45 protein-coding genes and 2 pseudogenes (1 of these 47 running past the window's edge) are annotated in these 57,671 nt (G+C 64.1%); 23 read left to right on the top strand and 24 right to left on the bottom strand.

Going from position 1 to position 57,671, the window contains the following annotated elements:
* Together JQ587_RS33490 and JQ587_RS33485 are read right to left on the bottom strand one after the other, a co-directional pair.
* Positions 1 to 1,683: the 5' portion of a bifunctional diguanylate cyclase/phosphodiesterase gene (locus tag JQ587_RS33490; protein ID WP_212428186.1), read on the bottom strand. Its footprint begins 981 nt before the window's first position; the window shows 1,683 of its 2,664 coding nt (coding positions 1-1,683); the start codon lies at positions 1,681 to 1,683; its stop codon lies off the left edge, out of view.
* Positions 1,684 to 1,828: 145 nt separating this feature from the next.
* Entirely contained in the window at positions 1,829 to 2,530 is a 702-nt protein-coding gene (locus JQ587_RS33485) for a hypothetical protein (protein ID WP_212428185.1), read from the bottom strand.
* A 160-nt stretch (positions 2,531 to 2,690) separates the two neighbouring features.
* Here JQ587_RS33485 and JQ587_RS33480 point away from each other — a divergent pair, with 160 nt between their 5' ends.
* The 7 genes and pseudogenes from JQ587_RS33480 to JQ587_RS33450 all read left to right on the top strand — a co-directional run bounded on the left by JQ587_RS33480 (position 2,691) and on the right by JQ587_RS33450 (position 12,125).
* Positions 2,691 to 3,788, top strand: a complete 1,098-nt coding sequence (locus JQ587_RS33480) for a LysM peptidoglycan-binding domain-containing protein (RefSeq protein ID WP_212428184.1) — start codon at positions 2,691 to 2,693, stop codon at positions 3,786 to 3,788.
* 352 nt (positions 3,789 to 4,140) lie between these two features.
* Positions 4,141 to 5,370: a Spy/CpxP family protein refolding chaperone gene (locus tag JQ587_RS33475; protein ID WP_212428183.1), complete on the top strand. Its 1,230-nt coding sequence runs from the start codon at positions 4,141 to 4,143 to the stop codon at positions 5,368 to 5,370.
* Positions 5,371 to 5,481: 111 nt separating this feature from the next.
* Positions 5,482 to 8,225 (top strand): annotated as a pseudogene (locus tag JQ587_RS33470) (class I SAM-dependent DNA methyltransferase).
* A gap of 83 nt (positions 8,226 to 8,308) precedes the next feature.
* A complete protein-coding gene (locus JQ587_RS33465; RefSeq protein ID WP_212428182.1) occupies positions 8,309 to 8,593 on the top strand; it encodes a BrnT family toxin in 285 nt (94 codons plus the stop codon).
* Positions 8,565 to 10,742, top strand: a complete 2,178-nt coding sequence (locus JQ587_RS33460; RefSeq protein ID WP_249154648.1) for a DEAD/DEAH box helicase — start codon at positions 8,565 to 8,567, stop codon at positions 10,740 to 10,742. Before JQ587_RS33465 ends, JQ587_RS33460 begins: the two co-directional genes overlap by 29 nt.
* Entirely contained in the window at positions 10,735 to 11,952 is a 1,218-nt protein-coding gene (locus JQ587_RS33455; RefSeq protein WP_212428181.1) for a GIY-YIG nuclease family protein, read from the top strand. The genes JQ587_RS33460 and JQ587_RS33455 overlap by 8 nt, the downstream gene beginning before the upstream one ends.
* The gene (locus tag JQ587_RS33450) at positions 11,952 to 12,125 is read left to right on the top strand and encodes an AbrB/MazE/SpoVT family DNA-binding domain-containing protein (protein WP_249154647.1); all 174 of its coding nucleotides are present in this window, start codon (positions 11,952 to 11,954) and stop codon (positions 12,123 to 12,125) included. The genes JQ587_RS33455 and JQ587_RS33450 overlap by 1 nt, the downstream gene beginning before the upstream one ends.
* A gap of 29 nt (positions 12,126 to 12,154) precedes the next feature.
* Here the strand turns inward: JQ587_RS33450 and JQ587_RS33445 are convergent, their stop codons facing one another.
* From JQ587_RS33445 to JQ587_RS33435, 3 genes are all read right to left on the bottom strand, one after another.
* A complete protein-coding gene (locus JQ587_RS33445) occupies positions 12,155 to 13,021 on the bottom strand; it encodes a hypothetical protein (protein WP_212428180.1) in 867 nt (288 codons plus the stop codon).
* A gap of 304 nt (positions 13,022 to 13,325) precedes the next feature.
* On the bottom strand, positions 13,326 to 15,773 hold the full coding sequence (locus JQ587_RS33440) for an adenylate/guanylate cyclase domain-containing protein (RefSeq protein WP_212428179.1): 2,448 nt from the start codon (positions 15,771 to 15,773) through the stop codon (positions 13,326 to 13,328).
* A gap of 257 nt (positions 15,774 to 16,030) precedes the next feature.
* A complete protein-coding gene (locus JQ587_RS33435; RefSeq protein WP_212428178.1) occupies positions 16,031 to 18,070 on the bottom strand; it encodes an AsmA family protein in 2,040 nt (679 codons plus the stop codon).
* A 246-nt stretch (positions 18,071 to 18,316) separates the two neighbouring features.
* On the opposite strand from JQ587_RS33435, the gene JQ587_RS33430 reads away from it, so the two are divergent.
* Positions 18,317 to 18,991: a Crp/Fnr family transcriptional regulator gene (locus tag JQ587_RS33430; protein ID WP_212303649.1), complete on the top strand. Its 675-nt coding sequence runs from the start codon at positions 18,317 to 18,319 to the stop codon at positions 18,989 to 18,991.
* Positions 18,992 to 19,071: 80 nt separating this feature from the next.
* On the opposite strand, the gene JQ587_RS33425 is transcribed toward JQ587_RS33430, so the two are convergent.
* The 4 genes from JQ587_RS33425 to JQ587_RS33410 all read right to left on the bottom strand — a co-directional run bounded on the left by JQ587_RS33425 (position 19,072) and on the right by JQ587_RS33410 (position 25,648).
* A complete protein-coding gene (locus JQ587_RS33425; RefSeq protein WP_212428177.1) occupies positions 19,072 to 22,215 on the bottom strand; it encodes an efflux RND transporter permease subunit in 3,144 nt (1,047 codons plus the stop codon).
* Complete coding sequence (locus JQ587_RS33420; protein WP_212428176.1) at positions 22,215 to 23,144, bottom strand: efflux RND transporter periplasmic adaptor subunit; 930 nt, start codon at positions 23,142 to 23,144, stop codon at positions 22,215 to 22,217. Before JQ587_RS33420 ends, JQ587_RS33425 begins: the two co-directional genes overlap by 1 nt.
* A gap of 143 nt (positions 23,145 to 23,287) precedes the next feature.
* Positions 23,288 to 23,953 carry an OmpA family protein gene (locus JQ587_RS33415; RefSeq protein WP_212303646.1) on the bottom strand — a complete coding sequence of 222 codons (666 nt, stop codon included), beginning with the start codon at positions 23,951 to 23,953 and terminating at the stop codon, positions 23,288 to 23,290.
* Between the two features lie 144 nt (positions 23,954 to 24,097).
* Positions 24,098 to 25,648 carry a caspase family protein gene (locus JQ587_RS33410; protein WP_212428175.1) on the bottom strand — a complete coding sequence of 517 codons (1,551 nt, stop codon included), beginning with the start codon at positions 25,646 to 25,648 and terminating at the stop codon, positions 24,098 to 24,100.
* A 367-nt stretch (positions 25,649 to 26,015) separates the two neighbouring features.
* Here JQ587_RS33410 and JQ587_RS33405 point away from each other — a divergent pair, with 367 nt between their 5' ends.
* Positions 26,016 to 26,834, top strand: a complete 819-nt coding sequence (locus tag JQ587_RS33405) for an N-acyl homoserine lactonase family protein (protein ID WP_212303644.1) — start codon at positions 26,016 to 26,018, stop codon at positions 26,832 to 26,834.
* A 180-nt stretch (positions 26,835 to 27,014) separates the two neighbouring features.
* Here the strand turns inward: JQ587_RS33405 and JQ587_RS33400 are convergent, their stop codons facing one another.
* From JQ587_RS33400 to JQ587_RS33390, 3 genes are all read right to left on the bottom strand, one after another.
* A complete protein-coding gene (locus JQ587_RS33400) occupies positions 27,015 to 27,341 on the bottom strand; it encodes a hypothetical protein (protein ID WP_212428174.1) in 327 nt (108 codons plus the stop codon).
* A 158-nt stretch (positions 27,342 to 27,499) separates the two neighbouring features.
* Positions 27,500 to 28,225: a methyltransferase domain-containing protein gene (locus JQ587_RS33395; RefSeq protein WP_212428211.1), complete on the bottom strand. Its 726-nt coding sequence runs from the start codon at positions 28,223 to 28,225 to the stop codon at positions 27,500 to 27,502.
* 53 nt (positions 28,226 to 28,278) lie between these two features.
* Complete coding sequence (locus JQ587_RS33390) at positions 28,279 to 28,818, bottom strand: MarR family winged helix-turn-helix transcriptional regulator (protein ID WP_212428173.1); 540 nt, start codon at positions 28,816 to 28,818, stop codon at positions 28,279 to 28,281.
* Between the two features lie 110 nt (positions 28,819 to 28,928).
* Here JQ587_RS33390 and JQ587_RS33385 point away from each other — a divergent pair, with 110 nt between their 5' ends.
* From JQ587_RS33385 to fahA, 5 genes are all read left to right on the top strand, one after another.
* Positions 28,929 to 30,557 carry an FAD-dependent oxidoreductase gene (locus JQ587_RS33385; protein WP_212428172.1) on the top strand — a complete coding sequence of 543 codons (1,629 nt, stop codon included), beginning with the start codon at positions 28,929 to 28,931 and terminating at the stop codon, positions 30,555 to 30,557.
* Positions 30,558 to 30,579: 22 nt separating this feature from the next.
* Positions 30,580 to 30,816, top strand: coding sequence for a DUF2783 domain-containing protein (locus JQ587_RS33380; RefSeq protein WP_212303640.1), 237 nt, complete (start codon positions 30,580 to 30,582; stop codon positions 30,814 to 30,816).
* A gap of 23 nt (positions 30,817 to 30,839) precedes the next feature.
* Positions 30,840 to 31,796, top strand: a complete 957-nt coding sequence (locus tag JQ587_RS33375; RefSeq protein WP_212428171.1) for an MBL fold metallo-hydrolase — start codon at positions 30,840 to 30,842, stop codon at positions 31,794 to 31,796.
* A 2-nt stretch (positions 31,797 to 31,798) separates the two neighbouring features.
* The gene (hmgA, locus tag JQ587_RS33370) at positions 31,799 to 33,145 is read left to right on the top strand and encodes a homogentisate 1,2-dioxygenase (RefSeq protein ID WP_212428170.1); all 1,347 of its coding nucleotides are present in this window, start codon (positions 31,799 to 31,801) and stop codon (positions 33,143 to 33,145) included.
* Positions 33,146 to 33,294: 149 nt separating this feature from the next.
* A complete protein-coding gene (gene fahA / locus JQ587_RS33365) occupies positions 33,295 to 34,566 on the top strand; it encodes a fumarylacetoacetase (RefSeq protein ID WP_212428169.1) in 1,272 nt (423 codons plus the stop codon).
* Between the two features lie 115 nt (positions 34,567 to 34,681).
* Here the strand turns inward: fahA and JQ587_RS33360 are convergent, their stop codons facing one another.
* Entirely contained in the window at positions 34,682 to 34,993 is a 312-nt protein-coding gene (locus JQ587_RS33360) for a DUF1272 domain-containing protein (RefSeq protein ID WP_212428168.1), read from the bottom strand.
* Positions 34,994 to 35,067: 74 nt separating this feature from the next.
* Positions 35,068 to 35,547: an Lrp/AsnC family transcriptional regulator gene (locus JQ587_RS33355; protein ID WP_212428167.1), complete on the bottom strand. Its 480-nt coding sequence runs from the start codon at positions 35,545 to 35,547 to the stop codon at positions 35,068 to 35,070.
* A 121-nt stretch (positions 35,548 to 35,668) separates the two neighbouring features.
* Here JQ587_RS33355 and hppD point away from each other — a divergent pair, with 121 nt between their 5' ends.
* Positions 35,669 to 36,787, top strand: a complete 1,119-nt coding sequence (gene hppD / locus JQ587_RS33350) for a 4-hydroxyphenylpyruvate dioxygenase (RefSeq protein ID WP_212428166.1) — start codon at positions 35,669 to 35,671, stop codon at positions 36,785 to 36,787.
* Positions 36,788 to 36,981: 194 nt separating this feature from the next.
* Here the strand turns inward: hppD and JQ587_RS33345 are convergent, their stop codons facing one another.
* The 4 genes from JQ587_RS33345 to JQ587_RS33330 all read right to left on the bottom strand — a co-directional run bounded on the left by JQ587_RS33345 (position 36,982) and on the right by JQ587_RS33330 (position 42,030).
* On the bottom strand, positions 36,982 to 38,094 hold the full coding sequence (locus tag JQ587_RS33345; protein WP_212428165.1) for a CaiB/BaiF CoA transferase family protein: 1,113 nt from the start codon (positions 38,092 to 38,094) through the stop codon (positions 36,982 to 36,984).
* A gap of 207 nt (positions 38,095 to 38,301) precedes the next feature.
* A complete protein-coding gene (locus tag JQ587_RS33340; RefSeq protein WP_212303632.1) occupies positions 38,302 to 39,102 on the bottom strand; it encodes an FAD binding domain-containing protein in 801 nt (266 codons plus the stop codon).
* A 15-nt stretch (positions 39,103 to 39,117) separates the two neighbouring features.
* Positions 39,118 to 41,460: a xanthine dehydrogenase family protein molybdopterin-binding subunit gene (locus tag JQ587_RS33335; RefSeq protein WP_212303631.1), complete on the bottom strand. Its 2,343-nt coding sequence runs from the start codon at positions 41,458 to 41,460 to the stop codon at positions 39,118 to 39,120.
* A gap of 84 nt (positions 41,461 to 41,544) precedes the next feature.
* Entirely contained in the window at positions 41,545 to 42,030 is a 486-nt protein-coding gene (locus tag JQ587_RS33330) for a (2Fe-2S)-binding protein (RefSeq protein ID WP_194479056.1), read from the bottom strand.
* Between the two features lie 734 nt (positions 42,031 to 42,764).
* Between JQ587_RS33330 and JQ587_RS33325 the strand changes: the two genes are divergently transcribed.
* From JQ587_RS33325 to JQ587_RS33305, 5 genes are all read left to right on the top strand, one after another.
* Positions 42,765 to 43,214, top strand: coding sequence for an SRPBCC family protein (locus JQ587_RS33325; RefSeq protein ID WP_212303630.1), 450 nt, complete (start codon positions 42,765 to 42,767; stop codon positions 43,212 to 43,214).
* Positions 43,215 to 43,506: 292 nt separating this feature from the next.
* Positions 43,507 to 45,222 (top strand): PQQ-dependent methanol/ethanol family dehydrogenase, encoded by a 1,716-nt coding sequence (locus JQ587_RS33320; RefSeq protein ID WP_249149595.1) that lies wholly within the window; start codon positions 43,507 to 43,509, stop codon positions 45,220 to 45,222.
* Between the two features lie 137 nt (positions 45,223 to 45,359).
* Complete coding sequence (locus JQ587_RS33315) at positions 45,360 to 46,577, top strand: c-type cytochrome (RefSeq protein ID WP_212428164.1); 1,218 nt, start codon at positions 45,360 to 45,362, stop codon at positions 46,575 to 46,577.
* 135 nt (positions 46,578 to 46,712) lie between these two features.
* Positions 46,713 to 47,399 (top strand): response regulator, encoded by a 687-nt coding sequence (locus JQ587_RS33310; protein WP_212303628.1) that lies wholly within the window; start codon positions 46,713 to 46,715, stop codon positions 47,397 to 47,399.
* A 130-nt stretch (positions 47,400 to 47,529) separates the two neighbouring features.
* Positions 47,530 to 48,231, top strand: a complete 702-nt coding sequence (locus JQ587_RS33305; protein WP_212428163.1) for a response regulator — start codon at positions 47,530 to 47,532, stop codon at positions 48,229 to 48,231.
* A gap of 11 nt (positions 48,232 to 48,242) precedes the next feature.
* Here JQ587_RS33305 and JQ587_RS37095 read toward each other — a convergent pair.
* The 4 genes and pseudogenes from JQ587_RS37095 to JQ587_RS33290 all read right to left on the bottom strand — a co-directional run.
* Positions 48,243 to 48,335, bottom strand: a pseudogene (locus JQ587_RS37095) (alpha/beta fold hydrolase); the annotation flags it as partial.
* 29 nt (positions 48,336 to 48,364) lie between these two features.
* Positions 48,365 to 48,766, bottom strand: a complete 402-nt coding sequence (locus JQ587_RS33300; RefSeq protein WP_212428210.1) for a cupin domain-containing protein — start codon at positions 48,764 to 48,766, stop codon at positions 48,365 to 48,367.
* A gap of 44 nt (positions 48,767 to 48,810) precedes the next feature.
* Positions 48,811 to 50,151 (bottom strand): epoxide hydrolase family protein, encoded by a 1,341-nt coding sequence (locus tag JQ587_RS33295; protein ID WP_212428162.1) that lies wholly within the window; start codon positions 50,149 to 50,151, stop codon positions 48,811 to 48,813.
* Positions 50,152 to 50,200: 49 nt separating this feature from the next.
* Positions 50,201 to 50,878 carry a VOC family protein gene (locus JQ587_RS33290; RefSeq protein WP_212428161.1) on the bottom strand — a complete coding sequence of 226 codons (678 nt, stop codon included), beginning with the start codon at positions 50,876 to 50,878 and terminating at the stop codon, positions 50,201 to 50,203.
* Positions 50,879 to 51,034: 156 nt separating this feature from the next.
* On the opposite strand from JQ587_RS33290, the gene JQ587_RS33285 reads away from it, so the two are divergent.
* Positions 51,035 to 51,532, top strand: a complete 498-nt coding sequence (locus JQ587_RS33285) for a MarR family winged helix-turn-helix transcriptional regulator (protein WP_433995286.1) — start codon at positions 51,035 to 51,037, stop codon at positions 51,530 to 51,532.
* Between the two features lie 79 nt (positions 51,533 to 51,611).
* On the opposite strand, the gene JQ587_RS33280 is transcribed toward JQ587_RS33285, so the two are convergent.
* Together JQ587_RS33280 and JQ587_RS33275 are read right to left on the bottom strand one after the other, a co-directional pair.
* The gene (locus JQ587_RS33280; RefSeq protein ID WP_212428160.1) at positions 51,612 to 52,970 is read right to left on the bottom strand and encodes a hybrid sensor histidine kinase/response regulator; all 1,359 of its coding nucleotides are present in this window, start codon (positions 52,968 to 52,970) and stop codon (positions 51,612 to 51,614) included.
* A complete protein-coding gene (locus JQ587_RS33275) occupies positions 52,967 to 54,133 on the bottom strand; it encodes an FIST N-terminal domain-containing protein (protein ID WP_212303622.1) in 1,167 nt (388 codons plus the stop codon). Before JQ587_RS33275 ends, JQ587_RS33280 begins: the two co-directional genes overlap by 4 nt.
* A gap of 267 nt (positions 54,134 to 54,400) precedes the next feature.
* On the opposite strand from JQ587_RS33275, the gene JQ587_RS33270 reads away from it, so the two are divergent.
* Positions 54,401 to 56,440 carry a methyl-accepting chemotaxis protein gene (locus JQ587_RS33270; protein WP_212428159.1) on the top strand — a complete coding sequence of 680 codons (2,040 nt, stop codon included), beginning with the start codon at positions 54,401 to 54,403 and terminating at the stop codon, positions 56,438 to 56,440.
* A 140-nt stretch (positions 56,441 to 56,580) separates the two neighbouring features.
* The coding region (locus tag JQ587_RS33265) for a HAMP domain-containing protein (protein WP_212428158.1) at positions 56,581 to 57,671 on the top strand (1,091 nt) is incomplete at its 3' end.

Raw genomic sequence — 57,671 nt, 5'->3', positions numbered from 1 at the left:
GAGCATCGTCAGCTCAGCCGGGTCGCAGGTGCCGGCCTTGACGATCGCGAACTCGTCCCCGCCCAGTCGGGCCACCATGTCGTTGCCGCTGACGCAGGCGCGCAGGCGGCCGGCGACCTGGCGCAGCAATTCGTCGCCGACCTCGTGCCCCAGCGAATCGTTGACGCCCTTGAATTCGTCGACGTCGATATAGAGGATCGCGAACGGCTTGCCTTGGGCAAGCTCTGCCACGCGCCGTTCCAGATGTCCGCGCATCAGCACGCGGTTGGGCAGGTCGGTCAGCGCGTCGTAATGCGCCATGTGGGCGATGCGCTCGTCGGCGCGGATGCGTTCGGTGACGTCGTCATGGGTGGCGAGCCAGCCGCCGGCCGTGCCGGGATGGTTCTTGATCTCGATCAGGCGTCCGTCGGACGTCTCGACGACATTGCTCTGGGTCTGCCCGGCGCTGTCCAAAATGCCGTCGCAATAGGAATCGACGTCGCCGTCGAACGAGCCTGTATCGGCGCGATGCCGGATCACGTCGCGGAAATAGGCGCCGGGCTTCACCACGTCGGTCGAGAGCCCGTACATGTCGATGTAGCGGCGGTTGCAGACGATGAGCCGCTCGTCCTGGTCGAACATCAGAAGGCCCTGCGTCATCGTGTTCATCGCGGTGTCGAGCCGCTGCTTCTCCAGCGAGACGCGGTACGTGACCTGTCGGAAGATCAGGAACAGCGTGAGCACGAGCAGCCCGATCGACAGCACTGCCACGGTGACGAAGAATTTGGTTTGCGTGCGCCAGGTGGCGAGCGTCGCGTCCAGCGATTTGGTGGCGACCACGACCAGCGGCTCGCCGGTCAGCATGCGCGAGGCGACGAGGCGATCCTTGCCGTCGATCGGGCTTGCGAGCTCGGTCGTGACGAAGCTGCGCTCGAAGATGGCCTTCTGCTCGGGCGAGCCGGTGCGGTAGTTCCGGCCGATCATGTCGTCGGCATGCGGAACACGCGCGAGCAGCTGGCCGTTCTGATGGTGCATCGCGATCGAGGATTCCTCGCCGAGGCCGGTCGAGGCGAAAAAGGATTCGAGCTGCTCCGGGGTAACGGCGCGCGACACCAGGCCGAGGAACTCGCCATGCGGGCCCGACACGCGCCGTGCGAACACGATCGCCGGACCGTTGCCGAACCGGCCGGGCACGACCTCGATCTCTTCCTGCGAAGCCGGATCGTTCTTGAGCCGGCTGAAATAACCGCGATCGGCGATCGAGATGTCGGCAACGGGCCAGCGCCGCGACGAGTTGATCAGCACGCCAGTGGAATCGAACACGTTGGCTCCGGCGACGTCGGACCAGCCGCTGGCCTTGGCGCGCAGCACCTCGTGCATCGCGAGCGTGCCCATCTCGCTGCGGAACACGTCGGCGGAATCGATGCCATGGCCTTCGAGTTCCGCGATGATGCTCTTCTGGAGTACCGCAAAATCCTCGAACTCACGGTCGAAATGCCGTGCGAGCAGGCGGACCGAGCTTTCCAGGCTGTCGCGGCCGCTCTCGATGGCGTTCTGCCGGAAGCGGTCGACGGTAAGTCCGGTGCCGATGGCCATCGCCGCCATCAGCACGAAGCCGCCGGCAATCAGCCACGTCAGCGGCGCGCCCCGCCAACGGCGAAGCAGCGCGCGCAAGCGCGCGGTCCATCGGATTGATGCGCCCATCCCGTCCTCCCTGGGATGCAAGATGCAGCAAAACCGACAAGACCCCGTTACCAGTCAGGGTTAGGGAACTATGAATCGGAATAAAATCAGGGAGTTGGCGCGAGGCCGGAAGGGCGCAGGATGCGATGTGGCTCCGGAGCGGGCTTCACTCCCGCTTCACTTCCCATTTCAACGCCTCGGCATTCTCCTTGGCGAAGATCGCCGGCACGTCGAATTTTCCGGTCTGGAGGTCATAGCGGCATTGCCAGCCGCCCAGTCCCTTCATGAGGGTGTTTTTCGGATGCTTGTCGTATTGGCCGCCGAGCCCGATCACGAGGTAACGGTTGTCAGGCCAGTCCACGCCGAGCCAGCGATAGGCCTCTTCCGTGCCCTTCAAGAGATTGGCCGTGATGTGGAAGTCGAGCTTGGCAAAGTGCTTCGTCTCCGGCCGGCTGTAGAAATAGGCCCAGGCGAGATCGCTCAGCGATTTCTTGGTCGCGCTGACGAAGGCGCCGTTCTCGACATGGTAGAGAAACAGATCCTGTTCGCCCGAGCCGGTCTTCTGCATGCGTACCAGCCATTGAGAGTCGTTGGTGAAGCGGAAGCCGGCGCCGTAGCCCTGCTCAGGCTTCAGCTCGGTCATCCGTTCCCCCTGTCGCGCCCAGACCTGCCATTTGACGCCGAAAAGATCGTCACTGTCCTTCATGTACTGCTCGAGCTTGGTGGCGCCGTCGGGCGAGGTGAAGGCGAGATCGGCATCGTCGGTGAGGACGAAGCCCGGCGGCGGGCCGGAGGCGGCCAGCGCGGGAGACGCCGCGAGCGTGAGGGAAAGCGCCAGCCATGATGCGGCGCGACAAAATGCGGTCACGAGGAAAATCCCTTAAAAATACCGCGAAGCGGCCTCGCTCATTTGACGCGGAGGGAGAGGGGGCGGTTCATCCCATTGAACGTCTTGCTGCCGTGGCCAAAACGGCGCAATTTGCCGGGGTCGATTTGCGATCCAGAGTTTTCGATCAAGGTTTGAGACGATGATCACCGCATCCAAGGCCTTCATTGCATTTTGCCTGCTCGCGGTCGTCGGCACCGTGCTGGTGATCGGCCCGGGTGAGCTCCGCCACATGCTGCCGGGCAGTGCGAGCACCGAGGTTGCGGTCGTCGCCAAGCCTGAAGTGAAGCCTGAAGTGAAGCCTGAAGTGAAGCCTGAAGTGAAGCCTGAAGTGAAGCCTGAAGCCAAACCCGAGAGCAAGCCTGAGGGGAAGACCGAGGCCAAAGCCAAAGTCGAACTCAAAGCGGAATCGAAGACCGAAGAGCCAAGACTCGCCGCGGTCGCACCACCCGCGCCATCCGCTTCGCCCGCACCGGCCGGTGCGCCGAAGGCGGACGCGCTCGCCGAGACCCAGAAGCAGGTCACGGCGCTGGCCGACATCGCGCCGGGCAAGCCGCAGCCTTCAGCTGCAGACGCCGGTCCGCGTTTCGATGTCGCCCGCGTCGACGATCATGGCGAGGCCGCCGTGATCGCGGGTCAGGCCGCGCCCGGGTCGAAGGTCGAGCTGCTGCGCGACGGCCAGCCGATCGACAGCGCAGTGGCGGACGCGTCGGGGCAGTTCGTGATGACCCCGCCAAAGCTTCCCGCCGGCAGCTATGAGCTGGCGCTGCGCGCCAGGGCGCCGGACGGCACCGTGCTGCAATCCAGCCGCACCATGCCGGTGACGATTGCCGAAGCCGCGCCGCCGCCGGCGCGCGTCACTGTCGCAGCGAAACCGGCCGGAACGCCGGACAAATCGGATATCGTCGCATCGCTGCCGTCGCCGCATCTCGCCGCGACGCCGGATCGGTCGGCGGTTCGGCCGCGCATGATGGGTCCGTCCAAGCCCAAGAGCATGGCGAGGGTCCCGGCCGCCACGGTCGCATCGGCCTCGCCCGTGGAGATCCTCAGCACGACGTCGGGAGAGGCCGGCGGCAGCCGGGTCATTTCCCGCGGCGACAGCCTCTGGGCCTTGAGCCGTCTCGCTTACGGCGACGGTGCCCGCTACGCGGTGATCTTCAACGCCAACCGCGAAAAGATCCGCAATCCGAATTTGATCTATCCCGGCCAGACCGTCGTGATGCCGCAAAAGGCGCAGTGAAGTTCGACGCGTCGTTGCCGCGGTCGACATCGGCGGTCATTCCGCGGCGTCGCGAAGCGACGAGCCCCGAATCCATCGTTCCGACATTGCCGCTGCCTGATGGAATCTCGAATGCGCCATTGCGCATCGTGGCTCGCACCAAGGGGCGAGCCCCGTCACGACGGGGCATGGCGAGCGGCAGTCGCATCGTCGCAATTGTGCGACGCTTTGACCGTCTCGTCGCGGAACAATTGGTTCCCCGGCGAGTCTTCTCCGTGTGGCGCGATGCGCCCGTTGCGCTGGAGGAGGGCCAGAAGTGGTCAGCTCGGTGGTCATATCGCGATCACGCTTGAGGCTGGCGCTGGCAGGCGCAATGCTGGTCGCTCTGACAGTGCTCCTGCCGAATACGGCCAAGGCGCAGTTCGGACTGCGCGGCGGGCCGCTTGGTGTTGCGCGCTTCGCCGTCGGTCACGTCATCGGCCTGTCGCGGCTGCGCCACGCCCGCATGGCGATGCGGGGTGGCCGCTATCGTTCCGCTGCGCTGAGGTCGCAGGATCCGCGTGGCGAGCGCGGTCAACCCGCTAATCCCTACGTCCTGCGCGCGGCACTGACGGCGCAGGCTGCGCTGTCGGGCTGGCACGGCGGTCGCCGGCCGCAAGGCTGGTGGCGTCATCCCGACGGCAGCTATGGCTGGATCGGTCCCGTGTTCTGGCCGTTCGCGCATGACGATCTCACCACGGCAGTCATCTTCGGCGATACGACCAGCCTCTCGCTCTATGGCTATGGCGATATCTATGCCGCGATCTTCGCGCCCTATGCGGCGCCGGAGCTTGCCGCCTACACCGCGCCGCAAGGCCGTCGCGCGCGACGAGTCCCATCGGCGGAGATGGTCTGCGACAGCAGCGATACCGGCGGCCTGCCAGTCGACCGCATCGCAGCCACGGTGCAGCCGAACGAGATGCAGCGCACCGCGCTCGACGAGCTCGCGAGTGCCTGGACTTCAGCGCGCGATGCCATTCGTGCCTCGTGTCCGGCGCAGCCCCCGATGACGGCGGCGGAGCGCCTCGGGGTGATGCAGACCCGTCTGGATGCGATGATCAAGGCAAGCAACGCCCTCGCCGCGCCGCTCGCAAAATTCGTCGATCTCCTCGATGACGGCCAGAAAGCAAAGCTCGACTCGCTGGCCCGGGAGCGCCAAGCAGCGCTTGCTTCGGCCCAGCGCAAGGACGCGCCGGCGGCATCCGCCTGCGATCCCAACTACGATCCCCGCTACGATGTGCAGGCCCAGCGCCAGTACGAGCAGCTCGTGCAGCAGCAATGGCCGGCTTCCGACATTGCCGGCACGCTGAAGCTCGACGACACCGGCCGCGCCCGGCTCGACGTGCTCCAGGACACCACGCTGCGCACCATGGACACGCTGAGCCCCTGCCCGATGAAGGCGGAAACGACACCGCAAGCGCGCCTCGCCGCCGTGAAGGCACGCCTGCAGACGATGCAGCAGGTAGTCAGCGGCGTTGCGGATGCGCTCGATGATTTCGAGGCGGATCTGAGCGACGAGCAGAAGGCCGGCTTCGAGGCGATCGGGCCGAAGCGGGGGACGTGAGGGGTAGACCGGTACGTCGCGACCTCTTCTTCTTGATTGTTCCGCCCGGGAGTTGCCACGGCTCGCCATCTGGGGCACTCCTGTACCCGGACATCCCCGGGCCAGGGCTCTATGAACGCAGTTGAGATTGAAGAGGCCATCTCGGCTCTCGCCGAACAGCCGTTTGACGCCGTTGAGTTCCCTTTCGCCTTCCTCCAGGCCTTCGGCAACAAGGAAACCACGCTCAAGCGTTTGCGCAAGGGCGAGACTAACCGCTCCGACCTCGGCGGCGTCCTCCAGACCGGCAACATCCACATCGCGATTGCCGCTCCGGGCGAAGTCACGGCAAAGCTCGCTGCGCTGAAGGCGAGCTCGACAACGTCGCGCGCCAAGGCGAAGTTCGTGCTCGCAACCGACGGCGTGATGTTCGAGGCCGAGGATCTCATTAGCGGCGAGACTGTCGCCTGTCCCTATTCCGAGTTTCCCAATCATTTCGGCTTCTTCCTGCCGCTCGCGGGCATCACCACGGTCAAGCAGATCCGCGAGAACGCCTTCGACATCCGCGCCACCGGCCGGCTCAACCGGCTCTATGTCGAATTGCTGAAGACCAATCCGGAGTGGGGCACCTCCGAGCGTCGCCACGACATGAACCATTTCATGGCGCGGCTGATCTTCTGCTTCTTCGCCGAGAGCACCGACATCTTCAGCGGCAACGACCTGTTCACGGCGACCATCGCGCAGATGAGCGACGCCACCAACGCGCACGAGGTGATCGGTGCCGTATTCCGGGCGATGAATATCGCGATCAAGAATCGGCCCGCAGCGGACCTGCCGCGCTGGGCCGACGCCTTCCCTTACGTCAATGGCGGCCTGTTCTCCGGCAGCCTCGACGTGCCCCGCTTCAGCCGCATCGCGCGCTCTTATCTCCTGCACATCGGCAGCCTCGACTGGCGCCTGATCAACCCGGACATCTTCGGCTCGATGATCCAGGCCGTGGCCGAGGACGAGGAGCGTGGCGCGCTCGGCATGCACTACACCAGCGTGCCGAACATCCTGAAGGTGCTCAACCCGCTGTTCCTCGACGATCTGCGCGAACGCCTCGCAGAGGCCGGCGACAATTCCCGCAAGCTGCTCAACCTGCGCAATCGCATGGCGCGCATCCGGGTGTTCGATCCGGCCTGCGGCTCCGGCAATTTTCTCGTCATCGCGTACAAGCAGATGCGAGCGATCGAGGCCGAGATCAACCAGCGACGTGGCGAGCCGGAACGGCGGACAGAGATTCCGCTGACCAACTTTCGTGGCATCGAGCTGCGGGATTTTCCCGCCGAGATCGCGCGGCTCGCACTGATCATCGCGGAGTATCAATGTGACGTGCTGTATCGAGGCCAAAAGGAGGCGTTGCAGGATTTCCTGCCGCTTGATGCGGAGAACTGGATTACGTGCGGGAATGCGCTTCGTTTAGACTGGCTTGGCATCTGCCCGCCGACAGGAACCGGCGTCAAGCATCATGCTGACGATCTTTTTCATGCTCCGCTCGATCAAGCCCAGATCGATTTTGAAAATGAAGGGGGCGAAACGTATGTCTGCGGAAATCCTCCGTATCTTGGCAGAAAATACCAGAGCGATGAGCAAAAATCAGAGTTGAAAGCTGCATTTTCTGGCCGATGCAGGGATCTTCTTTCGCTCGACTACGTATCGGGGTGGTTCGTTAAGGCTTCCGATTTTATGCAGCAAACGCTTGCTGAAGCAGCTTTTGTGACGACGAATTCGATCTGCCAGGGAATTCAGGTCTCTGCGCTTTGGCCGACGATCATGACGAGCGGAACATCAATTAGCTTCGCCTATGGATCATTCAAATGGTCAAACCTTGCCAGCCACAAAGCAGGTGTAACAGTATCCATTATAGGGCTGACTAATAACAAGTCGCGCGCTAGAATTCTTTTTGCGTTAGGCAACGATGATGCTGTCACCGTTCGGCATGCCGAAAACATAAATGCTTATCTGGTTCCTTCTGAGAATGTTTTTGTTCTCCCGAAGACTAAAGTCCCTGATGGGCGCGGCTCAATGCAATTTGGAAACCATCCATATTATGCAAATGCGCTCATGTTGCGAAGCGCGGAAATGCAAGCTCTCCTTGCGGCCGAGCCGCGTGCCCAATCTTTTGTCCGCCCGCTGTTCGGCTCACAGGAATTCATCGCGGGAAACCCGCGACATTGCATCTGGATTACGCAAGAGAATCGCGCAGAATCCCAGCTATTTGGCAGCGCGTGGAGGCTGTAAGGGAAGCTCGAAGGGAAAAAGTAAAGGACGCTCAGGCTCAAAAGCTGGCTTCTACACCACATCGTTTTCGGGATCAGTATGAAGCCAAGTCTTTGCTCACGATTGTGCCAATAGTGAGCTCGGAAAATCGGGACTACCTGCCAATAGGCATTTCTGAACCGCATGCGATTGTGCACAACAAAGCCTTTGCATTATACGACGCCCCCCTTTGGAATATGGCGATAGTTGCGTCTCGTCTGCATTGGGTGTGGATCGGCACGGTTTGTGTTCGGATGCGAACGGATTTCTCATATTCAAACACCCTCGGCTGGAACACCTTTCCCGTCCCGACGCTCACCGATAAGAACAAGGCCGACCTGACCCGCTGCGCTGATGACATCCTGCTCGCGCGCGAGGCGCATTTCCCCGCGACGATCGCCGAACTCTACGACCCCGAGCAAATGCCGGCCGATCTCCGCGAAGCGCATGAGCGCAACGACGAGACGCTGGAGCGCGTCTATATCGGGCGGCGCTTCCGCAACGACACCGAGCGGCTGGAGAAGCTGTTCGAGCTCTACACCAAGGCGGTCGCCAAGAAGACGAAGGATGTGGCCTGACCGGCTCTGCAATCATCGCGAGAAAGAACTCTGGACGCACACCATTTTGGAACATATGATGAACGGCGGAAATGGGGGCGTCTATGAGAGGGTTCGAATGGGACCCCGAGAAAAACATTGCGAACCAGCGCAAGCACGGGCTGTCCTTTGCGGAAGCCGCGCAAATTTTCGAGGGGCCGGTGCTGACCGGTCCGGACGACAGCACAAGCGAGACTCGCGAAAAGAGCTTTGGCCTGCTCGGCGGTTTGGTCGTGGTCTGCGTCATCCATACCGAGCGCAATGGCAAGATCCGCATCATCAGCGCCCGCAAGGCGACGGCGAGTGAAAGAAAGCATTTCGATGTCTATCTCAAAAAAGCGCTTGGCTGAGCTGGCGGCCCTGCCGGACGAGGCGATCGACACGGCCGACATCGCGGAGGCGGATGAGGCGTTCTTCCGCGCCGCGAAGCTGCGGCCGGCGAAGGCGCCGGCCGGCGTCCCCAGCGTCGCCGTCACCTATGCCAGGACCGGGCAATCCACCCGCGCCAACGCGCTCGGCATGCGGCCGATGCAGGAGCGCGCCTATGAGCGGCGCGGCGAGCAATACCTCCTGATCAAGTCGCCTCCGGCCTCGGGCAAGAGTCGGGCGCTGATGTTCATTGCACTGGACAAGCTCCATAATCAGGACATCAGGCAGGCGATCATCGTCGTGCCGGAGAAGTCGATCGGCGCGAGCTTCCATGACGAGCCTCTGACGAAGTACGGCTTTTGGGCCGACTGGACCGTCGTGCCTAAATGGAATCTCTGCGACGCCCCCGGCGCTGACAATGGCGGCAAGGTCAATTCCGTTGGCGCCTTTCTCGAAAGCGCCGATAAGGTGCTGGTCTGCACCCACGCCACCTTCCGCTTCGCGGTGGACAAGTTCGGCGTTGAGGCGTTCGACGGCCGGCTGATCGCGGTGGACGAATTCCACCACGTCTCGGCCAATCCCGACAACAAGCTCGGCCAGCATCTCGGCGAGTTCATCGCCCGCGACAAGGTCCATATCGTGGCGATGACCGGCTCCTATTTCCGGGGCGACGCAGAAGCTGTGCTGTCGCCGACGGACGAGGCGAAGTTCGAGCCGGTCACCTACACCTATTACGAGCAGCTCAACGGCTACGAATATCTCAAGGAACTGGATATCGGCTATTACTTCTATTCGGGCGCCTATGCCGATGACATCATCAAGGTGCTCGATCCCGACGAGAAGACCATCGTCCACATCCCCAGCGTCAACGCCCGCGAAAGCACAAAAGACAAGATCAAGGAAGTCGAGCACATCATCGAGTCCCTCGGCGAATGGCAGGGGACCGATCCCAAGACCGGCTTCCAGCTCGTGAAGACACCCGCCGGGCGGGTGCTCAGGATCGCCGATCTCGTCGACGACGATGCCGCCAGGCGCGACCGGGTCTCCGCCGCGCTGAAGGATTCTGCGCAGAAGAATAACCGCGACCATGTCGACATCATCATTGCGCTGGGCATGGCCAAGGAAGGCTTCGACTGGGTCTGGTGCGAGCACGCGCTGACCGTGGGCTACCGCTCGAGCCTGACCGAGATCATCCAGATCATCGGCCGCGCCACCCGCGATGCGCCGGGCAAGACCCGCGCCCGCTTCACCAATCTGATCGCCGAGCCCGATGCCTCGCCCGAGAACGTCAATGAGGCCGTGAACGACACGCTGAAGGCCATCGCGGCGAGCCTTCTCATGGAGCAGGTGCTTGCGCCGCGATTCGAGTTCAAGCCGAAGAATTCGGCAATCGGCGCGGTCGAGGGATTCAGCTACGGCGAGGGCGGCTATGACCCCGCCAAATGCAATGTCGGCTTCAATGAAGGCACCGGGCAGTTCCAGATCGAGATCAAGGGACTGGTCACTCCCAAGAGCGAGGAGGCGCAGCGCATCTGCCAACAGGATTTGAATGAGGTGATCGCGGCTTTCGTTCAGGACAAGCCGGCGATCGAACGCGGGCTTTTCGACCCTGAAGTGGTTCCAGCCGAACTGACTCAGCTTCGGCTGGGCAAGATCATCAAGGACAGATATCCCGAGTTGGATGAGGGCGATCAGGAGGCCGTGCGCCAGCACGCAATTGCCGCGCTCAATCTGACCCAGATGGCGAAGAAGGTCGCCCTGGGGGGCGCCGACGGCCCGGGTGAGGCCGGCCCGAATACGGCCTTTATCGATGGTGTCCGCAAATATGCGATGGATGTGCGCGAGTTGGACATCGACCTGATCGACAGCATCAATCCGTTCGGGGAGGCCTACGCCATTCTCGCCAAGACCATGAGCGAAGAAAGCCTGAAGCAGGTTCAGGCCGCGATTTCGGCCAAGCGTGTCAGCATGACCGCCGATGAAGCCCGCGATCTCGCCAAACGCGCCTTGAAGTTCAAGCAGGAGCGCGGCCGGTTGCCCTCGATCACGGCGGCCGACGCCTGGGAGAAGCGCATGGCGGAAGGCGTCGCTTTCCTGGCCCGCATGAAGGCGGAGGCGGCGCGTGGCTGACTTCACCGACGAGGACGACGCGCTGCTCGGAGAGCTGGGCGTCGAGGTCGAGACCAGGAAGCAGGGCGGTCGGACACCGCGGGAAGAGCGGATCATCGCCGGCTTCGAGGATATTCAACGTTTCGTCGATCAGCATGGTCATCCGCCGCAGCACGGCGAAGAGCGGGACATCTTCGAGCGGCTCTATGCGGTGCGGCTCGATCGTCTCCGCGAACTCGACGAATGCCGGACCTTGCTGGCGCCGATCGATCGCCAAGGGTTGCTGGAGCACGTCTCGGCGCCGACGGGTTTCGCAGAGCAGCTCGACGACGATCAACTGCTGTCGCAGCTCGGCGTCGAGGCGGCCGGGCCTGATGACATCACCGAACTCCGGCACATTCGTTCGTCAGCCGAGAAGCGTGCTGCCGAGGAGATCGCCAATCGGCAGAAATGTGAGGATTTCGACACGTTCAAACCTCTGTTCGAGCAGGTCCAGAAGGACCTCAGCCTCGGCTTCCGGCAGACGCGACGTTTCGAGCGCAAGTCCGAGATCGCGCCGGGGCGCTTCTATATTCTGGGCGGACAGAAAGCCTATGTCGCTGCCATGGACGAGCCGTTCAGCAACGAGCATGGCAACATCGACGCCCGCCTGAGGGTGATCTTCGACAACGGCACCGAGAGCAATCTGCTGATGCGCTCGTTGCAGAAGGCGCTGCAACAGGATTCCGCAGGCCGGAGGATCATCGAGCCATCAGCCGGCCCGCTGTTCGCCGACGACAACGAGGAGGGGGACGAGGCAAGCGGCATCGTCTACGTACTCCGGAGCAAATCGGACCATCCGACCGTCGCGGCTCACCGCAATGTCCTGCACAAGATCGGGGTCACGGGCGGCGACGTGAAGCAGCGCATCGCCAATGCAAAGCTCGATCCGACCTTCCTCATGGCAGACGTCGAGATCGTCGCGACCTACGAGCTCTACAACGTCAACCGCACCAAGCTGGAAAATCTCATTCATCGCGTTTTTGGCGCGGCACAGCTCGACATCGAGATTCCCGATCGCTTCGGTAATCCCGTCGTGCCGCGCGAGTGGTTCTTGGCGCCGCGTTTCGTCATCGATGAAGCCGTCGACCGCATCAGGGACGGGACGATCACAAGTTATACCTACGACCCGGCGAAAGCAGCGCTGGTGCGCGTCGACGGCAGCAAGCTACCGCGCGGGGCGCAAGCCTAATGGACACCACGCTGAAGGTTTTCAAATGGGACGATGACTTGGCAGTCGAGCTTCCGAAAGAGCTGGTAGACCAGCTCGCTCTCAAAGAAGGTGACGAACTCGACATCTCGGCCGCTCCTGCGGTTGGAGCCGAGGTTGGAACCAAGGAAACGCCCGACACTTGGACAAAATGAGCTAGGCTTCGGCATCGTTGTGAAAGGGACTATCCGCACGCCCAGTCGAACTTCATGTTCTTGAAATCGAGCTGCGCGTTGCCGCCGCCGAAATTGTAGCCGCCGAAATATTCCTCGAACTCGATGTAGAACGGGCTCATCTCGGGCACGGACTGGCAGGGCCGCATGGTGCCGCCGAGATGGTTTTGGGCGTGGTTCTTGCTCCAGTCGTGCAGGCGGAAATTGTCGCGGCTCGGCATGCCGCCGACATAGTAGCAAAACGATTGATAGCCGGTCGGTGCGACGCGGCTTCTGTGCTCGTCCTGCGGCGCCTTGCCGGCATTGGGATCCTCAGCACGCGGGATCAGCGCGATCGCGCGGTTCTCGGCGAGGTCGGCGCGCGGCGGAGCGGCGAACATCTTCTTCGCGTAGGGCGCTGCGGCTTCATGGAAAGCGCTGGCGCCGCCGACATCCAGCCAGCGCGGCCGGTCCGACGTCGCGAGCGCGAGCGGCGCCGGCGGCGTTGCGAATGCACCCTCATATTCGGCCCTGGTCAGCAGCAGCGCCGCATACTCGTAATCGAGAATATCGGTCATGCGGGACAGGCGCGGATGCTGGGTGCGGGCCGCCACCGCCTCGCGAATCTCGGGATCATCGGGCGCACCGCCGTCATTGTGATCCGGCGCGGTGGCAAAGAACGACACCGCGACGATGTCCTCGCCATGCACGCGGTAATCGTCCGGCAGCAGAAGCGTAAAGCCGTGCATCAGCGGATAACCGGTGACGGCATCGAGCGGCCATTGCTCGCTCTCGATGCCCGGCGGCAGGCCATAGACCCAACCCTGGTCGCGCGCACGATCGGCGGGACGGTCCAGCATCTGCAAATCATACGCACGCGAAGGCAAGGCAAGCGCCACGGGTCTCTCCCATCCGAAATCCCGCCTCGTCGTTGAGGCCTGGGTTAGTCGCAGGGAGCAGCGATGTGGTTCGTGGGAACGTTCAATCGCAACAGCATAGTTGTCGCCGGATCGATCGCCCGACGGGCAAGCGCGTCAGAGCTTGGCGAGATCAGGCCCGATCGCCCGATCATGTCACTAGGCCGGTGTTTTGCCCGACGTGTCAAAGGGCGTTGATCGCCTTGGCCGTGGCGCTCGCGTAAGTCATTGATCCCACAGCCCCCGCCTACTGTGCATGGGGTTGTTTTCGACTTTTTGCTTTTGACTACCCTCTGCGCCGCGCCGCCGAGGCATCCACGACGTTGTCCACCGCCTCGCGCCAGCCCAGAATCTCCATCGCCAGCACGGGATGGTTGAACCCCTTGAGCTGGAGATCGTCGAGGGCGCGGGCTTCGACCCATTGCTCGACCATGCCGTAGACGCGGCGGCTGACCACGATCTGGTTCGCTTGCGCCTCGCTGCAGAGGCGGGAGGCGAGGTTGGTGACGCTGCCGATCGCGGCATATTCCAGTCGCTGCTCGAATCCGACCTGGCCGAGTGTGGCATAGCCGAGCGCGATGCCGATGCCGAAGCCCAAGCTATGTCCGCGGTTGCGCCAGCGCTCGGTCAGCGGGCCGATGGTGTCGCGCATCTCCACCGCCATCTTCACGGCGCGCGCGGTGTGGTCCTCGAACTGGATCGGCGCATTGAACAGGATCATCACGCCGTCGCCGGCATATTTGTCGAGCGTGCCCTCATATTTGAAGATCAGCTTGCCGAGCGCTGCGTGATATTCGCGCAGCACGTTCATCGCCTCTTCCGGCTCGGTCGCTTCCGTGAAGGCGGTGAAGCCGCGCAGGTCGCAGAACACCACCGTCACCTCGCGGCGCTGGCTGGTGAGCAGTCCCTCGGGACTGTCGGAGGAGGCGATCAGCTGCGCCACCTGCGGCGCCAGGAAGCGCTCGAGCTTGCGGATGCGCTCGATCTCGCCGAGCTGCGTCTCGACGCGCTCTTCCAGCGACTTGTTCCAGTTCTTGAGCTGCTCGGTCTGCTCGCGCAGCTTGTCGGCCTGGGCGCGCACGGTCTCGTTCGCCGTCTCCAGCGCGTGGCTCTTGTCGTCGACCTCGGTGAACAGGCGTGCGTTGCGCATCGCCAGCACCGCCTGGTTGGCGAAGGTGCGCATCAAGCCGATGAGGCTGCCTTCGAACGCGCCGCTCGCGCGGCGCAGCACCACCAGCGCGCCGAGCGTGCCCTGCTGGTCGATCAGCGGCACCACCAGCACCGCGTGGAAGCCGGCATTGACCGCGACGTTGCGCAGTGGCTGCTCGGCGGCGTGGTCGAGATCGGCAAGCGCGATCGGTTCGCCGCGCGCGGCGGCGTCGCTCAGGATGTTCTCGCCCTCGCCGATCGTGACATGGTCGCCGGCGACTGATTTGTCGATGCCGTTGGCCTCGACCAGGTTGAAGCGGCGCCGTTCGGCATCATAGCCGTAGATCAGCACCGCATCGGCGTGGCTGATCTCCAGCGCGCGGGCGGCGATCGTCGGCAGCACGGCGTTGAGGTCGAGCGAGGAGGCGACGGCGCGGCCGACCTCTTCCAGCACCTTCAGCTCGTTGATCGACTGCGCGAGGTCGCGGGTGCGCGCTTCCACCTTTGTTTCGAGGTTCGAATAGGTCTCCTGGAGCTGGCTCGCCATGCGGTTGAACTGGCCGGCCAGCTCTTCCAGCTCGTCGGAGGTGTGCACGTCGATGCGGTGGCTGAAATTGCCTTCGCCGAGCTTGTGCGCGCCGTCGCGCAGCGCCTTGATCGGGATGATCATGCGGCGCGCCAGCAACGTGCCGGCGAGGATCGCAACCAGCAGACCCATGCCGATCAAAAGCGCGATGCGTACCAGCTGGTCGCGGATCGGCGTCAAGGCCTGCGTGGTCGGCTGCTCGAACAGCACGCTCCAGCCGAGCTTCGGCACGGTGCTTTCGGCTGTCAGCACCGAATGGCCGTTGAAGTCGGTGCCCGACGTCTCGGCCTCACGGCCGGGCGCGATCGCCGCCGCCACCTGCGGCAGCTTCGACAGATCCTTGCCGACATCGGGCCCCTTCGACGAGGTCGCCAGCACGCGGCCGCGTGCGTCGACCACATAGGCGAAGGCGGCCTTGCCGACCTGGGCGTCGGACAGGAACTCGGAGAGAAAGCTGAGATCGATTTCGGCCACCGTGACGCCGGCATTGAAGCCGGAATGCGCCACCGAGATCGACATCACCGGCTTCTGGTCGACGAAATAGGCCGGTGCAAAGCTGACGCCGCGGGCGACCGCTTCGGTGAAACGCATGTCGCGGGCGAGGTCGGCATTGCTGCCGGTCGTGGTCGACTGGCGCGAGACGCGCAGCACCTCGCGGCCGTCGCCGTTGAGCTGGAACAGCTGGGAGACGACGGCGACCTGTTGCAGGAGCTGGGCGTAGTCGGCGCGGCGCTTCTCGAGCGTGTCCCGGCTGGCCGTCGTCACCCAGCTGATCTGGCGCTCGAGCTCGGAGATGGATTGCTCCATGCGCCGGGCGGCGCCTTGCGCCTTGTCCTCGAGCCCGTCAGTGAGCTGTGTCTTGGTGGCGCGATAGGAGATCCAGGTCTCCATCGCGCCGTTGACGGCGAGCACGAACACGACGAGGCCGACGAGGGAGACGACATATTTGGCGAACAGGCCCTCGCGCAGAAACCAGGTCTTGTCTTTCGCTCCCGCCATCCGGATCCTCTTGCGCCGCGACCGACGCCGGCGCTACGGGCCGTACAGGCCCCAGGGCCCTTCTACCACAATTTGGGCTCTTGGACGGGCAGGGGGGCAGCCAAGGGCCGGTGTGGTTACCCGTCGGGGAACGCCGGGATGGGCCGGCAGGGCGGTGAATTGTCGCAGCTTGCAGGCTCCCTCCTCCGTTCGGATGAAGAAGCGGAAGAGGCGGGGGTGTAAGGCTGAGCGCGGAGTTCGTCGCCTTGGTCCGCCAATCACCGATTAAAGAGCTGCCGCATCACGTCGTTCATCGGCTGGCTGTCCTGCTGTGCGTCAGGCGAACCCTGGGCCGGCGGTGCGGGCGAGGCCTGCGGCACCGGTGTGGCCGGCGCGCCGGGCAGGCTGCGGCTTCGGCCGGCGCCGTTTCCGGCGCCGCTCGAGAGCCCCTGCTGGATCAGATTGCCGATCGCCTCACCCAGTTGCCCGCCGAGCGGATTGTTCTGCCCTTGCCCCTGCGGCTGTGTCTGCGGGTTGGCATTCCCAGCCGCGTTGCCGCCATTGGGTGCGGCGGCGCCGCCGAGGCCAAAACTGTTCAGGATGTTGCCGAGCCCGGCGCCGTCGGGCCCGAACAGGCCCTTGCCCATCTCGCGCAGCTTGGCATAGGCCGCGTCGGGATTGTCGAGCACGCCGGCCATGTCGGGATAAATCCGCGGCTGCGACCAGGCGCCGGTGATCATCACGGGAATGCCGAAGCCGATCGGCTCGGAGGCACGGCCCTGGCCCTCGGTCGTCATCACCAGCTTCGGCTCGACGCGAAAGCCCATCATCTTGGTGTCGAGCGCAATTGTGCCGACGCCCGTGACGCGCACCAGCGGCCCGATCAGATTGAGATCGGTGGTCACCGCCTGGCCCTTGTCGATGCGGAACGACGCCGAGAGCTGCGACAGGTCGGTGCTCTGCGCCTCATTGTCCTGCCAGCCGGACAGCGTGCCCGATGTCAGCGAGCGGATCATCTGTGCGAGATTGATGCCGCGGATGGCGCCGTCCTGGAAATTGACGAAGGCCGTGCCCTGCATGTTCGCCATCAGCGCCCGCTGGCTGGTGCCGGCGCTGCGCAGCGCGAGCTTGGCCTGCAGCTTGCCGTCGATCCGGTCGAATTCGGCAAGGCCCTGAAGCAGCGGCAGCGCGCGCACGTTGGCGAGGTCGGAGTGCATGGCAAAGCTCGGCGCGCCGCTGGTCGCATCGAGGATCAGCTCGCCCGAGACCTGACCGCCATAGGCGCCGAGATTGGCGGTGCCCGCCTTCAAGATGCCGCCGGCCAGTTTTGCATCGAGCGCCACGGGCGCAAGCCGGGCGTCGCCGATAACCGCTTCGTTGGCGGAGATCCTGATCTGCGCGTCGACATAATTGAGCCCGGAGACGTCGATCGGCGTATTGCTCCAGGGCTGCCCCGACGCGCCATCAGGGGACTTTGCCAGCGGAATAGCGAGCCGCTGGAAGTCGAGATCGACCTTCACCAGCGGCTTGCTCGCGATGTCGACCGAGGCCCAGCCGTTGAAGGCGCCATCGCCGAGCGTGCCGTTGACGCCGTTGATCATCACGACGTCCCCACTGAGCCGCATTTCGGCATGACCGGCGAGCTGAGACTTCAGCACGTCGGGCATGTCGATGGCGAACTCCACCGGGATCGTTTGCCGCTCGACCGGCGCGGCCGGCGTGGTCGCCTTGATGTCGAACTTGGTCGGATGCTCGCCGACGCGCGCCGTGCCGGCGATGTTGACCTTGCGGTCGGGACCCATGACGGCGTCGGCATTGATGGCGCTGATGTGGCCGTCGACGCGATCGCGCACGCGCGAGAATGCGACCTCGCCGTTGGTGATCTTGACGCGGTCGATGGTCGCGCCGTCCATGTCGAGCGCGAGCGGCTTCGACGATGCATCGGCATTCGGCAGGCGCTCTCGCAGCAGCGGCTGGTACAGCACCGGATGGCTGACGACGATTTCGCTGAGCTTCGGGCGCCCCGACCACACGCTTGCGAGCGACATGTCGGCCTGCACGCTGTCGATCGTCAGGCGCGTGATGCCGCTACGGTCCTTGGGGTCGGCAAGCGTGAGGTCGTTCAGCGTGACGTTCAGCGTCGGCCACAGGCTGATCTTGGTGGCGCCGTCGATCGACAGGCGATAGCCGCTCGCCTGCTCGACGCGCGAGGCAATCGTCGCGGTCAGAAACCCGGAGGGGATCCCGATCACCAGCAGGAGTACGATCACGATGACGATTGCGGCCAAAGCTGCGCCGGCGAATTTCACTGCTCTCATGTCGACTTTCCAACGACGGACGAGCGGCGTCGAATCCGGCGGATGACCCGTCCTTTACGCCTGAGTTTATCCCGGGACGGGAAGCCGCTCCAAGCAGCTAAAAATAGTCGGGAGGTGCTGCAAAGTTATGTGACTTATGACACACTTCTCCGACGCGGTTTTACGCGATTCTGCCGTTGATGCTTCCAAGCGATTTGCACGCGATTTGCCACGGAAACTGGCCAAGGAATTCACAAGGACGTTGAAATGAGCAAGCAGGCCGAATTTGCGGTCATTCTGAAAATGAATGCCATGTTCGCCGATCTCGGCGCGGACGAACTCCAGCGATTGTCCAACCTTTGCCACACCCAGCATCTGGCGAATGGCGAGGTGCTGTTCCAGAAGGGGGACCCGGGCGACGCGTTGTTCGGCGTGCGCCGCGGCCAGGTCCGGATCGAGACCGGCGCCTCCGACGGCAGCCGGCTGACGCTGAACTTCATGGGGTCGGGCGATCTGTTCGGCGAGGTCGCGGTGCTGGACGGCCAGAGCCGCACCGCGGATGCGACCGCCGGCGAGGCCAGCGAATTGTTCGTGCTGCGGCGCGAAGATTTTCTCGCCTTCCTCGAGCGCGAGCCCAAGGTCGCGATCAAGATCATCGCGCTGTTGTGCCAGCGGATCCGCTGGCAGAGTGAGCGCATGGAGGAATCCATGTTGCAGCCGCTGCCAGTGCGATTGGCGCGCCGGCTCTGCGCGCTCGCGGCCGATTTCGGCTCCGAGGTGCACATCTCGCAGGAGCAGCTCGGCGTTTTCGTCGGCGCCGCCCGCGAGAGCGTCAACCGCCAGCTTCAGGCCTGGCGCAAGGAGGCGATCCTCGATCTCCAGCGCGGCCGCATTCTGCTGCGGAACATGACCAAGCTGACCGCGATCGCGCGGAACGAGTAAGGGAACGATTGCGGCGAGGCGTTTGGCTTCGCCGCGACGGCTTCCGCGCCTGCGCTCGCCTGAGCCGAGTCGGCGGGAACTTACTCCGCCGCAGGGTGCACGATGCTCTTCGGCGCGGGTGCTGCGTCCGCCGCCTCGTGATGACCGCCGGTCTCGGCGTCCTCGCTGTGCACGATCAGTCGCTTGCCGAAGCGCCAGATCAGGGCGCCGAAATCGTCCATCACCATGAACATCGCAGGCACGAACACCAGCGACAGGATGGTCGAGAAGATCAGGCCGCCGATCACCGCGAGCGCCATCGGCGAGCGGAACTCGCCGCCGGCGCCGACCGCGAGCGCGCTCGGCATCATGCCGGCGGCCATCGCGATCGTGGTCATCACAATCGGGCGGGCGCGCTTCATGCCGGCGTCGATCATCGCTTCGTCGCGCGGCTTGCCGGCATTGATGGATTCGATCGCGAATTCCACCAGCATGATCGCGTTCTTGGTGACGATGCCCATCAGCATCAGGATGCCGATCCACACCGGCGTGGTGAGCTGCTTGCCGGTGATGAGCAGCGCGGCGATCGCGCCGCCGATCGAGAGCGGCAGCGAGAACAGGATGGTGATCGGCTGCAGGAAGGTGCCGAACAGCAGCACCAGCACCGCATAGACCATCATCAGGCCGGCGGTGATCGCGGTGGCAAAGCCGTCGGAGAGCTCGTTGAGGCTTTCGGCGTCGCCGGAGGGGGAGACCTTCACGCCCTTCGGCAGGCTCTTCATGACCGGCAGCTCGTAGATCTTCTTGGTGGCATCGCCGAGCGCGGCGGAGCCGACGAGGTCGGCGGCGACGGTGGCCTGCCGTTCGCGGTCGTAGCGGTTGATGCTGGTCGGGCCCTGGTCGAGCTTGACGTCGGAGATGACGGAAAGCGGCACGCCGCCCTTCTCGCCGTGCTCGCCGAGCGGCACGCGCAGCTGCTCCAGAGTCTTGAGATTGCCGCGCGCGGCGTCCTCGAGTTGCACGCGGATCGGCACCAGGCGGTCGCCGACGTCGAACTTGGCAAGCGCCGGACCGACGTCGCCGATGGTTGCGACACGGATGGTCTGCGACAGGCTTTCGGTCGAGACGCCGAGCCGCGCCGCGAGATCGGCTCGCGGCTCGATGCGCAGTTCGGGACGCTCCAGCGAGGTTTCCGAAATCACGTTGGAGATGGTCGGAATCCGCTTCATTTGCGTCGCGAGCTCGCTGGCGACGTTGTTGACGATGTTGGCATCGACGCCGGTCACCACCAGCGAGATCGCGCGCAGGCCGTTCTCGTCCAGAAACCAGAAGCGGATGTCGGGAACGTTCTCAAGCTCCTGGCTGATCGAGAATTCGAGCTCGCGCTGGGTGATGTTGCGATCGTGCTTCGGCGTGTAATTGATGATCAGGGCGGCGCGGCGGACTTCCTGGGTGCCCGGCGGGACGCGCCCGCCGTCGACGAAGATGCTCTTCACCTCGGGGCGTTTGCGCAGGCGCGCGACGATGTCCTCGGTGACCTTCTCGGTGTAGGCGAGCTGCGTGCCCGGCGGCAGTTCGAGGGCCAGCAGCGAGCGGGCGCTGTCCTGCGCCGGCAGGAAGCCCTGCGGCAGCAGCGTGATGCTCCAGATCGAGGCCGCGAAGATGCCGAAGCCGATCAGCACGGTGATGAAATAGTGCTTCACCGACCACGAGACGATGCCGTGATAGGTCCGCAGGATGCGGCCCGGCGGCGGCTCGTCGTGATTGCCGTGCTTGAGGAAGTAGGCCGCCAGCATCGGCGTCACGAAGCGCGCGGCGAGCAGCGAGAAGAACACCTGCACCGAAACCGTGATGCCGAACTGCTTGAAGAACTGTCCGGCGATGCCCGACATGAAGCTCGCCGGTGCGAAGATCGCGATGATCGTCAGCGAGATCGCGATCACGGCGAGGCCGATCTCGTCGGCGGCTTCGAGCGCGGCGCGATAGGGCGATTTGCCCATGTTCATGTGCCGCACGATGTTCTCGATCTCGACGATGGCGTCGTCGACCAGAATACCCGTCGATAGCGTGATGGCGAGGAAGCTGACGAGGTTGAGCGAGAAGCCGAGGATGTCCATCGCCCAGAACGCCGGGAAGATCGACAATGGCAGCGAGACTGCGGCAATGACGGTGGCGCGCAGGTCGCGCAGGAACAACAGCACGATGACGACGGCGAGGATGGCGCCCTCGAACAGGGTCGAGATCGCTGCTTCGTAATTGCCGTTGGTGTATTCGACGGAGGTGTCGATCAGCTTGAGGTCGACGTCGGGATAGGCGGCCTTGAGCGCGTCGATGCGCTTCTGCACGGCTTCGGCGACCTTCACGTCGCTGGCGCCCTTGGAGCGCTTGATGCCGAGCGCGACCACCGGCTCGCCGTTGAAGCGGGCGAAGGTGCGGCGGTCGGCGATGGTGTCGGTCACGGTGCCGAGATCGTCGAGGCGGACCTCGCCGCCGCCGAACAGCGGGACCATGGTGCCGGCGAGGTCGCTCAGCGTCTTGGCGCCGGCCAGTGTCCGGATCGCCTGGTCGTTCTTGCCGATCTCGGCGCGGCCGCCGGCGACGTCGACATTGGTGCCGCGCAGGCTCTGGCTGACATTGACGGCGGTGAGCCCCATCGCCTGCAGGCGGTCGGGGTCGAGCGAGACCAGGATCTCGCGCTCGACACCGCCGATGCGCTCGACCTGGGCAACGCCGCGCACGCCTTGCAACGCGCGCTTGACCACGTCGTCGACGAAATAGGAGAGCTGCTCCGGCGTCTTGCCGGGCGAGATCGCGGCATAGGTGACGATCGGCAGGCCGATCACGTCGACGCGCTGGATCAGCGGTTCGGTGACGTTCTGCGGCAAGTTCGAGCGCACGCGCGTCACCGCGTCCTTGACGTCGTTGAGCGCGCGGTCGGTGTTGGTCTCCAGCGCGAACTGGATGGTGGTGACCGACACGCCATCGGTGATCGAGGAGGTGATGTGCCGCACGCCCTCGACGCCGGAGACGGCGTCTTCGACCGTCTTGGTGACTTGGGATTCGAGCTCTGCGGGCGCGGCGCCGAACTGCGCCACCGCGACCGAGATCACGGGAATGTCGGCAGACGGCAGCCGCGTGATCGCGAGCTTGTTGAAGGAGGTCCAGCCGAGGATCAGGAGAATGATCGAAAACACCACCGACGGCAGCGGATTACGGATCGACCATGCCGAGATATTGAGAGCCATCAGCGTACCCGCGTGCGATCGAGTTCATCGGCGAACATGGTCTTGATCTGGTCGCCGTCGTGGAGCGAAGAGCCGGCGTCGGCCACGACGATCTCGCCGACGTCGACGCCTTCAAGGATTTCCGTTTGGCTGTCGGATGTCAGCCCGACGCGCACCCGGCGCGTCTCGATGATGTTGCCTTTGACCACCTGCACGGTGAGATGGTCGATCGCGGTCTTGGGAACCGCGACGCCGCAGCTTCGCTTGGCGTCGATCGAAGCGCGGGCAAACATGCCGACCTTCAGCGAAGGATTGTTGGTGACGCTGATGCGGACGCGGCCGAGCTGCGTGGCGCGGTCGATCTCGGGTGCGACCAGCCGGACGCGGCCGATCAAATCGGCGGCGTCATCCCGGCTGATCCGCACCGTCGCGCCGGGGCTGAGCTTCGGCATATGGACGGCGGGGACCTGTGCATCCAGCTCGATCTCGTTGTTGACGGCGATGCGGAACATCGGTCCCGCCTGCGGCGAGGCCGGCGCGCCGACGATGGTGCGGACTTCCGTGATCAGACCCGGCGCAGGCGCCTTCAGCGAGATCGGACCTTGCGCGCCCGGCCTTTGCGGCTGGCCCGGGATCTGCGGCGGCGCCGTCAGGCGTGCCAGCTCCTGGTTGTCGGTGACGACAGCGCCTTCGGTGACGAAGAGGTCGGTGACCTTCGATCCCTCCTGGTCGGGCATGACCACGGCCTCGCGCCGCGGCACGAAGAAGCCGGTCACCCGCACCAGGTCGGAGAAGCAGGCATTGGTCGACTTCGTCACGATGACGAGCGCCTCGCCCGGCGTCTCCTTCGCCTCGGGGCGATGCCGATGCTCGAACCAGTAATAGCCGACGCCGAGCGCAATGATGAACGCCGCGGTTCCCGCAGGCTTGAGATATTCGGAGATGTTCATCGCCGGATCATCCTGGCCTGGCGTGCGGTTGCTGGGAGGGTTTCCCCGAAACGAAGCGGCGTCCCGCAGGGCTGCGGGACGCGCGCTGGGCTTAAGACTTTACACCACATCACGACTTGTCACTGCAAAGGATTACGTCGTGGTCACTTCGATGCGGTGGTCTTGTTTTCCATGTTCACGACCTGCACGCGGCGGTTCACCTCCGCCATCGGCTGGTTCGGATCCTTCAGCTTGCTCTTGCCGTAGCCGACGGTGACGAGATCGGCGGCTGCAATGCTGTACTTCTCGATGAGGTAGCGCTTGATCGAATCCGCGCGGCGTTCCGACAGCTCCTGATTGTAGCTCTCGCCGCCGGCGGCGTCGGTGTGGCCGGCGACCACGAAGGTCGAGCCCTTGAGGTCCGGGCTGGTCAACGCGCGGCCGAGCGCCTGCACCGAGGGCAGCGACTTGGCGCTGATCGTGGCCGAGTTGTAGTCGAAGGTGATTTCGAGATCGATATTCGGCTTGTCCTTGGCGGCGGAGGCGATTTCCTCGCGCTCGGTCGATGACAGCGAGCGCGTGGCGCGGCCGCGGACGGACTGGAGCAGCTTGGTTTCCGCCGGGTTCGGTGCCGGATCGGCCTGCGGGGCGATCGAGAGGCCGCGGGTCAGGGGCTTTTTCGGTGGCGGCGCCAGGGCACGGACGATCTCGTCCTCGGTGACGTTCTTGCTGTTGCCCTCGTCGCCGGCGAAGGCTGGCGTCAGCGACAGCGCGGCACTGACGGTGATGATGGACAGGATCGCGGTCAGTCCTTTTGCAGCCAATCTCATTGTCCGTCCCTCCTGCGCGAGCCCGCGCGGTTCCAAAAATCCTGCAAGAGGCCCTACGGCAAGGGCGCCTGCGGCATCCGTTCGATTAGTCTTGGCCAGGCCGTCAGGGGTTCGAGGCGCCGCCCGCCTCAAATCAAAAAAATATCAACGTACTCCGTAGGTTGCGAATTCCCCGGCGATGTTCGGGTCCATCGCCTTGGCATTGGCGATGTCGAGGGCGCCCTCCTGGGCCGAGCCATTGCGCTGCTTGGCCACGCCGCGGCCGTAGAGCGAGGAGGTCAGGCGCGGATTGATCCTCAGCGCCGCGTCGAAATCGGCAATGGCGTTCTTCACGGCTCCGGATTTGAGGTTCACCAGGCCGCGGCTGTCCAGCGCATCGACGAAGTTCGGCCGCAGCCGCAAGGCCTCGTTGCAATCCTTCAACGCGCCCTGGAGATCGCCGACCACGGTCCGGGTCCAGCAGCGGTTGTTCAGGGCCTCGACGTCCTTCGCATTGATCCGCAGCGTCTCGTCAAAATCCTTGATGGCGAGGTTGAAGGCCCCCTTGTTGGCATAGACCTGGCCCCGCCGGTACAGCGCATTCACGTCGTCAGGATTGGCGGCGATCTTGGCCGTGAGGCTCTTGATGGTGGGATCTTCCGCCAGCGCAGACGCGCTCGGCCCACCATCCGCGTTCGGCGCCGGGACGGGCTCGGCCGGCTTAACTGGCGGTGCCGGCGGAGGCAGCGCGGCCTCGACCTGCGGCTTCGGCGCCGGGGGCGGTGACGGAGGTGCGGCCGGGGGCGGCGGATTGTTCGAAGCGACCGGTGCCGGTGGCGCTGGCGGGGCAGGGGGAGCCGGAGGTGGCGCTGGCGGAGCCGGAGGCGGGTTGTTGGCGACCGCAGGGGGCGTCGGTACCGGAGGCGCCGGCGGCGGTGTCGTCGCTGTCGGGCGCGAGCCGCTCGCACCGGGAATGAACGAGAAATCCTCGGCGAGCGAGGACGAGATCCACGGCACCTGCTCGCCCCGCGAGGCGCGGGTGACGCCCATCTTGGTGCGGTTCAGGGTTTCCTCCGCCATCAGGTCGGGGACGCGGATTTCCTTGAGCAATTCCTGGACGAACAGGCTGTGGTCGCCGCCGGCATCCGACACCACCGAGGCCAGGGCCGCGGAATACATCACCAGCGTGCCGTTCGGCGCGATGACCGGGGTGAGGCCCGCCGAGAAGCTGCGGAACCGCCGTTCGAACGGGTTGCGCCTGGAGGCGTCGACCAGCGCGATCTTGACGCCGGCGCCCCGGGTGTTCAGCTCGCCCAGGATGGCCTCGATGCTGAAACCGTCGCGGCGGACATCGGACTCGGTCCAGATCTGCGCGTCGACCGGGATCATGTAGCTCTGGCGCGCCGACTGGATGCCGAACCCGCTGTAGAACACCAGCGCCACGGAGCCCGGCTTGATCTTGCCGTAGAGCTTGTCGAAGGCGCGGCGCATGCCGTCGCCGGTCAGGTTCTCGCCGACCTCGACCGTGAAGCCGTCGCGCTTGAGCTCGTCGGCGACGTCGCGGGCGTCGTTGATCGGCTCCTTCAGCGGGCTGTCGGCATCAGGATATTTGGCATTGCCGATCACCAGCGCGAAGCGGTCGCCCGCCGCAAGCGATGGCGCGGCCGGGATGAACGAGACAAGCAAAGGCAGAAGAAACAGGAAGCGAATTTTCATAATCAGCGCGGTCCAGCCAAAAAGGCGCCGTTCCAGCTTGCGCCGCGGCGACCTTAACTTACGCAAAGTGCATTATCAAACCGGGGAGTGGGGGCGTCAACCACTTGGAGATTCGACACTATCGCGACAATAGACCGCGACGCACGAGCCGACTCCGAGGGGAATAATTCGACGGTCACGATTCTCCTCGATGCATTTTTGTTCACGGTACCGGCGGCCATGTTAGGCCGGGACTCGCGACGAAAATGTGATTGGTCTCACATTGCCCCCTGCGTCCACCGCAGTCTCAGACGTTTGACCTTTACGGCGGGCAATGGCTTGGTGCGCGGCAGGTCCATTCAGAAAAGCAAGAGCCGGGATCAAAGCCATGAGCAGAGTCGAGGGAAACGCCTGCGAGATCTACGCCCTGCGCTATGCGACGATGTCGCCGCGTACCCCCAGCATGAATTTCTTGGCGCCCGACCCGCATGACAGCGCGGCGCAGGACCTCGACTACTTCGTTTGGCTGATCCGCGGGCAGGCCCGCGACATCCTGGTCGACACCGGCTTCAATGCCGAGGAAGCGACCTTGCGCGCCCGCAAGCTGACGCTCAATCCGGTCGACGCGCTGGAGCGTTTTGGCGTTAAGGCGTCGAGCATCCGCGACATCATCGTGACGCATCTGCATTACGACCACGCCGGCAATCTCGATCGTTTCCCGAATGCGCGCTTCCATCTCCAGGAGCGCGAAATGGCTTACGCGACGGGCCGCTGCATGTGCAACGGACTGCTGCGACATCCGTTCTCGGTCGAGCACGTCACGCAGATGGTGCGTCACGTCTATGGCGAGCGCGTCCATTTCTATTCCGGTGATGGCGAGGTTGCGCCTGGCGTCACCGTGCACCGGGTCGGCGGCCATTCCGACGGCTTGCAGGTGGTCAAGGTCGAGACCGTGCGCGGACCGGTCGTGCTGGCCTCGGACGCCGCGCACTACTACGCCAATCTTCAGCGCAGGAGCCCATTCCCGATCGTTTACAATGTCGGCGACATGGCCGCCGGCTGGGAGACGATCGAGCGCCTCGCCGGACATCCCGATCGCTACATTCCCGGCCACGACCCGATCGTGACGGAGATCTATCCACGCGCCAGCGACAAGGTCGACGCCTGGGCCCTGCACCTGCCGCCGTCGCGCTCGTTCGCGAAGTGATGGAATCCAGAGCGTGTCCCTGTAAATCCTAACAGCGGCTCAGATCGGGTGGGCCTGATGTCCGCTGTGCTCCTGAAAGCAGCGAGCAAACCAACATCGCTGGAGGCCCAAGTCGGGCCACTACCAGGCAATCCGCCCTAAGACGCAATAATGGCCGCATCGGGCCGTCGCTGAAAAGGTCTATTCAGCTTTTTCCAGTCGGTTGCGTGAGCGTCGCTGGATGACCTCGCCCAACGGCGTGTCAGGCGATTTGCGAAATGCCTTGAGCTTCTTGATCCGACCTTTGCGCGCTACCTGCGACTGCGCTTCGTCCGACCGTTCGTCCGCAACATACCCCTCCGCTCCAATAAGGACCTGCCTGACAACCCGGCGTTCGCCTTGATGAGAGAGCTGTTTGCTGCGCGGGATGTTCTTTCGGCTGCTTTTTTGGTTCTCGCCGTAAGTGTTCCGTCGATCGTGTTCGTAGCTTAACAGCTTCTTTTCTTGAGGCGTTTTGACTTTGCTCATGATCGCTTCCAACGCTGACGTCGGCTCCGCAGCGAAGGTAACACTCTTATCGCTTTGTCGCTATGTCGAGTCAGCCGGTCTGAGCCTCAGCCGGTGACTTCCGGTCTGACCTCTTCTTCGGACCTGTTCAACCTCCGAGACAGGCGGCCGGCGTGGTCTCAGCGAGTGCCAGCAGGATCCCTGCAGGCGACGATATCGCGAGGAGATTTTCGTGCCGCTAGCTCCGGCGGAGAAAATATCGCCAGATATCCCGTGTCCCCTGCGAGCTGATATGCGGCGACTTCGCGATAGCCGACGGCGGTCAATTCGCAGCGCAAGAGCTCGATTGGCGTGCCATGCTTCGATGTCGGAAGCTCGAGATCGACAATTCCGACCCGCGCACCCCGCTTCAAGGCGGGCACGAGATTGTAGAGGAAGGCATAGGGCTGGGCGATCTCGTGATACATGTGCACGAGGATTGCGGCATCCAGCGAGGAAGCGGGCAGGCGCGGGTCATGTGGTTCGCCGAGCGCGAATTGCACGTTCGTCAACTTCAGAAGCTCTGTTCGCCTTGCGAGTTCGACGAGGTAATCCCGCGTGACGTCCTGGGCAATGACAGAGCCGGTGGGTCCGACGAGGCGCGAGAGCCTGACCGTGTGGTAGCCACTGCCTGCACCGATGTCGCCGACCGTCATGCCTGGTTTCAGTTCGAGAGCATTTGCGATCTGACCGGCCTCATTGAGGGCGTCGCGGCGCTCTTCGGCGGCGCGGCGTGGGCTCACGATCCGCGCAACGGGGCGCTGCGGTGAGGGAAACTCGTTTGCAGCGATCCCGGGGGGAGCCAGATAACCTATGTCAGTGGCGTATGCGCGAGTTGCGGCAAACGCCACAAGTAGCGCCGCCATATAAGCCAGTCCCGTCACGGGCCTACCTAGCTTTCTCAACCGGAACCCACGTCCTAATACGCCTGCTTGGCGTCGGCCTCTTCACTGGTCTGGATCAGATCGAGGCTCTGCTCGATCTTGCCGAGCAGCGCCGAGAGCTGCTTGCGCTCCTGCGCGGAGAGGCAGGCGAGGATCTCGTCCTCCCGGCGCAGCAATTGCGGGAATAGCTCTTCGTAGAGCGCGCGCCCCTTCGTCGTCAGTTGCAGGCGGAACTCGCGGCGGTCGGCTTCGTTTTCGACGCGTTCGATCAGTTCTTCGTGCAGCAAATTCGTCACGGCGCGGCTGATGGTGGATTTGTGCGTGCGGGTGCATTGCGCGATGAACTGCGCGCTGCAGGCATCATTGCGGAAGCCGAGCGTGGCAAGCACGCGCCAAGCCGGAATGTCGAGGCCGTGACGCTCCTGATATTCGACCGCGAGTGCGGAACTGACTTCCGCCGCGAGCCGGTTGAGGCGAAACGGCACGAACTTGAACAAATCCAGCCGCGACTTTGCTTTCGGCGACGGCTGGTCGGCCTCGCGTGTCTTCAGCGCAGTGTCTGTCGTCCTCGCCAAGGAGAGCGCTCCGAATTCCAGTTGACGGCCGGCCGGCGCCGGTCCAAACTAGTTGCACGTGAGACTATCTAGCAGATCAATACTCACCTGACCAGAGCCGAGGTTAGCGCATGGCGCAAGCCAATACGCATCAGGCCAAAACCCAGTTCGGCTATCGCCGCCACGCCGACCAGGATCGCCCCGGCCAAAGTCCGGCCGAGCATCCGGTCGTGATCGTCGGTGCGGGCCCCGTCGGGCTGTCGCTGGCGATCGATCTCGCCCAGCGCGGCCAGCGTGTCGTCCTTCTGGATGATGCAGATCGCATCGGCGAAGGCTCGCGCGCTATCTGCTTCTCGAAACGTTCGCTGGAATATTGGGATCGGCTCGGCGTTGCAGACCGCATGGTCGACAAGGGCGTGGTGTGGAGCGTCGGCCGCATTTTTCACGGCGAGTCCCAGCTCTACCAGTTCAACCTGCTGCCCGAGGACGGCCACAAGCGGCCGGCCTTCATCAACCTTCAGCAATATTACGCCGAGGCCTATCTGGTCGATCGCATCGGCGACCTGCCAGCGATCGATCTGCGCTGGCGCAACAAGGTGACGGCGCTCGAACAGCGCAACGATTCCGTCGCGCTGACGATCGAAACACCTGAGGGCGCCTATCGCCTGCAGGCGCAATATGTCGTCGCATGCGACGGTGCGCGCTCCTCGCTGCGGCAGATGGTCGGCGCCGAGTTCGCGGGACAAGTGTTCGAGGACCAGTTCCTGATCGCCGACGTCAAGATGACGGCGGAATTCCCGACCGAGCGCTGGTTCTGGTTCGATCCGCCATTTCATGCGGGCCGCTCCGCGCTGCTGCACCGCCAGCCCGACGATGTCTGGCGCATCGATCTGCAGCTCAATCGCTATGCCGATCCCGTGGTCGAGAAGAAGCCGGAGAATGTCCGGCCGCGGATCGCGCGCATGCTCGGCCACGACAAGTTCGAGTTCGAGTGGATCTCGCTCTACAAGTTCCAGTGCCGGCGAATGGACCGCTTCATCCATGGCCGCGTGATCTTTGCGGGCGATTCCGCGCATCAGGTTTCGCCCTTCGGCGCGCGCGGCGCGAACTCGGGACTCGAGGACGCCGAAAACCTGTCCTGGAAGCTCGATCGCGTGCTGCGCGGCACCTCGCCCGCGAGCCTGCTCGAGACCTATCACGTCGAGCGGAGCCTTGCGGCCGACGAGAACATCCGCGAATCGACCCGCTCGACCGATTTCATGGCGCCGAACTCGCATCAGGAAGCGCGGCTGCGCAAGGCGGTGCTGTCGCTCGCCAAGGAGACCGAGTTCGGCAAGCGCATGGTCAATGGCGGCCGGCTGTCGGTGCCATGCAGCTACGATTCGCCGCTGTCATCGCGCGACGCGGATGCGTGGCGCGGTGGACCGTCGCCGGGCTGTTCCATGCCGGACGCGCCCGTTGCGACGCGCGCGGGGGAGCAGGCCTATCTGACCGATGCGTTCCGCAAGGGCGGAACGGACTTCACTCTGCTGTCGTTCAGCAATGGTGCGGCGATCGATACGCCGGATGGCGTGAAGGACATTCGCATCGGTGGCGAGGGCGGGCTTGCCGATTCCCGTGGCCTGGTCGCCAAGCGCTATGACGCCGAGCCGGGCTCCGCCTATCTGCTCAGGCCCGACGGTTACGTCGCGGCGCGCTTCCGCCACCCGACGCGTGAGGCGATTGCGGCGGCTTTGTCGCGCGCCCAGAGCTTGAATTGAAGGGCTTGAATTGAGGTTTCCCATGCCGCTTTCCACCAGCTCCAACTTCGCGCGCCCCGACGACGCCTTTCGCGCCATCGTCGAGGCGCATCGCGGCCTCACAGAGGAGCAGAGCGCAGATTTCGACGCAGCGCTGGTCCTGATCCTCGCCAACCACATCGGCGACATCGACGTGCTGCGGGATGCGCTCGGGCTGGCCAGACGCCGCATGATCGACGGCCAGCAGCAACAGCAACAGCAACAGCAACAGCAACAATAACCACCGAGTTGAAGGACGAATTGATGGCGAAGAATTTCGCATCCACCGGCGATCTCTCCGAGAAGAAGATCACCTTCTCCGAGATCGGCTCCGATCTCTATGCCTTCACCGCCGAGGGCGATCCGAACACGGCGGTCATCGTCGGCGACGACGGCTGCCTCGTGTTCGATGCGCAGTCGACGCCGGCGATGGCGAACAAGGTGATCGATCGTGTCCGCACGGTCACCGACAAGCCGATCAAATATGTCGTGCTGTCGCATTATCACGCGGTGCGCGTGCTCGGCGCGTCCGCCTACAAGGCGCAAGGCATCGTGGCCTCGCAGGAGACCCATCGGCTGATCGAGGAGCGCGGCCAGCAGGATTGGGACTCGGAATATGGCCGCTTTCCGCGCCTGTTCCAGGATGCGCAGAGCATCCCCGGCCTGACCTGGCCGACGCTGACCTTCGAAGGCGAGATGTCGATCTATCTCGGCAAGCGCGAGGTGCGGTTGATGCAGCTTGGTGCCGGCCACACCTCGGGCGACATCGTCGCCTGGGTGCCGGATGCCGAGGTGATGTTCTCCGGCGATCTCATCGAATACCACTCGGCCTGCTATTGCGGCGATGCGCACCTGCGCGAATGGCCGCTGACGCTGAACGAGATCCGCAACTTCAATCCCAAGGCGATCGCGCCGGGCCGCGGCGATGCGCTGAAGGGCACAGCCACCGTGCGCGAAGCCATCGCGATGACGCGCGACTTCGTCACCTCGCTCTATGGTGCGGCCGAGATCTCGGTCGCCAAGGGCCGCACGTTGAAGGAATCGATGGCGGCGACGCGCGAGGTGATGGATCCGAAGTTCCACAGCTTCGCCATCTACGAGCACTGCCTGCCGTTCAACGTCTCGCGTGCCTATGACGAAGCGTCGGGCGTCGACGATCCCGTGATCTGGACCGACAAGCGCGACCAGGAAATGTGGGCTGCCTTGCAAGGAGGAGGATAGTCATGAACATCAATACCTCGCCTGATCAGATCATCCGCAGCACGGCGCAGGTGACGCCGGGCTACATGTCCGGCTTCGGCAACAGCTTTGAGACCGAGGCGCTGCCGGGGGCGCTGCCGATCGGGCGCAACTCGCCGCAGCGCTGTGCCTATGGGCTCTATGCCGAGCAGCTTTCGGGTTCGCCCTTCACCGCGCCGCGCGGCACCAATGAGCGTTCCTGGCTCTATCGTATTCGTCCCTCGGTGAAACACTCGGGTCGTTTCGAGAAGGCCGATGCCGGCCTGTGGCGCTCGGCGCCGTGCCATGAATACGATCTACCGATCGCGCAGCTGCGCTGGGATCCGACGCCGCTGCCGAAGGAGGAGGTCACCTTCGTCCAGGGCGTGCAGACCATGACGACCGCGGGCGATGTCAACACCCAGGCCGGCATGGCGTCGCATGTCTACCTCATCACCAAGTCGATGGTGGATCAGCACTTCTACAATGCCGATGGCGAACTGATGTTCGTGCTCCAGCAGGGCAATCTTCGTCTCGTCACCGAGTTCGGGCGCATCGATGCCGAACCCGGCGAGATCGTGGTGATCCCGCGCGGCGTGAAATTCCGCGTCGAGATTCCGAACGGTCCGGCGCGCGGCTATCTCTGTGAGAACTACGGCGGCGCCTTCACGCTGCCGGAGCGCGGGCCGATCGGTGCCAACTGCCTCGCCAATGCGCGCGATTTCCTCACGCCGGTTGCGAATTACGAAGACAAGGACACGCCGACCGAGCTGCTCGTGAAATGGGGCGGGTCACTGTTCAAGACCACGCTGCCGCATTCGCCGATCGATGTCGTCGCCTGGCACGGCAATTACGCGCCCTACAAATACGATCTGCGCACCTTCTCGCCGGTCGGCGCCATCGGCTTCGATCATCCCGATCCCTCGATCTTCACGGTGCTGACCTCGCCGTCGGAGACCGCGGGCACCGCGAATATCGACTTCGTCATCTTCCCCGAGCGCTGGATGGTCGCCGACAACACCTTCCGCCCGCCCTGGTATCACATGAACATCATGAGCGAGTTCATGGGCCTGATTTACGGCGTCTATGACGCCAAGCCGCAAGGTTTCGTTCCCGGAGGCATGAGCCTGCACAATTGCATGCTGCCGCATGGCCCGGACCGCGACGCCTTCGAGCACGCCAGCAATGGCGAATTGAAGCCCGTGAAGCTCACGGGCACCATGGCCTTCATGTTCGAGACCCGCTACCCGCAGCGCGTCACGGCGCATGCCGCGAACGCGTCGACGCTGCAGGATGATTATGCGGATTGCTGGAAGGGTCTGGAGAAGCGGTTCGATCCGAATAAGTCGTAATGCCTCCACTCGTCATTCCGGGGCGCCGCGAAGCGGCGAGCCCGGAATCCATAACCACAGCCTGGGGTTATGGATTCCGGGCCTGCGCCATGCGGCGCATCCCGGAATGACGGTGGAAAGAGTGTCAAAAAACATCCGGCGGGAAACCAATGCCCCATCCCAACGACCCCACCCTGCGCTCCTTCATCGACGTTGCTCCGGCCTCCGACTTCCCGATTCAGAACCTGCCCTACGGCGTGTTCTCGACGTCGGCTAATCCGACGCCGCGCGTCGGCGTTGCGATCGGCGACCACGTGCTCGATCTCTGGGAGATCGAGCAGGACTCGCGCCTCGATGTCGGCCCGCTTGGCGTGTTCTCCGGCCCCTCGCTCAATCCATTTATGGCGCTCGGCCCAAAGGTCTGGACCAGGACGCGGGCGCGGATCAGTGAGCTGCTGCGCCATGACCACCCCGAACTGCGTGACAACGAGGATTTGCGCAAGCAGGCGCTGGTGCCGATGGCTGACGTGACGCTCCATCTGCCGTTCGCAGTCTCCGGCTACACCGATTTCTATTCCTCGAAGGAGCACGCCACCAATGTCGGCGTGATGTTCCGCGGCAAGGATAATGCGCTGCAGCCGAACTGGCTGCACATGCCGATCGCCTATAACGGCCGTGCCTCGACCGTCGTGGTCTCCGGGACCAGGGTGAAGCGTCCGCGCGGGCAGCTGAAGCCGCCGAATGTCGACGTGCCGAGCTTCGGTCCGTGCAAGCGGCTCGATTTCGAGCTGGAGATGGGCGCGGTGATCGGCCAGCCCTCGCCGATCGGCAGCATGCTGACCGAGCAACAGGCCGAGGAGATGATCTTCGGTTTCGTGCTGCTCAACGACTGGAGCGCGCGCGACATCCAGCAATGGGAATATGTGCCGCTCGGCCCGTTCCTGGCAAAGGCGTTCGCGACCTCGATCAGCCCGTGGGTGGTGACGCGCGAGGCGCTGGAGCCGTTTCGCCTGAAGGGGCCGGAGCAGGAGCCGGTGCCGCTGGATTATCTCAGGCAGGCGAGGCCGCAGAACTACGATATCGAGCTCGACGTGTCCTTGCGCGCGGCCGGCACCAACGCGCCCGCGAGCATCAGCCGCACCAGCTTCAAATACATGTACTGGTCCTCGGTGCAGCAACTGATGCACCACGCCTCCTCGGGCTGTGCGATGAATGTCGGCGATCTTCTTGGGAGCGGCACCATCTCCGGCCCGGAGAAGAACCAGCGCGGCAGCCTCTTGGAGATCAGCTGGAACGGCACCGAGCCGGTCGAATTGCCCGGCGGCGCCAAGCGCTCGTTCCTGGAGGACGGCGACAGCCTTGTGATGCGCGGCTGGTGCCAGGGCAACGGCTATCGCGTCGGGTTCGGCGAGGTCGAGGGGACGATCTTGGCGGCGGAGTGAAGCTGCTGTCATTCCGGGGCGTGCGTGGCGCGAACTATGGTACGCAATTGCGCACCTGAGAATCTCGAGGTTCCGGGTTCGATGCTGCGCATCGCCCCGGAACGACGACCCGAAACTACCGCTTCTCCGGCGGCACGTCCCTGACCCGTGCGCAATGCGCTGCGACGTCCTCCACGCTGTATTTCAAATGCACCCGCTTGTCCGACGGCGCCTGCTTGCTGGTGCACACGCCCGGCCGCCATTCCTGCGTCGGGCGGATCGGGCGCGGGGCAAAGCCGCCGCCGCAGTTCGGGCAGACGTTGGAGAGCTTGGTCTCGACGCAGTCCGCACAGAATGTGCATTCATAGGAGCAGATCCGCGCATCCGTTGCGCTTGGCGGCAGGTCGCGGTCGCAATATTCGCAGTTCGGTCGAAGCTGGAGGGCCATGGTTGAATCTCCGAAAGCTGGCCGGGATCATCGCAGATCGCGCGTGGGGCGCGAATGGCGTAGTTCCCTCGATTTCAGCCAGCCTTCAAATCCTTCAGCGGCAGCCGCGCGCTTTCCTTGAGCCGGTCGAGCACGATCGAGGAGCGCACATGCGCGACGCTCTGGTGCGGCATCAGGACGTCGTTGACGAGGTTGGAGAGGCCCTTGAGATCGCGCAGCACGGCTTTGAGCACGTAGTCGGCATCGCCGGTGAGCGAATAGGCCTCCTGGATCTCGTCGATCCGGTTCACCAGCGTGCGGAAGCGCTTTGAGTTGTCCGGCGAGTGGGTCGCGAGCCCGACCTGGATGAAGGCGATCACGCCGAAGCCGAGTGCCTCGCTGGAGAGATCGGCATGATAGCCCGCGATCACCTTCTCCTCCTCCAGTCGCATCCGGCGCCGCGAGCATTGCGAGGCCGAAAGCCCCGCAAGATCGGCAAGCTCCTGGTTGGTGAGGCGGCCATCGTCCTGGAGCGCGCCCAGGATCTTGAGGTCGAAGGCATCTACTGAAATCATGCGAAGTTTTGCCATTTTGTGCACGAAACGTGCGCAGGATAGTCAAATTTCGTCCCATTTGCACGCTCATTGCATGCCCCGTGAAGGATAATTCCTCCCAGCCGCAATTTGGGAGAGCAGTATGGGTCCGTTTCCGCACGATGCACCGCCGGCCACGATCAGCGCCGACAATCCGATGGGCACCGACGGGTTCGAGTTCGTCGAATATGCGCATCCCAATCCGCAGGAGTTGCACGATCTGTTCAAGCTGATGGGCTTTGCGCCGGTTGCGCGCCACCGGACCAAGGCAATCACGGTCTATCGCCAGGGCGACATCAACTATCTCGTCAACGAGGAGCCCGGCACTCACGGCTACGAATTCGTCGCCGCGCATGGCCCCTGTGCGCCGTCGATGGCGTTCCGCGTGGTCGATGCGAAGGCGGCCTATGACCGCGCGATTGCGCTCGGCGCGGAGCCTGCTGAAGCGTCATCCGCACAGAAGACGCTCGACGTGCCCGCGATCAAGGGCATCGGCGGCAGCCTGCTCTATTTCGTCGATCGTTACGGTGCCAAGGGCTCGGCCTATGATGCCGAGTTCGAATGGCTGGGCGCGCGCGATCCGCGTCCCGCGGGCGCCGGCCTGTTCTATCTCGATCACCTCACCCACAACGTCCACCGCGGCCGCATGGATGTCTGGACCGGCTTCTACGAAAAACTGTTCAACTTCCGCCAGATCCGCTTCTTCGACATCGAGGGCCGCGCCTCCGGCCTGTTCTCGCGCGCGCTGACCAGCCCGGACGGCAAGATCCGGATTCCGATCAACGAGGACGCCGGCGATTCCGGCCAGATCGAGGAATATCTGACGATCTATCGCGGCGAAGGCATCCAGCACATCGCCTGCGGCTGCCGGGAGATCCACGGCACGATCGAACGACTGCGCGCGGCCGGCCTGCCGTTCATGCCCTCGCCACCCGGCACCTATTTCGAGAAGGTCGATGCCCGTCTGCCCAAGCACGGCGAGGACGTCGCACGCCTCCAGAAGAACGGCATCCTCATTGACGGCGAGGGCGTTGTCGACGGCGGCCAGACCAAGGTGCTGCTGCAGATCTTCTCGGCCAACGCGATCGGCCCGATCTTCTTCGAGTTCATCCAGCGCAAGGGCGATGACGGTTTTGGCGAGGGCAATTTCAAGGCCCTGTTCGAGTCGATCGAAGAAGACCAGATCCGGCGCGGAGTGTTGAAGGTCGATACGGCGGCGTAAGCCGGCGTTGTTGGGCGCACGGCTGCGTCAAAACACAGCCGTCGTCCTGGCGAAAGCCAGGACCCATTACCCAGGGAGCGATCGTCTGCCGAACCGGTAACTCCGAGTCTTCGTCAAACCACGTTCCGTGGTTATGGGTCCTGGCTTTCGCCAGGACGACGGAGCGTGGTGCGACTGCGGAGATCTTGCCGCAACTATCTTCCTGTCTTCCACGCAGCCGTCACCGCGGAGATCTCCGCCACCTCCGGCTCGCGCACCACCGACGGCGTGCGCGAGAAGCGGGGCGCCGGTGCGGGCTGCTTCACGCCGTGGCGCTCGATGAAGACCTCGCGGGCGACCATGTGCGGATGCGCGGTCGCTTCCGACATGGTCAGCACCGGCGCGAAGCAGATGTCGGTGCCTTCCATGATCTTGCACCAGTCCTCGCGCGTCTTGCTCTTGAACACGGCCTTCAGCTTCTCCTTCAGCGCAGGCCAGACCTTGGGGTCCATCTGCGCGTCGAAATCGGCGTCGGTCAGGCCGGCATGCTCGCGCAGCAGCGCGTAGAACTGCGGCTCGATCGAGCCGATCGAAACGAAATGGCCGCAGGCGCATTCGTAGACGCCGTAGAAATGCGCGCCGCCGTCCAGAAAATTTCGGTTGCGGCCCTCGGTCCAGCGGCCCAGCGTCTTCATGTCGAAGAAGAACGACATCAGCGATGCCGCGCCGTCGCACATCGCGGCGTCGACCACCTGGCCCTTGCCGGACCTTGATGCTTCCAGCAATGCGGCGAGCACGCCGACGACGAGATAGAGCGCGCCGCCGCCGAAATCGCCGACCAGATTGAGCGGCGGCACCGGCGCTTCATTGGTGCCGATCGCGGCGAGCGCGCCGGTGATGGAGATATAGTTGATGTCGTGGCCGGCCGCATTGGCAAGCGGGCCTTGCTGGCCCCACCCGGTCATGCGGCCGTAGACGAGTTTCGGGTTGCGCGCGAGCACGACGTCGGGGCCGAGCCCGAGCCGCTCCATCACGCCGGGACGAAAGCCTTCGACCAGCGCGTCGGCGCCGGCGAGCAGGTCGAGCACCTGCGCGATCGCCGCCTTGTCCTTGAGGTCGAGCTCGACCAGCTTGCGGCCGCGGCCCGCCACCGACTTCATGCTCTTCTTCGCGCCGACGCGGTCGAGCGTGACGATTTCGGCGCCCATATCGGCCAGCATCATGCAGGCGAACGGGCCGGGGCCGATACCGGCGAATTCGACGACGCGGAAGCCCGACAGCGGGCCGGAAGTGCGGACGGACGAGTTCTGGGCGGGTTTATCGAGCACGTTGTTGTTTCCTCGGGCCGCGGGCGGATGGCCGGTGATGCGGCAATCGGCTCGGGCATTCCTCTCTGGGGCGAGTTAATTGGCTGATTAACTCTTCTCGCCTTCATGCCAGCGAGGCAAGCGCTTTTCATGCATGGGCGCATCAAAAAAGCGGCGCGCATTGCTGCGCGCCGCGGAAGATTTGTGTTGAGTCGCTAGGCCGCGATGTCAGCCGGCGGCCGTCACCGCGCGCTGCGCCATCACCTTGACGAGGTTGGCGCGGTACTCGGCCGAGCCGTGGATGTCGGCCAGCAACCCGCTTGCGGGAATGCTGATGCTGTCGAGCGCCGACGGCGACCAGTTCGCCTTCAGCGCGGCCTCGATCGCACCAACCCGCATCACGCCGCTCTGCGAAGCGCCGGTCGCGGCCACGCAGACCTCGCCCGACTTCGTCTGCGCGACAAAGACGGCGGTCAGCGCGAAACGCGAAGCCGGATGCCGCATCTTGGAATAGCCCGCTTTCGCCGGAACCGGGAACGACACGGCGGTGATGATCTCGCCGTCTTCAAGCGCCGTCGTGAACAGGCCCTTGAAGAAGTCTTGCGCCGGGATCGATCGCTTGTTGGTCTTCACGGTGGCCCCGAGTGCGAGCAGCGCGGCCGGGTAGTCCGCGGCCGGATCGTTGTTGGCGATCGAGCCGCCGATCGTGCCGCGGTAGCGCACCGCGGGGTCGCCGATCAGCGATGCCAGATAGGCGAGCGCGGGGATCGCCTTCTTCGCGGTATCGCTGGTCGCGACGTCGTAATGCGGCGTGGCGGCCTTGATGGTCAGCGTGTCGCCGGAGGCCTCGACGCCGATCAGTTCCTTGATTTTGGAGAGATCGACGACGTCCGAGGGGCTGGCGAGCCGCTGCTTCATCACCGGCAGCAGCGTCTGGCCGCCGGCGAGGAATTTCGCCTCGCTGGCTTTGCCGAACAGGCTGGCGGCTTCGTCGACCGAGGAAGCGCGATGATAGGTGGTCTGGTACATCTTCGTTCCTCCCTCTTAAGCCGCGTGGATCGTGCGCCACACCCGGTCAGGGGTCGCGGGCATTTCCAGATTGTTCTTGCCGATCGCATCCGTGATCGCGTTGATCACGGCCGCGGAGGCGCCGATCGCGCCGGCCTCACCGCAACCTTTGATGCCCAGGGGATTGCCGGGGCACAGCGTCGTGGTGTGGGAGAGGTTGAAGGAGGGGACATCGTCGGCGCGCGGCATGGCGTAGTCCATGAACGAGGCCGTGACCGGCTGGCCGTTGGCATCGTAGATCGCGTGCTCCAGCAGCGCCTGCCCGATGCCTTGAACAAGGCCGCCATGGACCTGGCCCTCCACGATCATCGGGTTGATCAGCCGGCCGAAATCGTCGGCCGCGACGAAGTTGACGAAGGAGGTCTTGCCGGTGCCGGGATCGACCTCGAGCTCGCAGATATAGGTGCCGGCCGGGAAGGTGAAGTTGGAGGGGTCGTAGAAGGCGCTTTCCTTCAGGCCCGGCTCCATCCCGTCAGGCAGGTTGTGCGCGGTATAGGCCGCGAGCGCGACCATCGGCAGCGCAATCGCCTTGTCGGTGCCCGTCACCTTGAACTCGCCGTTCTCGATGACGATGTCGGCTTCCGAGGCTTCCAGCGCATGCGCGGCGATCTTCTTGGCCTTGGACTCCATCTTCTCCATGGCTTTGAGGATCGCGGTGAGACCGACGGCTGCCGAGCGCGAGCCGTAGGTGCCCATGCCGAACTGCACCTTGTCGGTGTCGCCATGGACGATCGAGACCTGGCTGATGGGAACGCCGAGGCGATCCGCGACCAGCTGGCAGAACGTGGTCTCGTGGCCCTGGCCGTGGCTGTGCGAGCCCGTGAGGATCTCGATGGTGCCGACCGGATTGACGCGCACCTCCGCAGATTCCCACAGACCGACGCCGGCACCCAGGCTGCCGACGGCCTTGGACGGCGCGATGCCGCAGGCTTCGATGTAGCAGGACACGCCGATGCCGCGCAGCTTGCCTTGCGACTTCGCCTGCGCCTTGCGGGCAGCGAAGCCGGCATAGTCGATCGCCTTCATCGCCGCGTCGAGCGAGGCATTAAAGTCACCGGTGTCATAGGCCATGATCACCGGCGTCTGGTGCGGGAACTGGGTGATGAAGTTGCTCCGGCGCAACTGGGCCGGATCGACCTTGAGCTGCCGCGCGGCCGTCTCCATCAGACGTTCGATCAGGTAGCTCGCCTCGGGGCGGCCCGCGCCGCGATAGGCGTCGACCGGCGTGGTGTTGGTGTAGACGCCGACAACCTCGGCATGGATTGCCGGGATGTTGTACTGGCCCGACAGCAGCGTCGCGTAGAGATAGGTCGGCACCGACGACGAGAACAGCGACATGTAGGCGCCGAAATTCGCGTAGGTCTTCACCTTCAGCCCGGTGATCTTGTTGTTGGCGTCGAACGCCATCTCGGCATGGGTGACGTGGTCACGGCCATGCGCGTCGGTGAGGAAGGCCTCGGTGCGGTCGCCGGTCCATTTCACCGGGCGGCCGACCTTCTTCGAGGCCCACAGCGCCACCATCTCTTCCGGATAGATGAAGATCTTCGAGCCGAAGCCGCCGCCGACGTCCGGGGCGATCACGCGCAGCTTGTGCTCGGGCGCGATGTTGTAGAACGCCGACAGCACCAGGCGGGCGACGTGCGGGTTCTGCGAGGTCGTATAGAGCGTGAAGTGCTCTTCCGCCGCGTCGTAGTCGGCGATTGCCGCGCGCGGCTCCATCGCGTTCGGGGCCAGGCGGTTGTTGGTGACGTCGAGCTTGACGACGTTGGCAGCCTTGGCGAAGGCGGCATCGGTCGCGCCCTCGTCGCCGATCACCCAGTCATAGACCTGGTTGCCGGGAGCCTCGGGGTGAAGCTGCGGTGCGCCGGCCTTGATCGCGGCGTGAACGTCGGCGACGGCCGGGAGCTCTTCATAATCCACGACGACCGCCTCGGCCGCGTCGCGCGCCAGATTCTTGCTGTCGGCGATCACGACCGCGACGGCCTGACCGACGAAGCGCACCGTCTCCGGCGCCATCGCCGGCCATGCGCCCATCTTCATCGGGCTGCCGTCCTTGGAGGTGATGGCCCAGCCGCAGATGAGGTTGCCGACCTTGTCGTCGACGAGTTGTTGTCCGGTGAGCACCGCGACCACGCCCGGCATCTTCAGCGCCGCGGATGAATCGATCGCCTTCACCTTGGCGTGCGCGTGCGGGCTGCGGATGAAATGGGCATGGGTCATGCCCAGCAATTTGATGTCGTCGACGTACCGGCCCTTGCCGGTAATGAAACGCTTGTCTTCCTTGCGCACGACGCGCGCGCCGATGCCTTCAACACCCATGTCTGGTCCTCCCGACCGGAATTGTTTCGACTGCGCTTTCCCTCGAAAGCGGCAGCGGTGGTTCTTGATTCGAGGCGCGCCGCCTTACTCGGCCGCCTGCGAGACCTTCATGCGTCCGGCTGCATCCAGCACGGCCTTGACGATGTTGTGATAGCCGGTGCAGCGGCAGATATTGCCTTCGAGCTCGTGACGGACGGTCGCCTCGTCGAGCTGGCCGCCGTGGCGATGGACGATGTCGATCGCCGACATGATCATGCCGGGGGTGCAATAGCCGCATTGCAGGCCATGATTGTCGCGGAAGGCGGCTTGCATCGGATGCAGCTCGTCGCCCTTCGCAATCCCTTCGATGGTGGTGACACTGGCGCCGTCAGCCTGACCTGCCAGCATGGTGCAGGATTTCACCGCCCTGCCGTCCATATGGACGACGCAGGCACCGCACTGGCTGGTGTCGCAGCCGACATGCGTTCCGGTGAGGTTGAGGTGATCGCGCAAGACGTGGACCAGCAGCGTGCGGTCCTCGACGTCGACGGCAACGGCCTTGCCGTTCACCGTCAGTTTGACTGTAGACACAGAGAGTACCTCCCGAATGTTTGTAGTTATTCCAATTAGAGACAGCGCGAACGGAACTTTGCAACTGGGATTTTAGGGACCATGCGTCATGGAAAGGTCATCGTGGCGGCTGCCGCTGATCTGCGATTCGGTCACGATGTTCCGTGCCGCCGCCGATGTGTGGCGCGGCCTCGCAGGGAGCTTTCAAAAAGGTGTCCGCTACGTCTGTGACGGCGTACGCGCGATCGCCATCGCGCGAAGCGCTTGCCTGGTCGCGTCTCGTGCCTCGCCCGCCCGCGCGTCGGTTTCTCCCTCAAATGCCTTGTTCGTTGCGCGAATAGGAGCACGCGTCCATGCCGTTGTAATCGCGATCTTGGTAGTAGGCTTTGGCGACTTAAGTCATTGATTTTACTTGCGGCAATGCAGCGAAGCCGACTCCGGCCGGAGTGTGGAACGAACCATCGGAGTCGCAACACTCGGACGTCATTTCGAGGTCCGCGCGGAGCGAGGGCGCCTGGAATCCATCGAGCGGCAGAGTTGGTGGATGAATGGATTCTCAGATGCGCAATTGCGCATCATGGCTCGCGACGGAGCCTGTCATTGGGCCGCGCTTCGCGCGGACCCGTTGGTCGCGCTCCGGAATGACATCGAAGGAATGAGCCGCCGCAAAGCAGGACTAGTACTTACTGGCGATTGATTGCAGCCGCGTGCCACCTTAGTCGGCCCTGACAAGCAACAGCGAAGGGGTGGAAACAATGCAGATGAACGACAGCCAGCGCATCCCGGCGTCGAAAGAGACAGTGTGGGCCGCGCTCAACGATCCCGAGATCCTCAGGCGCTGCATTCCCGGCTGCCAATCGCTCGAGATGTCATCGCCGACGGAGATGGTTGCGACCGTGGTGCTGAAGGTCGGACCGGTGAAGGCGACGTTCAGCGGCAAGGTGACGCTGACCGATATCGAAGCACCCAACGGCTACCGCATCATCGGTGAAGGCGCCGGCGGCGTCGCGGGCTTCGCCAAGGGCGGCGCGACGGTGAGGCTGGAAGAAGAATCTCCTGGCGTCACCATCCTGCACTACCAGGCAGATGCGCAGATCGGCGGCAAGCTCGCGCAGCTCGGCTCGCGGCTGATCGATTCGACGTCGCGCAAGCTGGCTGCGAATTTCTTCGAAAGCTTCGCAGCCGTGGTAGCGCCATCATCCTGATCGCTGCCCCCGGCCAGAGCGAGTCCGGAGCGGGACCTGTCGGGCCGCGGCACCGTGCTGTCCAAACTCGATCGTCCGTTTCGAGCTTAAAAATAAGGCCAAGACGCAAGCGTCGACAACGGGATGAGCAACGAAAGCTGCCACTGATTATCACTACTACCTTCCGCCTATACTAAGCGCGCGGCAGCGATGTTGTAATTCCGAACGATGGTTCGCAGACGAACTGCGTATCATGGGCGCATCGCGCTCGAGCGCTCAACGCGGCGCATACAACAAACATCGGAGGGAATACATGACCTTTGGAACGAAGGGCTTCTTGGCTGGCATTTCGATGATTGCGATGCTGGCCGCCGCGACATCCACCGTCCGCGCCAACGACTCCCTGATCAAGGCGCAATCCGACTCGAACCAGTGGGCCGTCGCCGGTCACGACTACGGCAACACGCGCTTCAGCCCGCTCAAGCAGATCAACACCGAGAATGCGGGCAAGCTGACGCTGGCTTATTCGTTCTCGCTGGCCTCGCTCCGCTCGAACGAATCGTCGCCGATCGTCGTCGGCAACACGCTCTACGTTTCGAGCTCCTGGGGTCCGAAATACGTCTACGCGCTCGACGCCGCCACCGGCGCGCGCAAATGGACTTACGAGCCCGATATTCCCGATGACGTGCTGCAATTCGCCTGCTGCGACGTGAACAGCCGCGGCGTCTCCTATGCCGACGGCAAGATTTTCGTCGGCCGCCTCGACGGCAAGCTGACGGCGCTCGATGCCGCGACCGGCAAGTCGCTGTGGACGACGAAGGTGGTCGACTACAAGCAGGGCTCGGTCATCACCTCGCCGCCGCTCGTCGTGCGCGACAAGGTCATCACCGGCTTCGGCGGCGGCGAGTACGGTGTGCGCGGCTCGTTGCAGGCCTTCGACATCAACACCGGCAAGCAGCTATGGCAGACCTTCACCGTTCCCACGCCGGAAGAGCCCGGCGGCGACAGCTGGAAGGGCGATACCGCCCAGCATGGCGGCGGCGCGGCCTGGTTGGTCGGCTCCTACGATCCGAAGAGTGACACGGTCTATTGGGGCACCAGCAATCCCGGTCCGTGGAACACCGCGGTGCGTTCGACCGGCGACGGCAATTTCGGCAAGCTGACCAACCTCTACACGGCCTCGACGCTCGCGCTCGATCCGAACACGGGCAAGATCAAGTGGCACATTCAGACGACGCCGGCGGACGCCTGGGACTATGATGGCGTCAACGAAGCCGTGCTCGCCGACCTCAAGATCGGCGGCAGCACCGTTCCGGCGCTGATGAAGGCGGATCGCAACGGCTACTTCTTCGTCGCAAACCGCGAGACCGGCAAGGTCCTCTCGGCGGAGAAATACGTGTTCTCCAACTGGGCCAAGAAGTGGGACGTCAACACCATGCGGGCGGAAGAGGATCCGGACAAGCGTCCCGGCCCCAACCATCCCGCCAAGGACATCTGCCCGAACCTGATCGGCGGCAAGAACTGGCAGCCGATGTCGTTCAACCCGCAGACCGGCCTCGTCTACATCCCGTCGAACAATGTCTGCATGGACTGGTCCGTCTCGGACGTCGCCTACAAGCGCGGCGTGTTCTATCTCGGCGCTGAATTCCCGACCAAGGAAGGCCCCGGCGGCTTCCTCGGTGAACTCGTGGCCTGGGATCCGGTGGCGCAGAAGAAGGTCTGGTCGATCAAGGAAGACCTGCCGTTCAACGGCGGCACGCTGACCACCGGCGGTGGCCTTGTGTTTGCCGGCAACATTCATGGCGACTTCCGCGCCATCGATGCGAAGTCCGGCAAGGTGCTGTGGAGCAAGAATCTCGGCTCCGGTATCGGCGCGGGACCTGTGACCTATCAGGTCGACGGCAAGCAATATGTCGCCATCGTCGTCGGCCGCACGGCTTCGCTTCCTGCGTTCCTGGGCGAGGTAGGCAAGAAGATGACGGCCGCTGCACCCGAGGGCGGTTCCCTCTTCGTGTTCTCCGTCCAGTGACCACTCGCGCGCGTATCCTCGAGGTGACGGATACGCGCGCGCTTTTTCCCGACGACAATTGCGGCATCGGCCGATGCCTTGTGCCGCAACCATTGGCCCGACACAGCTCTGGCCCAGCAAAGCTATGGGAGACGAGGATGCGTCCGAATCATTCCGGCCTTGATCATTCCGGCCTCGATTATTCCGGTCTTGGCACGAGCCGACATCGCGCCATCTCGGGCCTGCTCGCATGTGTCGCCGCGGCGTCGATCGTCTCGGCCTCGCCGTTGCGCGCGGACGACGTGCAGCCGTTCCGTCTTTGCGCCGATCCGACCAATCTGCCGTTCTCGAGCGATAGCCCGTCGCAGCCGGGGTTTTATGTCGAGATCGGGCAGGCGCTGGCGCAGGCGCTCGGCCGGCCGATCGCCTATGATTGGTACAAATCCTATTTCGGCAAGCGGACTGTGCGCGTCACGCTGCTCGGCAAGCAATGCGACGCCATGATCGGACTGCCGCGTTCCGAGGATTTCATGGGCCCGGCCGTGATCTTCTCCAACACTTTCGCAAAGGAGGGCTATGCCCTGGTGGCGGCGAAGGGACAGGCGATCGGCGGCGTCGACGGCCTAAAAGGCAAGCGCGTCGCGGTGCAGTTCGCCAGCACGCCGCAAAACCTGCTCGCCAGCCGTGACGATATCCAGAAGGTGACCGTGCTGTCGCCGGAGGAAGGCATGCGGGCGCTTGATCAGGGCAAGGCTGATGTCGCCTTCATCTGGGGACCTGTCGCCGGCTGGCTGAACAAGACCAGCTACAACGATCGCTATCAGATTCAGCTGACCGAGGGCGAAGGCCTGTCATGGGACGCCGCCATCGGCTTTGCCAAGACATCCACCGAGCTCCGTGATCGTGTCGATGCCGTCTTGCCGCAGCTTCAGAAGACGATCGGCGAGCTCGCGGTAAAGTACGGCTTGCCGACCGGGCAGCCGGTGCGCTTCGGCGCGGCCCAGGCGGGGCCGGCGGGAACGACGACGGGGACGGGAACCGGGGCCGGAGTGATCCAGGTCGCCAACGTGGTGGCGACCGAGTCCAAGGGCGATGCGTCTGTGCCGAATGCGGAGACCGTCGGCGCAGGCAAGGAGATCTTCAACGGCACCTGCGCGCATTGTCATGGTCCCGACGCCATCCAGAGCGAGCGGAAGATCGACCTCCGGCTCCTGCGCCACCGCTACGGCGACGACATGCGCGATACGTTCTGGAAGACCGTGCACGAAGGCCGGCCATCCAAGGGCATGCCGCCCTGGAAGGACGTGTTCACCGACGAGCAGTTCGACAGCATTTATTCCTTCCTGCTGACCGTTCAGGCCGAATCGAACGACTGAATGGCCTTGACCGGACGGAGGCGGCGAGATGTGCTAACGTCCATCCGCCATCCTCCCGATGCCGGACCGGCGCAGGATCGATGCGCTGCTGCCGCTGATGCGGTTCAGATGCGGTGGATTCACTTGGAAGGCGCCATGGCCAGCTTCCTGATCATCGATGATCATCCGCTGTTTCGCGAGGCGCTCGGCAATGCCGTGCGGCTGGCCTTGCCTGAGGCGCGGATCCTCGAGGCGATGTCGATCGAGGATGCCCTGCATACCCTCTCGGCCGAGCAGGGAATTGACCTCGCGCTGCTCGACCTCTCGCTGCCGGATGCGACCGGTTTCTCCGGCTTTCTGCGCCTGCGCGAGGCCTATCCACGCCTGCCCGTCGCCATCGTATCGAGCGAAGAGGACCAGCGCGTGGTCGGCGAGGCGCTGGCGCTGGGCGCCGCCGGGTATCTGCCCAAGTCGACATCGAAGCGTGAGCTGGCACAGTCGATCGAAGGCGTGTTGAGCGGGTCGGTGTCGGTCCCGAAGGATTTTGTGGCGGCGCCGCAGCGGCGGCGGGCCGACGCCAGCAGGGCTCTCGAGGTCAAGCTGCGCGAGCTGACGCCGCAGCAGCTTCGCGTGCTCGACCTCCTGCGCCGCGGCTATCCGAACCGGCAGATCGCCCAGGAGCTTCGGCTCGCGGAATCCACGGTGAAGGCGCACATCACCGAGATTCTGCGCAAGCTCGGTCTGTTCAGCCGCAACAAGGCGATCATCGCGGTCGGCAAGATGGATCTGCCCGATCCGCGGGGCCGGCTCAATGCGCGCCCCGATCGCGGGAGGTCGTCGTGATGGGCGGTGTCGTTTTTGATATGGATCAAGCCGGCCTGACCGGGTGGGGACATTCTCGGCTCAGGCAATTCAACGTCGATCCCGGCGACGTCCCGGGCTTTGGCCAGATCTTCAGAGCGGCTCACGCGCGATGCGATTTCTGATTGTCGAAGACCATCCGCTGTTTCGCGAGGCGCTCGAGGGCGCGCTGCGGATGGTGGAGCCTGCGGCCGAGATCCTTCAGGCGGTTTCGATCGACGACGCGATCGAGCAGGTCGCCGGGACGCCGGAGCTCGACCTCATCCTGCTCGATCTGTCGATGCCGGGCACGACGGGCCTTTCGGGCATCATACGCATCCGCAAGACGTTTCCCAGGATTCCCGTCGTCATCGTATCGGGGCATCAGGACCAGCAGATCATCTCCGGTGCGCTGTCGCTTGGCGTGTCCGGCTACATCCTCAAATCATCATCCAAGCAGACATTGGCGCAGTCGATCGGCGAGGTGCTGCGCGGGTCGGTCTGTGTTCCCGCTGCTTATCATGGGCTGGTCCGACCGCCGCGCGCATCCGGTCCGGCGGAGGATCTCCTGAAGCGCCTGCACGACCTGACGCCGCAACAATTGCGCGTGCTCGACATGCTCAAGCGGGGACTGCAGAACAAGCAGATCGCCTATGAGCTGAAGATTTCGGAGACGACGGTGAAGGTCCACGTCTCCGATATCCTGCGCAAGCTCAACGTGCTGAGCCGCACCAAGGCGATCGTCGAAATGTCGAGGATCGATTTCGCGACGCTGGCAGCGGGGGGGACAGGCCCGAAGCGGGAGCCTTCGCAGGCCGATCCGCCATCCGGATAGCCGGGCGGCAGTCATCGGAACGAGGCGCGAACCTCGGCGATGGTCCCCTCCGGATTTTGGAGATGAGGGTAGTGTCCAATACCGGGGAGAAGCGCGAATTTGGCGCGTGGTGTCCTTTCGTCGCTGGTCGCCGTCACTTCACCAATGCGAGGAGCGGCTTGCCCTTTTCGACGATGTAGGTGGCGAGCTCGCTGCCGGTGACGCTGCCGACGTTCCTTGCCGCATGAACCGTTCCGGCCGGAATGAACAGGACGTCGCCGGCCTTCAGCGTGACCGGCGGCTTGTCCTCGATCTGGTACTCGAGCGAACCCGCGAGGACATAGATGATCTCTTCGCCGGGATGCGTGTGCTTGCCGAAGGCCACTCCGGGGGCGAGGTCGACGCGGACCTGGACGGCTTCGCGGCCGGGGACGGAGAGATCATGCCGCTGCAGATCGGTCCGAGTCACGCCCGCTTGCTGCGCCAGCGCCGCGGGCGCTGCCAGAACGCTCCCCGCGATCAGCGCCGCGATCGCCATGATCTTCATCTTCTTCACCTCAGTCGTGCTCATGTCGTGCTTCCTTGGTGTGAGCGGAACGTTCAGATCGATTTGCGCAGCGAGCGGAGGCCCGTGCGGACCTCCTCCGCAAAAAGCTGCGGTTGCTCCCAGGCCGCGAAGTGCCCGCCTTTGTCGACCCTGTTGTAGTGGATGAGCTTGTGGTAGGCGCGCTCGGTCCAGCTGCGCGGAGCCTGGTAGAGCTCGCCGGGAAAGACGCTCACGGCCGTGGGGATCGAGCTGTCGACCGCGTTGAGCGCGCTCACTCCCTTGTTCTCCCAATAGAAACGCGCCGCCGAGACCGCGGTGTTCGTCAGCCAATACAGCGTGATGTCGTCGAGGACGTCGTCGCGGGTCACGGCGCCGGCGGAATGCCCATTGACGGTGCGTCCGAGCACGGCCGAGGTGATCGCCGCGGCCGGCTGCGCATCACCGTCACCGTGGTCGAGAAACCAGGCGGCCAGGCCGACCGGCGAATCCGCCAATGCGTAGAGCGTCTGCGGCCGCGTCGCCATCATCGCGGCATAGGCAAAATGCTTGGCGCGAAATTCCTTCACCTGGTCGAAGGCGTGTTGCTCCTCGGCAGAGAGGCCAGAAGGGGTCTCACCGCTCTGCAGCACCTTGGTGATCTCCGGCGGAATCGTGCCGGGGAAGTTGGTGTGGATGCCCAGCAGCTCCGGCGGGGCCTGCGCAGCCATCGCATTGGAAATGAGTGCGCCGATGTCGCCGCCTTGCGCGACAAAGCGGGAATAGCCAAGGCGCTTCATCAGCTCGACCCATGCGCGCGCGACGCGAGGGGGTCCCCAGCCGCTGCTGGTCGGTTTGCCCGAAAACCCGTAGCCCGGAACCGACGGGATCACGACATGGAAGGCATCCGATGCGCTCGCGCCGTACCCTGTGGGATTGGTGAGCGGATCGATGATCTTCAACTGCTCGATGATCGAACCGGGCCAACCATGTGTGACGATGAGCGGCAACGCATTGTCGTGCTTCGAACGGACATGAATGAAGTGAATGTCCAGCCCGTCGATCTCGGTGATGAACTGCGGCAGGGCGTTCAGCTTTGCCTCGATCTTCCGCCAGTCGTAGTCCGTCGCCCAATAGCGGGCGAGGTCCTGAAGGATCGCTAGCTGCACGCCCTGCGATTCGTCGGTCACGGTTTCCCGCTCTGGCCACCGCGTCGCGTTGATGCGGCTGCGCAGGTCAATCAGCGCCGCCTGGGGAATGTCGATCCGGAAGGGGCGGATTTCATCAGGCGTGCCGGCCGGCGCCGGATGCGCGGGAAGAAGACTCGCGGCCGCCGCCGCGGCAAGTCCCATCCCGGCGGAACGCAAGAGCTGCCGGCGGTCCGGCTTGATGACTTCCAAGACTGAATGCGCACGCATCGGGAGACTCCCTCACTCGTTCAATTGGGTGACGTCGCGGCCGCAGGGCTCAGACCGGGAGCGGCTGGCCGGCCTGCTCGCGCGCGATGTAGTCGGCGTACCAGTCCGGCCAGTTCGCATCGTGCTGACCGCCGTTCCGCTTCTCGTGCTCGCCGTGTGCCACGGACGCACGTCGGAGCGCGCTCGCCAGTTCAGTCGAGGAGGTAAATGTCGTGCCTGCCGCATCAACGCGTCCCGGCAATCGCGAGGTCACCTCCTGGAACAGCCAGCCATTGCCGTCGGGATCCCTGAACGAAACGTAAGAGCGATAGCTGCCGCGTGCGGGATCCAGACCACGGATCCGACGTCGCCCGAACAGATAAGGCTCGTCCGGTCCGGTGTGCACGTCGCCTTCGGCGTGGAAGACCTCGCTGACCTCGATGCCGCGATCGCGCAGATCGTTGCGCGCGGCCTCGATGTCGGAGACGATCAGGTACAGGCCCTGGGCGGAGCCGGGGGTCGCCTCGGTGACGTTCTTGCCGAAGATGACGGAGGAGGGTGAGCCGGGCGGCGTGAACTGGATCACGCGGTAGTCGTCGGGCCCGGCGAAATCGGCATCGAGCCTCCATCCGAGTTTCGCGTAGAACGCCTTGGCGCGGTCGACGTCGGACACAGGGATGACGACGACCTCGAGCTTCATATCGGTCGCAGGGGTTGTGGTGGTGCTGGTTGAATTGGTGGCGGGCATGGCTCTCTCCTGAATTAGATCGTATCCGATTTATTCGTGTGCGCTACATAAAGGACTGCAGGGCGCCAATGTCAACCCTTCCGATTTAATCGGATACGATATATATGCATGCGGAACTTCACATATCCGTGTCGGAAAGGACGCCCCTTAATGAGCCTGAAGAGCAGTCCCAGGGCCGAATCCAGAGATCATTCAACGGCTAATGAGAAACAGGAACCTGCGGGCGAGCGGCGCCTCGCCGATTTCCTGTGCTTTGCGATCTATTCGGCCAACCTTGCCTATGGACGGGCCTACAAGCCGGGTCTCGACGAGCTTGGCCTGACCTACCCGCAATGGATCGCGATCGTGGCGCTGTGGGAGCAGGACGGCCAGACCGTGAGCGAACTCGGAAACAAGATGTTCCTGGAATCCAACACCCTGACGCCGATCCTGAAAAAGCTTGAGGCGATGGGCTATTTGCGCCGCCAGCGGGATCCTGCCGACGAGCGGCAGGTGCGCGTCAGCCTCACCGACGCCGGCCGACGCCTCCGCGAGAAGGGCATGCACATGAATCTCGTGAAGTCGAGCGGACTCAAGCCGGATGAATTCGCGCGGCTGCAGAAAAGCGTCGTCACGCTCCGCGACAATTTGATCAAGGCGATGGAAGAGGAGTGACAAGCCCAGCCTACTTTGCATGGGGTTGTTTTCGACATTTTTGTCTTGGCGATGCCCCGCCACTGCAAGCGGGGTGCACCTAGCTCAGCAGGAACGACAGCAGCGCCCGCATCTCGGCGGGCTTGATCGGCTTCTTCAGCACTTCGAGGCCGTGCCGGCTCGCTTCTTTCGCGGCCTTTTCGGAGTAGTCGGCGGTGATGATCATGGCCGGCGTGTCGAGCTTCAGATGCTGGCGAATGTCGGCGATCGCCGACAAGCCGCTCTCGCCGTGATCGAGATGGAGATCGGCGATGACGGCGTCCGGCGCGCCGCCGAGCTCGTTCAGGCGTGACAATGCGTCCGCGGTCGACCGCGTCGGCGCGACATCGCAGCCCCAGCCCTCCAGCAGGGCGGCCAAGGCCTCCGAGCCGTTCGGATCATTCTCGATCAGCAGGATCTTGGCGCCCTCGAGGCCGCCATAATGCTGCGCGGCCGGCTTGATCTCGTGAGCCTCGTCGCGGACCTCGGCGAGGTCTGCCGGCTCGAGCTCCAGGGAGAAGGTCGATCCCCTCCCGATCTGCGACGACAGCCGCACCTTGTGTCCGAGCTCGGTGGCGAAGCGCCGGACGATGGAAAGGCCCAGCCCGAAACCGGCTTGGTCGCCGGCGCTGGCCTCGCCGCGCTGGAATTCGCGGAAGATCGCCTCCTGCTGCGCCTGCGCGATGCCCGGCCCGGTGTCGGAGACCTGAACGCAGATGCGGTCGCCCCTCAGCCGGCATCCCATGACGACGCCGCCGCTGCGGGTGTATCGTATGGCATTGGCAAGCAGGTTCTGCAGGATCCGCCGCAGCATCATCGCATCCGACTTCACGGCCAGCTGCGAGGTGCGGATGCGCAAGGAAAGGTCCTGCCGCGCGACGATCGGCTCGAACTCGTTGCGGAGCTGCTCGAACAGGGGCGCCAGCGCGATCGGGTGTACGTCGGGCCTGAGTGCGCCGGCATCGAGCTTTGCGATCTCCAGCAGCGATCGCAGCAGGTCCTCCAGCATCACCAGCGAGCGGTCGGCCTGATCGATCAGCTGTCCCGCCTCCTGCGAGGCCATCATCTCGGTCAGTGCCGACAGCGTCAGGCGTGCCGCGTTGAGCGGCTGCAACAAATCATGGGTGACCGAGATCAGCACCGAAGACTTCAGCGAGCTCGCAGCCTCGGCTTGCCGCTTGGCGCGGTAAAGACCCTCATTGGCGCGCTCGATCGAATGCAGCGCCTCGCGCAACTGATGAGTCCGGTCGCGAACCTTGTGATCGAGCGCAATCGCGGTCTCGAACAGCGAGAAGGCGTTGAGCTGCTGGTCCATCGAGCGTTCGACGCGCGACATCAGCGCGGCATTGATCTTTTTCAGCTTTGCCGCTTCGCGCTGCAGCTGCTCGACGGTCTGAGGATCCTGCCAGCTCTCCGTCACGCCCGGCGCCTTCCGATCGCAACGCCCGTGAAGGTCTGGTTCACATGCATGGAGCCAAACTGTTCGCCGTAGGTGTGGAATCCGACGACGCGATTCTGCCGGTACAACTCGGACATGTCGCGGGCTAGCTGATGCTGCTCGGCGTCCAACCGGCGGAGCAGGCATTCGAAGCCGATATAGAGCGAGACGTCTCCGATCTGGTCGCGGATTTCGGCGAAGGTGTCGCGGGTCGATCCGACCAGGCTTCGCGATGACGCGGCGGTCAGCACCATGCCCTCATCGATGGCGCAGAAGAAATGCAGGGAGCCGTCCGGCTCGACCCGCTGGATCGATCGCGCGTAATAGGAGCCGCCGACGCGCACCAGGACGGGATGGGATGCGAAGGAGAACGGATCGAGCTTGGCATCCAAGATCCCGACCATGCGCGAATATTCCTCGGCGGCCGGCTCTGCATTCAGCTCCCTGACCGTTCGACTTTCGATGTCGGCCTCTGTGACCACCATCTTCTGCGCCCGCGGCTCGAAATTGTCGCATTTGAAGGCCCGGAACGGCAGGGACGTGCTCAGCAGGATCAGGAGCGCGGCATTGGTGTGCGCCTCACCGTCGAAGAACACCCAGGTCTTCTCGAAGCGCATTCCGTCGCCTGCGGATCCGCCGACCACCGGGATGTCGTCAAGCGAGGCATAGATCGCGGACATCACCGCCTCTTCGCGGCGGCACAGGCCGTCGATCAAGACCAAGCCGAACGGACTGCCGTGATCGATCTGCGGGGTCGCCCGCAGCAGCTCATGGCGGACCTCGCCGCCGATCCTGCGGCCGTCCTCCACCTGGAAGCTGTCGAGGTTGAGAATGGGCCGCACTGCGGCCGAGAAGTCGGCGCGGCCGAAGGCGAGGGCCACGACACTGTTCTCGTCCCAGCCGTCAGGGGCAAGCTCGCCCGCGGTGGTGCAGCCGCAGACTTGGGTCTCATCGAATTGTCGGGTGATCGCGGCGATGAAATGATGGGGGTCGTAGCGGGGGGAGAGGAAAACCAGGATCAGTGCCAGCTCGTCGGACGGAAGCTGGGCCGCAAGCTCGGCCACGGCCTCGTCGACGGTCGCCGCCTTCGATTTGGCAACGGCAACACCAGACGCACCGCCAAACCGAAACTCGGTTTGCCCCACTCCGTTTCTCCCTTGAGGATCCGCTTGGTCTAACGCCAGTTGCGTGATTATTGCCTAACAAATGCCGTAAGAATAAGGCGTTTTCCGGTTAGCCGCAACACGCGAGGTCGCAAGCGGCGGCACGGGCTTTCGCAGCAGGGCTCTCCACCGAAGATGCAGGTCGGACGAATTTACCGCCCTTTATTGATTCTGCCTTAGTTTTGCGCATTCCGGTCTGGGGGCGGGGCGCCTCCCGATTGCGGCTGAAGACTAAATGGGGGTTTGGGAATGTCCGGGCGTACCGCGTCGCCGTCTAAGCGCAGCATATTTCCGACCCTCCGGTTCCGCGCCAAGATCATCCTTGGTTTTGCCGCCGTGCTGGCGATCTCTGCCGGCAGCATGGCGTTCGCCTATTTCGGCTTCGAGCGAGTCTCATCCGGCGTCGGGTCCTATCGCAGCAGCGTCTCGGAGGCCGATCTTGCCCGCAATATCGACCGCGAGCTGCTTGGCTACCGCTCGGCCGTCAAATATTTCGTCGTTACCGGCAAGGAAGACGATGCCAAGGCGGCGCTCGACGCCGAGGCCAGCCTGAGGGGCGCCATCGATCAGGCGGTCAAGAGCGCCAAGACACCGGCGCGGCAGGACAGCCTCGACAAGCTCGCGAAGGAGTTCGCGAATTTCTCCGCGACCTTCGCCAAGGTCCTCCAGGCCAAGCGCGACAGCGCGCTGCTGGTGCAGAACCAGCTCTCGCGCCAGGCCAATCTCCTGAAATACAAGCTCGACGATATCGGCAACAACGCCTCCGATTCCGAGGCGCAGGCGATCGAGTTCGGTACCAAGCAGGTCAATGCCCAGTTCCAGACCGCAAGCGCGGCGGCGACCAATTTCGTGCTGACATCCGACCAGGCGATCGCGACCAGCGCGCTGGCACGGCTGAAATTCGTCGAGAACTCGCTCGGCGCGGTCTACTCCATGGACGACAAGATCGTCGCCGGCCTGAAGGACGCCAAGACGATCCTTGGCGCCTATCGCGAAGCGCTGGAGAAGCTGATCGCCAACGCCAAATTGGTCGATGAACTCGTCACCGAGATGAGCGGTTCGGCGGGCGCGATCCTTCGGGGCGCCTCCGCCATGAAGGCGGATCTGGTTGCCGAACAGCAGCGGCTGGATTCGGAATCGGCGGCGACCATCGGCAAGACCGAGCAACTGGTGCTGATGCTGGCCGTCGGCGGCACGCTGCTCGGCGCGGTCCTCGCCTTCCTGCTCGGCACCGGAATCTCCCGGCCGATGATCGCGATGTGCAAGGCGATGCGCGAGCTGGCCTCGGGCAATTTCGACGTCGTGCTGCCGGGCCTCGGCCGCAAGGACGAGATCGGCGAGATGGCCGGCGCGGTCGAGGAGTTCAAGGTTCAGGCGGTGGCCAAGGCCGAACGCGATGCCGCCGCGAGCGAGGCCCAGAATAAGGAGCAGGCAGCAAGCCGCCGCGGCGAGCTGATCCGCTTTGCCGATGATTTCGAGAGCGCGGTTGGCGCCATCGTGTCCAACGTCTCGGCCTCCGCCGTGCAGCTTGAATCCTCGGCCTCCACGCTGACCCGCACTGCCGAGACCACGCAGACCCTGTCGAGCCAGGTCGCCGGCGTCTCCGAGCTGGCCTCGAGCAACATGCAGTCGGTCGCCACCGCGACCGAGGAACTCTCCGCCTCGGTCGAAGAGATCGGCCGCCAGGTCCGCGACTCCAGCCGCATCGCCGAAGCCGCCGTTGTGCAGGCCAAGGAAACCGACGGCCGCATCGGAAAGCTGTCCCATGCCGCCCAGCAGATCGGCGAGGTCGTGAAGCTGATCACGGCAATCGCCGAGCAGACCAATCTTCTCGCGCTCAACGCCACCATCGAGGCGGCGCGTGCAGGTGACGCCGGCCGCGGTTTCGCGGTGGTCGCGAGCGAAGTGAAATCGCTGGCGAGCCAGACGGCGAAGGCAACGGACGAGATTTCCTCACACATCGCGGGCATGCAGGGCGCCACCGCCGAATCGGTCGCCGCGATCAAGGAGATTGGCGCGACCATCGGCCAGATCTCGTCGATCTCGACGTCGATTGCGAGCGCCGTCGAGCAGCAGGGCGCGGCGACGCAAGAGATTGCCCGCAGCGTCCAGAACGTCGCCCAGGGCACCCAGACCGCGGCAACCGACATCGGTCAGGTCAACCGCGGCGCCGCCGAAACCGGCTCGGCCTCCGAGGAGGTGCTGCACTCGGCCAAGACGCTGTCGTCCGAAAGCACGCGGCTGCGTGCCGAGCTCGATCGCTTCATGGCGAATATCCGGGCGGCGTAGGGGCCGCGTCACCTAACCGCAAGTTGCGACGCGGTAAATTTACCGCAGCTTATCCTTTGCCATTTACCGTGCAGAAGAGTCGGGGAGCGGGCTGCTCCCGGGCGGCGCCTGGTTTTCCGCGAATGGAATGGGGTGGGGGAATGTCCGTCAAGTCGAAGCCGAGCTCATCGAAGCTCGTCACCTTGCGTTTTCGTGCAAAGATCATCCTTGGCTTCGTGGCGGTGCTCGCCATCCTTGCCGTCAGCATGACGTTCGCCTATTTCGGCTTCGAGCGAATCGCGGGCGCCGTCGCCTCCTACCGGGCCAGCGTGGCTGAAGCAGACCTCGCGCGGACCATCGATCGCGAATTGATCGGCTATCAGGGACTGACCCGGGCTTACACGCTGACCGGCGCCGCTGACGACGAGGCCGCGGCCAAGGCGGCCGAAGAGAATCTGAAGGCGGCGATTGCGAAGTCGATGTCTGCCACAACGGGCGCGGCGCGACGAGAGGAGGTCGGCAAGCTCGAAGCCGAGTTCAAGCGCTTCACAAAGGTTTTCGGTGAGATCATCACGCTGACGCGTGAGAACAACAAGATCGCGACCGATGAGCTGAACAGCGTCGGCAACAAGATCCGCTTCAAGTTCGACGACCTCGCCGATACTGCGGCGCTCGCCGGCCTCGCATCGGTCCAGACCACAGCCAAGGACATCACCTCGCAATATCTTGCGGTCTCCACCTCGGTCAGTGCCTTCGTCGCCAAGCCGGAGCCGAAGACCGCCGACGGCGTGGTCGCCCGCATCAAGTTTCTGGAGACATTGCTGGTCTCGATCTACGCCAATGATCAGAAGATCACGGACCGTGTCACCGAGATCAGTAATTTGCTGAAGCAGTACCGCGCGTCCTTTGCAAAACTGTCGGAGAATGTGAAGGTCATCGTCAAGGCGAACGGCGAGATGACCAAGACGGCGGCATCCATCCTCAAGCTCTCGGGCGAATTGCGGTCCGACCTGTCGGCCGATCAGCAGCGTATCGAAGCGAGTGCGAATGCGACGATCGGGGAAACCGAGCGGTTGATGCTGATGCTGGCGCTGGGTGGTCTCGCAGTCGGCGCTGTGCTGGCGCTGATGCTCGGCAACGGCATCTCGCGGCCGATGATCGCGATGTGCAAGGCAATGCGCGAGCTGGCCTCGGGCAATTTCGACGTCGTGCTGCCGGGCCTCGGCCGCAAGGACGAGATCGGCGAGATGGC

It is taken from the genome of Bradyrhizobium manausense (assembly GCF_018130615.1).
Lineage (GTDB): Bacteria > Pseudomonadota > Alphaproteobacteria > Rhizobiales > Xanthobacteraceae > Bradyrhizobium > Bradyrhizobium manausense_A.
The sequence above is the reverse complement of the archived record's forward strand: the minus strand, read 5'-3'. Positions and strand labels throughout refer to the sequence as shown.

Excerpts from the sequence above, each read along its gene's own strand:
- JQ587_RS33480 (WP_212428184.1), top strand. The coding sequence starts at position 2,691 with ATGATCACCGCATCCAAGGCCTTCATTGCATTTTGCCTGCTCGCGGTC.
- JQ587_RS33475 (WP_212428183.1), top strand. The coding sequence starts at position 4,141 with ATGCTGGTCGCTCTGACAGTGCTCCTGCCGAATACGGCCAAGGCGCAG.
- JQ587_RS33465 (WP_212428182.1), top strand. The coding sequence starts at position 8,309 with ATGAGAGGGTTCGAATGGGACCCCGAGAAAAACATTGCGAACCAGCGC.
- JQ587_RS33460 (WP_249154648.1), top strand. The coding sequence starts at position 8,565 with ATGTCTATCTCAAAAAAGCGCTTGGCTGAGCTGGCGGCCCTGCCGGAC.
- JQ587_RS33450 (WP_249154647.1), top strand. The coding sequence starts at position 11,952 with ATGGACACCACGCTGAAGGTTTTCAAATGGGACGATGACTTGGCAGTC.
- JQ587_RS33440 (WP_212428179.1), bottom strand. The coding sequence starts at position 15,773 with ATGGCGGGAGCGAAAGACAAGACCTGGTTTCTGCGCGAGGGCCTGTTC.
- JQ587_RS33435 (WP_212428178.1), bottom strand. The coding sequence starts at position 18,070 with ATGAGAGCAGTGAAATTCGCCGGCGCAGCTTTGGCCGCAATCGTCATC.
- JQ587_RS33430 (WP_212303649.1), top strand. The coding sequence starts at position 18,317 with ATGAGCAAGCAGGCCGAATTTGCGGTCATTCTGAAAATGAATGCCATG.
- JQ587_RS33425 (WP_212428177.1), bottom strand. The coding sequence starts at position 22,215 with ATGGCTCTCAATATCTCGGCATGGTCGATCCGTAATCCGCTGCCGTCG.
- JQ587_RS33420 (WP_212428176.1), bottom strand. The coding sequence starts at position 23,144 with ATGAACATCTCCGAATATCTCAAGCCTGCGGGAACCGCGGCGTTCATC.
- JQ587_RS33415 (WP_212303646.1), bottom strand. The coding sequence starts at position 23,953 with ATGAGATTGGCTGCAAAAGGACTGACCGCGATCCTGTCCATCATCACC.
- JQ587_RS33410 (WP_212428175.1), bottom strand. The coding sequence starts at position 25,648 with ATGAAAATTCGCTTCCTGTTTCTTCTGCCTTTGCTTGTCTCGTTCATC.
- JQ587_RS33405 (WP_212303644.1), top strand. The coding sequence starts at position 26,016 with ATGAGCAGAGTCGAGGGAAACGCCTGCGAGATCTACGCCCTGCGCTAT.
- JQ587_RS33400 (WP_212428174.1), bottom strand. The coding sequence starts at position 27,341 with ATGAGCAAAGTCAAAACGCCTCAAGAAAAGAAGCTGTTAAGCTACGAA.
- JQ587_RS33395 (WP_212428211.1), bottom strand. The coding sequence starts at position 28,225 with ATGGCGGCGCTACTTGTGGCGTTTGCCGCAACTCGCGCATACGCCACT.
- JQ587_RS33385 (WP_212428172.1), top strand. The coding sequence starts at position 28,929 with ATGGCGCAAGCCAATACGCATCAGGCCAAAACCCAGTTCGGCTATCGC.
- JQ587_RS33380 (WP_212303640.1), top strand. The coding sequence starts at position 30,580 with ATGCCGCTTTCCACCAGCTCCAACTTCGCGCGCCCCGACGACGCCTTT.
- JQ587_RS33375 (WP_212428171.1), top strand. The coding sequence starts at position 30,840 with ATGGCGAAGAATTTCGCATCCACCGGCGATCTCTCCGAGAAGAAGATC.
- hmgA (WP_212428170.1), top strand. The coding sequence starts at position 31,799 with ATGAACATCAATACCTCGCCTGATCAGATCATCCGCAGCACGGCGCAG.
- fahA (WP_212428169.1), top strand. The coding sequence starts at position 33,295 with ATGCCCCATCCCAACGACCCCACCCTGCGCTCCTTCATCGACGTTGCT.
- JQ587_RS33360 (WP_212428168.1), bottom strand. The coding sequence starts at position 34,993 with ATGGCCCTCCAGCTTCGACCGAACTGCGAATATTGCGACCGCGACCTG.
- JQ587_RS33355 (WP_212428167.1), bottom strand. The coding sequence starts at position 35,547 with ATGATTTCAGTAGATGCCTTCGACCTCAAGATCCTGGGCGCGCTCCAG.
- hppD (WP_212428166.1), top strand. The coding sequence starts at position 35,669 with ATGGGTCCGTTTCCGCACGATGCACCGCCGGCCACGATCAGCGCCGAC.
- JQ587_RS33340 (WP_212303632.1), bottom strand. The coding sequence starts at position 39,102 with ATGTACCAGACCACCTATCATCGCGCTTCCTCGGTCGACGAAGCCGCC.
- JQ587_RS33335 (WP_212303631.1), bottom strand. The coding sequence starts at position 41,460 with ATGGGTGTTGAAGGCATCGGCGCGCGCGTCGTGCGCAAGGAAGACAAG.
- JQ587_RS33325 (WP_212303630.1), top strand. The coding sequence starts at position 42,765 with ATGCAGATGAACGACAGCCAGCGCATCCCGGCGTCGAAAGAGACAGTG.
- JQ587_RS33320 (WP_249149595.1), top strand. The coding sequence starts at position 43,507 with ATGACCTTTGGAACGAAGGGCTTCTTGGCTGGCATTTCGATGATTGCG.
- JQ587_RS33315 (WP_212428164.1), top strand. The coding sequence starts at position 45,360 with ATGCGTCCGAATCATTCCGGCCTTGATCATTCCGGCCTCGATTATTCC.
- JQ587_RS33310 (WP_212303628.1), top strand. The coding sequence starts at position 46,713 with ATGGCCAGCTTCCTGATCATCGATGATCATCCGCTGTTTCGCGAGGCG.
- JQ587_RS33305 (WP_212428163.1), top strand. The coding sequence starts at position 47,530 with ATGCGATTTCTGATTGTCGAAGACCATCCGCTGTTTCGCGAGGCGCTC.
- JQ587_RS33295 (WP_212428162.1), bottom strand. The coding sequence starts at position 50,151 with ATGCGTGCGCATTCAGTCTTGGAAGTCATCAAGCCGGACCGCCGGCAG.
- JQ587_RS33290 (WP_212428161.1), bottom strand. The coding sequence starts at position 50,878 with ATGCCCGCCACCAATTCAACCAGCACCACCACAACCCCTGCGACCGAT.
- JQ587_RS33270 (WP_212428159.1), top strand. The coding sequence starts at position 54,401 with ATGTCCGGGCGTACCGCGTCGCCGTCTAAGCGCAGCATATTTCCGACC.